Genomic DNA, 57,671 nt, shown 5'->3' with positions numbered 1-57,671 from the left:
CAGTATATTTACACCTGTCGTTTCCACATCAAATACAATGATATCTTTAGTCACTAGCCCTTTTTCTAATTGTTCATAAGGCTCTCGTGTAAAGATATTTGTACTCATAAAATCGGTGATCCGCAACCCAGTTTTTCTCACTGCTGTGCTTTCTAATTCCTCTATGCGCCTATCACCAACTCCTTTGACAAAGGTTCGAATGATCCGTTTTGTACTCATCAAATCCCAAGGGTTCACTAAGCATTTAAAAAATGCCAATACATCCTTAATTTCTAAACGTCGGAAAAATTTTAATTCATCTGCCAAAATAAATTTTAGTTGCATCTTTTCTGGCAATTGTCGATTACATCGTTTAAATTGTTCACTTAATCGTACGGCTTGTTTATTGGTGCGCACCAAAATTCCTACAGGGGGCATTTCTTCGCCACTTCTCAGCTGTTGAATAGATTGAAATATATACCTAGCCTCATCCTGAGCATCTGCAGCAGCATATATCGAAATAGGCTCACCTTGCTGTGTGGCCATCGCTTTCGGTTCTTTTTGATACAACTCTCGCACCCGCTGAGGGAACATATCTTTCAGCATGGAAAAGGCTCCCTTAAACAGCATCTGATTAGACCGATAGTTTGTATCAAACACTAATTCTATAGGATTATACTCTCTGCGATACCGATCGATTAATGTAATCGGATTAGAACCACGCCATTCATAAATAGTTTGAAAGTAATCCCCACAGAGCAAAATATGGTTACCCTTCCACATGGTGTTCATCACTTCATATTCTAACTCGCTAGTGTCTTGCATTTCATCTACTGCAATATAGGAATAGCGCTGACGCCAACGATTAGCTACCTCAGGGCGCTGAAAGATTTGGTGTACCCTCGTAATTAAATCTGCAAAATCTAGCCCATTCAACGAACGTAATCGCCATTCGTATTCCATCAATACTTGTAGCCCTTTTTCTTCTAAAAATTCGGCAGTATCTTCTGACATGATGCTATACCAAACGGACTGTTCCCGTTGCATACGCTTGATTGTCCGTGCGTAATCCTCTTGTATATTAGCAGAATAATATTGATACTTCGATCGATGCTCTTTCACTTCGCTGATAACCTCGCGAATCGTTTTGGCATGTATTTTGAGTGCCATAAGACCTTGCTCTTCACTATAGGCTTTCACAAGATTCGGCAAACATTCACTCAACAATTCCTCTACATCTTCTTCGTCAAAGATGAGAAATTCTTTAAACAAATCTTCTTGTAATTTTGCTTCTTCTTGCAAAATGGTATAACAAAAGCTGTGAAATGTAGATACTTTCACAGCTTGTGCCTCTTGTCCTACAATCGCAATCATGCGTTCTTTCATTTCACGACACGCTTTATTCGTAAATGTTAAACACAAAATTTGATCCCCAGTGGCACGTCCCGTTTCCAAGATATGTGCCACCCGATAGGACAATGTATTTGTTTTTCCCGTTCCTGCAGAAGCTAGCAATACAATATTTCTATCTAATTCCTGTACAACTTGTTGTTGAATGTCATTAAGTACCACAGTATTTGATTGCATAGTTGCTCCTTATTTCACCAATGAAAGTACGCTAATCCTAGCACTGGTATAGGTCCTAACACGGCTGTTAGTGCCCACAACATAATATTCATATCCAAGGGAATATGGAATACTTCTGTAATCACTGCATAGGTAATCATACCTAAAAAGACATTGGTTGCTACCCGTTTGATGGTAAACCATGCTACCTTAATAATCATCCAAGCTACAACAATAGCTACTACAGCTTGTAATACGTAATCCATCATTACCTCATTTCTTGACGATGTAATACAGCACCGCTCAAGGTCACCTCATCAGCGTATTCAATATCCCCGCCTACAGGAATACCACGGGCAATACGAGTGACCTTAATCCCCGTAGGTTGCAATAATCGAGCAATATATAGAGCCGTTGCTTCCCCTTCTACATCAGGATCTGTAGCGATGATAACCTCTTGCACTGTATTATCTTGAAGGCGCAACATGAGCTCTTTCAAGCGGATGTCTTCTACGCCTACCCCATCAATAGGGGACAAAGCCCCTTCCAACACATGGTATAACCCTTTATAGTCACCACTGCGTTCGATGGCGATGACATCACGGGATGTTTCCACCACACAAATCATCGATCTGTCCCTTTTAGAGCTCGCACAAAACTCACAAGGATCTTGAGCAGATAAATTAAAGCATTGGGAACATCTATGTGTGGCTTTTTTCGCTGCAAGGATGGTTTCTACCAAGCGTTGTACATCTTCTGCATCTGCCTCAATGAGATGGTATGCTAATCGTCTAGCCGATTTAGCCCCCACCCCTGGTAGGCGACGCAACTCTTCTACTAATCGTTCTAAAGGATTTGTCATATTAGAACATACCTGGCATTCCAGGAAGTTTCAAGTTTCCTGTGACAGCCCCTAATTTTTTCTCTGCCACTTCTTTTGCTTTACGGTTCGCTTCATTCACAGCTGCTAAGATTAAATCTTCTAATGCTTCCACATCTTCTGGATCTACTGCAGCAGGAGCAATTTTAATGGACAATACTTCTTGTTCTCCATTCATTGTTACAGATACGGCACCACCACCGATAGATGCTTCTACCACGGTGTTTTTAATTTCTTCTTGTGCTTTTTCCATGTCCTTTTGCATTTTTTGAACTTTTTTCAACATACCTTGCATATTACCGCCACCAAACATAGTGAACCTCCTTCATTACTTAGACAAATCGTCTACTTCTTTCACATAAATATCATACCCATTAGCCTCCATGTGTTGTAAAGCATCATAGAGTAGAGTTTCTTGTTTTTCTTCATCACTGGCCTCGGCTGAAGACCATTTCGGCAATGTCCGTATCTCGTCTATGCCATCTTCTGAAAGCATGACATCTCCTTTTGCTTGATAGTATGGATTTAGCACTTCCTCTGGATTATCATAGACTGTAAGAAAATCATCAATAATACCATCTACATTAGTAGGGTCACTACCGGCGCCTACCTTTGAATTTGTATTTGTCCCTACATAAGTAGGTTTACTACTCTCAGGCGTTTGCTCTACTTTGGATACAGCTGGTATCTCCTCATGAGATGCAGTCAGTGCCACTTCTTGCGTCACAACTGTCGGTTGTACTATCTCCTCGGGTTCGCTAGAACGTTCCACCACAGGAGCTGTTATCGTTGGTTGTGACTGTCCGCCTTGCTGTGAAGTTCCTCCAAAGGATTTTGCTGCCTCTAAATACACCTGCAGTTTTGGATCCTTCTTATCGATGGCTTTCACCACAATCGGTCGCCCTATCACTTGTTGGAACGCTTGTTTTCCGCATTCTACATGCTGCTGTTGCACCAAAATAGGACCCGCAATAGGCGTAGGGAACACCAAAATAGCTTGCTCTTGGTCTAAGTACACCAAGGTTCCTTGCTGATAGATAGTGTTCAGCAAGCCATAATTCTTGCCTCTCAACCATTTTATCACGTTTGCTAAAATCGTGCTATATTCATGAGGACTCACCATCCCCTGTCCCACAGACGTCTCCTGTGCCGTGTCAAATGTCGTCGTTTTAGGTGTTACCGTTGGAGATGTTTTCTTCCGCAATGGAGGTGGCAATGGACTTTTACCACTAGAGCCTCCCGTCTTAGATACTCGAGGTGGTGGTAACGGAGATGTTACTTTTGCAGAACTAGTTCTCACTGGTGAGACAGATGGCAATAACACATCATCCTCCACTGGATGGGGAATTTCCTCTAGGACACCATCATATGCATCCGTATCCGCCACAGGTGGGGCAGATTCTACCACTGGTTTCGCCACCACTACAGGTCGTTGTTCCGACCACTCATTGAGCTTTTGGAGCAATGCATCTTCTTGACGATTTACAAATTGTTCCATCGTCGTCATGCGCCCTTCTAAGGTTTGGTACGTACCGCCACCTAATTGCAATAGCGAAAGCAATCCCATTTCTACAATCACTCGCGGGTTATCTACTTGTTTTGCATTGTTTTGTACCGTTTGAAGTACATTGATATAGCGTCCGATCTCCTCCACAGATAACTCTTTGGTCTGTGCCAATAATCGTTCTTTATGCGTATCATAGGCTAATAGCTCTTCCGCATCAGGCAATACTTTTGCCACAATCATAGCTCGCAGATGTTCCACTAAAGCCGTCACAATTTGCCGAGCATCACGACCCATTTGTAGCGCCTCATCCACAGCTTGCAGTAACGCAGCTCCATTACCGGCTTTCAACATATCTACCATATCGAGAACCCAGGATTTGCTCACTAAACCAATCATAGTCTCTACTAGAGGAGCTGTAATCATGTCCGATGTCATACCAGAACATTGATCCAGAATACTCAAGGCATCCCGTAAACCACCATCGGCATGGACCGCAATCACTTGTGCTGCTGCAGGGTCAAGAGAGATATTACTTTCCTTCGCCACATGTAATAAGTGATCTGTAATATCCTTTGCTGTAATACGGCGGAACGTATAGCGCTGGCAACGAGACAAAATAGTAACTGGTAATTTCTCCGATTCTGTCGTAGCAAAAATAAACATTACATGGCTCGGCGGTTCCTCGATAGTTTTCAACAAAGCATTCCACGCTTCATTGGTGAGCATGTGGGCTTCATCGATGATGAACACTTTTTTATGACCTACCACAGGTAAGAAGTTCACCTGTTCTCGCAAGGCACGCACTTCATCAATACCTCGATTGGAAGCCGCATCAATTTCGATCACATCCAAGGCTTGTCCTTGTAACATTTGCTGACACGATTCACAGTGACCGCAAGGTGTGTCTGTAGGCCCCTGTTCACAGTTAATAGCGCGAGCAAATATCTTTGCCATACTCGTTTTACCCGTACCTCTAGGACCAGCAAATAAATAGGCATGGGCCACTTTATCTTCACGAATGGCTCGTTGTAATGTATCCGACACGTGGTGTTGACCGACTACATCGGTAAACTGTTTCGGTCTCCATCGTCTATATAACGCTAAATAACTCATAGCCCCTCCTTTCCCTTAAGATATGAAAAAAAGCAGCTAAGCTAGCTGCTTTACCATAGCACTCGAATCTGACAGCCCTATAGGTTTCCTCGTGGCACAAGAGAGTTACCGCTTAATGCTGCTCCAATCAAGGCCTGACATGGTTCACAGGCTCTCCTTGCACAAGCCCCATAGAACTGTCATATTCCAATGCTATTACCCTATCATTATACATGTTTTTCAATCCCTATTCAAGGGTATATACCTAATCTATCATAAATTGTGCTACATATTAGATGCTTATTATTATAACAAAGTTAATTTGATAATTATCTCTTAAGTATCCCTTTATATGTACTAGCTTTCTTGCCTCTATTCTGCAAGGATTGATTGTTAATTTCTTAACCTATGCAATTCTGAAGTATTACAAGAGTAGAAAATAGAAAAAAGGACGGCTGCCACCGTCCTTTTTTGAGTTCATGAATGATTTTCTACAACGCTCTCAGAAAGATTCATTCCTTCTGCTCCAAGTATACACCATTCTCTCCTAAAATACAATGGTATTATCCTCTGCGCCCTTCATAAGGATGCAGAATTAGATAACCTTTGGAGTATTCTCCTACATATATATCACTAATAGAATATCCTTGGTCTTGTACTTCTTCTTCCAACCAAGCCATGTCTTTGTCGGCAAGCTCTAGTATATCTGGGTCTACCACTCCGTCCACAATCACTGGGTAGCGAATGATATCATCACCGTTCATGACTAATGTTAATTGCCCGTTTTGCTCGAGTACAGCACGGCGTACATCGCTTACAAGGGTAACCCCTGCACTGCGAAGCTTCAACTGCAAATCACTGCCACGAAGACCACGTTTCAAACATTCACCAACACGAATCTTACCCCGGTCAATAACAATGCTAGGACGTCCATCGATGAGCGTTTTAATCCATCGCACATGAGCGCTAAGAAAACGCAAGCCCATGACCACGATAGTCCACGCGATAAGGACTAGAAAGAATTGCAAGATACCAATACTTTCACTGTAAATAACGGCGCCGATGATACCACCTAGGACATAGTTTTGTACCTGATCTAAGGCCGAGTTCGGCGCTAAATTTCCTTTACCCATCAAGTTCATTTGCAAAATGAGGGCTAGGATACCAAGGGCTAGCTTAATAAATACTAATGTATATCCTGTTAACATATTATCATTTATCCTTCTTCACATCTACAATCTTAGGATTACTATTAATCATCTCCACAGGTCGCAAAGAATAGCCATCTTTATTCATGGTGAAAGTCACCTCAAAATAGGCTTCCTCAATATTGACGATCATACGATCTTGCACGCGCAATGTATTAACGCGAATCTTATCCTTAGGTACATCGGCACGTTCACTTAAATTATTTAAAAATTGCACCATGTAGCTTGATTCTTCTGCACTATTAATATCGCGAGTGTAATCATTAACTTGTAAACCCAATAAAAACACAAGCCCCAATACAATGATAATTCCTAAGTCACGGAACTTAGTATCAAAGCGATTATACATAACTTTTACACCTACTACTAGCAATGCTACTAGCAAAATAGATGTCATAATGTATTGCAACAGAGATGTAAACTCTCCTCGTTGCACCACATAGGCATAGGTATAAAATTCCATAATTACCTCACAGTTCTTACTTTAATGTTTCATTATACTGCGCCCGTTCGCCACCTACAAATTTAGGTCGCACACGAGCTGCCGTTACATGGGCTGCGCCAATTTCTATTACGCTTAAACGCACAGGTACTGCTACATGTTTCAAATGCATACCGATGAAAGTATCTCCTATATCAATACCTGCATCAGCCTTTACACACTCCACTAACACAGGATCTGACCATGTGGCATAGGCTGTAGTTGCCATAGAACCTCCTGCATGTTGTACAGGCACTACATTTACTTCTTCATAGCCTCTAGCCTCTGCAGCATGACGTTCCATTACCAAGGCCCGATTAAGATGTTCACAGCATTGAATAGCCACATCGAAGCCATATTCACCTTGCACCTCAGACAGAGCTCTAAATAAATCCGATGCCACCTCCAAAGAAGAGTCCTTACCAATATGTCTTCCTCGTACTTCACTGGTGGAGCACCCTACTACTAGCAATTTACCTTCTTGCAATTTCGCTACCGTAGCCAATTCGGTTACAGCAGCTTTCATAGATTCATATAGATTTCCATTCATAGAATCTCCTCCCTTTCATTACATACGAATGCACCCAAACAAGTAGCTATCACCTTAGAGTATTAGTTAGCCATATGCACTACACGTTGTGGATACGGGATGTCGATGCCCTCTGCATCAAAGCGATCTTTTACTTCAGACATGACGCCATAATAGACTTCTCTAAATTCGTCCGCATTAATCAAAGGATATGCCACAATATTCACAGAGCTATCACCAAATTCTTTGATGCCAATTTCTAATGTATCCATATTATGAACCTTACCTGTGCTCGCAAGAATTTCTCTAATAATTTCAATGGCACGGTGATGGTTCGCATTATAGTTAATACCAAATACAAACGTAATATATCTCGTTTGTTCATAGTTACTATTCATCAAGTTATTAGACGTAATCGCCGAGTTAGGGATGAATACAATACGATTTTCTTTGGTAGCAATGGCTGTGTTAATGAGATGGATAGATTTCACTGAACCTTCTACACCATTTACAGAAATCCAGTCCCCTGCTTTAAATGGTTTGAAAGCCAAGATAATCAAACCAGATGCCAAGTTAGACATGTTATTTTGTAAGGCTAAACCAATGGCGATACCGAAGGCCCCAAAGGCAGCTAAAAAGTTATTCGTCGGGAATCCCACTAGGGATAACGCTGATAATACAACTACAGACAAGATAGTGTAGTAAATAATTTGAGACGCGAAGCTACGCACTGTTTGATCATAACCGGTGCGACTCATCAATTGTACTGATACACGTCTTACAAATAGAGCGATATAGCGGCCTATAATCAACACGATGATGGCCAAAATAATACTAGGTAAATATTCCAGTAATAAGGATTGCATATGATTAACAAAGGAAATACTTTCCTCCACATGTTCTGCCACCTTTTCAGCACCTGCCGCTGTGGCTGTGGCAACTTTTTCTTCTGCTAATAACATCTATTACTCCTTTCCTATAACTATGTTGTCATTACGTAACTCATAGCATAGGGATATGAGTTCGCACAGTATTAGATTCTATTATATCCATAGCACTAAACTTGTCAATATATCATGTTAAAGTATACAACAAAGTTTTCGTAAAATGTGATGTCTACTGCTATAAGGGTGTTCACTACATTGACTATAGCCCCATTTTGTCCTATAGCACGAAAAGCCTATAGAATCAAAAATATAGGATAGCTGATGTACTATCAACTACCCTATATATATTCATTGTATCAAATTATCGATCTTATTTTACTAAGATGAATGTTACATTGATTGGACCGTGAACACCAACGACACGAACAAGCTCGATGTCCGCTGTGTTGGATGGACCAGAGATGTGAACCACATTTGTAGGGAACTTAGCTGGATCATTACGATAAATCTTTGCTAATTCTGCCATCGTTTGTGTCATACGTGGATGAATTGTATCTTCACGCAATACAGAAATGTGCGTTAAAGGCAATAAGCCCAAGGAACGACTAGATTCTTCTGTACTTGGTTGGATAACTGTTGCTGTTTCCGCAATACCCAAGATAGGGAATGTAATACCAATGTTAGAATCTTTGGCTACTTCAATATTCGCCTCACGACCTTTAGTAGCATCCCATTGATAGAATGTAGCTTGATCTTCGCTTAATTGTTTGAAAGATTCTTCTAATCCGTATGTTTCTACTTCTCCAGATTTAGGATACACAACACTGCCGCCACCACGAGCAACGATTTCATCTACCAAAGCTTGGCCTACTTGAGATGCGTCCACTTCGATTAATTTAGTACCCAAGCGTTCTGCTTCTATTTTAAACATCTGTACTACTTGCTCATGGCTAAGGTCAGAATACATAGTCTCTTGAGGGCCTTTTGAAAAATCAAAAGGTGTTACAGATGTAGGAATTGAGTCACGGCCTAACGCACGAGATAGGCGACCTAAAAAGGCTTGTTTTTTTGCTTGATCCATTTTATTTCTCCTTTCCCTTTTGTGCTACGTGTTTCGCATATTCATCACGGAATTTACTCATTTTGAGCAAGCCCATGTCTTTTGCTTTCACCCAGCCACCAACTACTGGCAATACTTTCGTCCAATCTGCCATATGTCCATTGTTACTCATTAATTTCATGCCGATAGCACCCATTTTAGTACCCATATCGAACAAGAAAGAATTCGCAAATACACCTGCCACTGTGTGGAAGATACTGCGTTCAAGAGCTGGACGCATTTGTAATTTATCAGCAATCACTTGACGATGTTTCAACAATAATTCATGCAATGGAATTTTTACTGGGCAATGTTCCCAACATTCGCCACACAATGTGGACGCGTAAGGAAGATCGCCAGCTTCTTCATAACCAACCAATAATGGAGTTAATACAGCACCCATTGGACCTGGATAGATAGAGCCATAACCATGACCTGTAATATGACGATATACTGGGCAAATGTTCATGCAAGCACCGCAACGGATACAACGTAACATTTCTTCAAAATCGCCACCTAAAATACCAGAACGGCGGTTATCGATGATAACGATGTGTAATTCTTCTGGACCATCTGCTTCCCCTTCACGAGCAGGACCTGTGATCATGGAGAAGTAGTTAGAAATTTTAGCACCTACAGAGGAACGAATCAACATTTCCATCATGACATCCAAAGAGGCAAAGTCTGGCACCAAACGTTCCATACCCATCAATGCAATTTGCGTTTTAGGCATGGAGCTTGCCATACGACCATTACCTTCGTTAGATACGATAGTAATAGTACCAGTTTCAGCTACGCCGAAGTTACATCCAGTGAAACCAACATCTGCACGCAAGAAACGATCACGAATATAGCGACGTACAAAACGAGTCATTTCTTCTGGATTTTCAGTGCCTTCATAACCTAATTTTTTAGCAAATGTATCACGAATACGGTTACGCTCGAAGTGCAAGGCAGGTACTACGATATGAGATGGAGGATCGAAGTCCGCTGTTTGCAAAATAAATTCTGCCAAGTCAGTTTCATTTACTTCGATGCCAGCTTCAATTAATTCATGGTTCAAACCGATTTCTTCAGAAACCATTGTTTTAGATTTAACAACCATTTTTGCTTCTTTTGCACGAAGTACTTCCATGCAAATCGCTGTCGCTTCTTTATCATCAGCCGCAAAGTGCACATGGGCACCTGCTTTTTCAGCATTTTCCGCAAATTGGTTTAAATAGTAATCCAAGTTAGCCAACACATGGTCACGCAAATCAGCGGACTCTTGACGGAACTCTTCCCATTCCGCAACTTGATCTACTACAGCTTTACGTTTTTCATAAAATACATCCTGTGCTGTTTGAATGGCTTTCACTTTGAAGTCATTAGCAAGCACATCGTTAACGCGTGTCTTAAACGGACGTGTATCGTATAAAATATTACTCATGGTGACTCCTCCTATCGACTATTCAACAATTCCGCAATGTGCATCACACGGATATGGCGATCAATTTCGCCTTCTTTGTAAAGTCGATCTAACATACCTTCAATATTCATCAAGCAAGCCATATCGGAACCTGCTACAATGTTAGCGCCAGAATCAGCGATATTCAACGCTTTTTCTTTTGTCATAACAGCGGAAATTTCAGGATTTTTTACTGTGAAAGTACCACCAAATCCACAACAACGCTCAGCACGATGCAATGGTAAATATTCTAAACCTTGAATACCTGCTAATAATTTCATAGGTTGTTCTTTGATTTCCATCAAGCGTGTTACGTGGCAAGATTTATGGTATGTCACTTTGTCATTAAAGCGAGCCCCTACATCAGTTACTCCTAATACGTCAACGATGAATTGTGTGAACTCATAAATTTTAGAGCTCAATCTTTCAGCTCGTGCTAACCATTCTGGTTCATCTTTTAAAATATGATGATACTCATCGCGAATAGCGAACGCACAAGATCCAGACATGCTCACTACATAATCAGCATTTTCGAATTGTTCAATTGTGTTTTTGATAGCTCCTTTTGCAGCTTCGTTATAACCAGAGTTAACAAACATCTGACCACAGCACACTTGCTTCTTAGGAACTGTTAATTCGCAGCCAAGGTTTTCAAGAACCTTTACACCTGCCATGCCTACATGAGGGTAGAACATATCAATCAAACATTGTTGAAATAAATGAATTTTCATTTTTTCACATCCTCAACTTTAAAGTAAACTACTATCACTTGATTGGCAAAATGCAACAATCGTATTCCATCTATGTACTATTTAGAACAATCTAGTCTAAATAGTTTTCCGATGATTTTATTATATAGTAATTTTTCTGTAATTACAAAAGACTTGCAATATTAGCAAGAAGCCATTTTTATACCATTTTGCTAGTCATTATCAACGACCTAGATTGTACCAAAAATCACATGTTTCGCCTACTATCATCAAGCCTTATAGCTTCAAGGCTTGTATAATTTTTATGTATTTTAATACATATCAAATCTTCTATTAAAACACACATGTCTTTTCAATCTCTAATTCCTACTTAAATTTAGTATTATAACCAAAACTCATGAAAGAGATAACTATTGCTCTATAATTCAATTTTCTCTACAGTAAATTCATTGATAAATATCACTCTTTTCGCATGGAGTGAATCTTTCAAATATGGTATGATAAACATACTAGAACACAATTCGATTCTCTAGATCTGGAGGTCTTTTATGAAACGTATAATGACAGCACTTTTTTTAACTACATTCCCTATCATACTAGCCCAAGCACAAACTGCAACCTCACTCTCCACCAATGCGCTTCCTGTGGCACCTAATACATATACCTACTCACAGCCCAACAGTATTCCTACTTTTGATCGAGTCCAAAAATATCGTTTTACCGATGTACCAGCTAATTTTTGGGCCTTTGAGTCGATTACAAAAATGACAAAGGAAGGTCTCATGAGTGGCTATCGTAATGGTACATTCAAACCGAATGATCCCTTATCTCGTGAAGAGGCTGCCTCCTTATTCAGCAAGATGCTCGGTGATACGCCTTCCATCATGCTAGCCAGCTCTTTCTCAGACATCACCTCTGATCGTTGGTCTTCCTTAGCTATTGAAAGCGTCGCAAGGGCTAATATCATCAGTGGCTATGGCGATTCTACCTATCGTCCAGAACAATATATGTCTCGTCAAGAATTTGCCGTTGTGGCAGATAAGTTTTTACACTATCAAGGATACCGAACAGAAGACCCTACTGCATTAGACACAATTCACTTTAGCGATCAAAAATTCATTGCCCCTTGGGCACAGTCATCTGTACGAGAATTAGCTTTACTGGGATTTATTAACTACAGCACAACAGGTTTGTTTAACCCTGAAAAGTATGTAACACGTGCTGAAGCTGCAGAAATTACCTATCGTTTACTCTTCTCTAAAGAAGCTACTACCATTCAGCACACAATTCAGCAACAACAAATGGAAGAAACGGCACGCGCTCTGATCAAGAAAACATTTGGCGAGAATTACGATTTCCACAACCGTGGTGCTATGTTCTGGCGTGATGGTAAATTAGTTATTTCCTTTACATCTTCCAGTGATGTGAAAGCCATTACTGCCGAAACGGCTTACATTAAAGATAAAAACTTCTTAGATAATCACATCATTACAACGGGCACCTATAGCTTAGGAGACTTTGATACTTTACAAACCGATGCAGCTTACTTGTACCGTCAGTTAGAGCCCCATGGTACTATCCTAGCTGTAACACCAACACCAAATGTAGATGGATTAATTGTAACCGTAGACAAATTACATGCTACGACACAAACAGCATTTGTGAAAAAATTTGGCAAGAAAATCCAGCTCAAAACTAATTCATAAGCATACATTAATTCGCAATGTACTAGAGCAGCTAACTCTAATACAACATGCCATATCTAATGTAAAGCCATACTATTATTTTTATATTTTCATGATGGCTCATAGAAAAAGAGGAACGTTGATACGATTTGATCAACGTTCCTCTTTTATCGTTTATATATATTGTATTCCTAAGACTACATGGCGATGTCATTATATCTTGATTATTATATTAATTTAAGTACTCACACTTCTTATGTTTCTACCTGTTAGCATCTATCTAACATGTTACAGACTCTAAGTCTAACGTGAATACCTCTGTAGCAGGCCCTGTCATATACACCGTTCCATCCTCATCATAATCGATATGTAAGGTACCAAGGTATAACTCCACATCTACAGAACGTCCAGTTAATCCTTTTTCATGTGCCATAACAGCACTAGAACAAGATCCTGTACCACAAGCTAAGGTCGCTCCTGCACCTCGTTCCCACGTGCGGACTTTCACAGTGTTTTCATCCATCACTTGCACAAAGTTCACATTCGTCCCTTTGGGGAACAAAGGATGCTTTTCAATCTTCGGCCCTAACACTGTCAATGGAACTGTTGTTACATCCTCTACAAAGACTTCAGTATGCGGTACTCCTAACAGTACAGAACTCACCACATAGGATGTGCCATCTACATCGATGGTATAGTCAATCACTTTGTCTGTTTCTACGTCCATAGGAATATCCTTCGCAGGAAATGTTGGTTTCCCCATGTTGACTTTCACCAGTTTAGCCACACCATTTTCGGCAATAATCGTTGGCGTCATAATACCTGCTAGCGTTTCTACCGTAAACACTTCTTTATCGATAATCTTGCGGTCATACGCATACTTCGCAAAGCATCGAATGCCATTACCACACATTTCCGCTTCACTGCCGTCAGAATTAATAATGCGCATGCGCACATCCGCTACCTTAGAAGGCATGACAATGACAAGACCATCTGCGCCAATACCTGTATGACGATCGCAGAGGCGTTGCGCCATATCTGTCACATCAAACTGACTTGCACCATCATCGAAGAAGACGATAAAATCATTTCCTAAACCATGCATTTTTGTTATTTTCATACGTATCTCCTCATTTATAGTATGTAATTCCTATCCGCACAGAGCGGATATTAAATTTATCGCAAAATATAGTCTTTACTTTTATACATTTTGATGAAAACCACCGTAGACTACTATAATTTATTTGCCATTTATATTACCATGAATATAGGAAAAATAATAGGTACGTTTTCCTAAGCAGTATTAGGTTAATCATATATTGGAGGTGATTTTACTATGCTTCCTGAAGAACGTTATTCTGCTATTTTACGACGCTTGAAACAAAATCGTGTGGTGACCGTACACGAACTGGTCACTGCCTTGTCTTCTTCAGCGCCTACAATACGCAGAGATTTAGCCTATCTCCACAACAAAGGTCTCTTGCAAAAGGTTCATGGTGGTGCAGCGAGCCTCACCATTGACCATACCACAACGGATATAAATATGCTCCCTAAATCTGTCATGTATCGTGATGCGAAAGAATCTATTGCCTTAGCGGCCTCTGAATTAATCAGTCCCTCTGGTTTTATCTTCATTGATGCGGGCAGTACCACTGAAATGGTATTACATTATTTACAGCACACGAATGCAACCTTTGTGACTAACGGTATTCATCATGCTACCCATTTGGCATCACGCCATTTGAAAGTCATCTTATTAGGTGGCACTGTCAATCCCATTTCGTCTTCTATCGTCGGTAGTGTAGCCCTTAATCAATTGGAATCGTATAACTTTACCCAAGGATTCTTTAGCACCCATGGTATTAGTTTTAAATCTGGCTTTACTACAGAAGATCCTCTTGATGCATCTGTGAAAGAAAAAGCATTGCAAAAATGTCACAATGCCTTCGTCTTAGCAGATCCATCTAAGTTTGATCGCATTTCATCTGTAACCTTTGCCACCATTGATAAAGCGTCTATTATTACTACGAAATTACCTAATGAATTATATCGGAACTATGCAAATATTCAAGAAGTTGATCATCATCGTTAATTATAAAAAGCTGTCATCCCTAGACCTATGAGTCTAACGGTATGACAGCTTTTTTTCAATCTATAAAACGTTGTGTATTCAATCATTTTATTTATACTGTACATCTATCTTTTTCGATGTATTTGTATTATAATTTAGGTTACGTTTTTTATTTTGTAAGTTTTGAAACGGAGATTAGTATGAGCTTTTTTAAAGATTTTAAAGACTTTGCTATGCGCGGAAATGTAGTAGATTTAGCAGTCGGCGTTATCATTGGTGCGGCTTTTGGTAAAATTGTTACCTCTTTGGTAAACGATGTGGTTATGCCTCCTATCGGTTTATTATTAGGTGGAGTGGACTTTTCCAATTTATTTATCCCTTTAACTTCGGGTGCTACTCCTACTACCTTTGCAGAAGCAAAAGCAGCTGGTATCCCTATGATAGCCTATGGTCTTTTCTTGAATACAGTGTTTGAGTTCCTTATCATTGCTCTTTGTATTTTCACTGTCATCAGCCAAATCAAACGATTTACACCTGCAGAAGCACCGGTGGAAGTTCGTAAATGTGACTATTGCCGAGAAGCAATTGCTGATGATGCTACACGTTGTCCACACTGCACAGCCGAATTGCCTAGCAAATCATGTTAGATGTAACAAATACCAGCCTCTATCTTTTTGAATTTTAATTTTATATTATGCTAATAGGAAAGGACTGATACGAGTATCAGTCCTTTACCTATAATTAGTATTATGTGAAATGCATAATGCATGATCACAACAAACCTAGCATATACTTTTATTATGTATATTGCTTTTCAAATATAGCATAACTAGATATTTAAAATCAAGTTTTAAAGTATTCATTTCGCAAATGCCGATAAATCCCTTAATATAAAGGGTTCTCCGCCTCATTAAAACGGTTGCTACCAGTGCTATATACACATAGAATCTAGGCAATATGTAAAACAGTTATCATCTTGATTCCACCTCGAGTAGGAACATCTTATCACCCATTCTAATTATAAAAATCTATAGCAAAACACCCCTAACTACAATAGAGGAAAGCTGATTACAACATCAACTTTCCTCTATTTTTTTAATTATACTATTATAGTTTCAATGTATTTGATATCTAGATAGCATTGTATACCACTACCTCTAACATCATATACGAGAGTGCATGTATTATTTACCTTGTTGCATATTTGCCATAGCATTCATCAACATAGCAATTTTTTGATCTTGTGCTTGCAATTGAGCTTTTAAGTCATCAATCTCTTGCGTCATAGCTTTTCTAGACTTAGATACGCCATTATGTTGACCTAGTTTAAGGCTGACACCTACATTGATCATATTTTGACCATTACCCATGGCACCACCAATGCTAAACATAGTATCTTCATTAGGACGGTAGAATGCACCTAATGCCATTGCACTGCCACTGCGGTAATTACCATAACCAGCTGCTACATTCCATTTATCATTTTCATCAAAATCCAATGGATGTAATGCAGCCAATGCTGCAGAACCAGCTACCGCTTTATCCATACGAGAGTTTACACGGTTTTCTAAGGCGTTCATATTTTGACTGATATTAGATGTATTAGCATTGATCTCTTTAATTTTTTCGTTAATTGTATCTTCAATGCTGTCCTTCATAGTAGATACATCATTTTTCACTGTATTCACGTCTTGTTTCACCTTAGAAACATCTTTCTTAATATTAGAAATCTCAGTTGTATTTTTTCCAACAGTCGCTTTAGTTGTGGATACATCATTTTTGATAGTATTTACAGTCTCTTTAACAGTATTCACGTCTTGTTTCACTGTATTTAGCTCAGATTTATCAGCCTTTTTCTCAAGTTCACTATGCAATTGTCCGCCATTCACAGCATCCGTAGAGTTAGCTGCAATACTTCCATTGCCAACATTGGTTACAGCTTGTCCATTTGCATTTAATCCATTAGCAGATACATAGTTTTTGCCACCAATGGTAACACCATTAGCATCAATTTTTGTAGTACCAGTTGTTACACTGTTTAGTGTAATATCATCTTTTACAGCTACTGTGTAGATAGCTTGTCCATTTGCACCGTCTGCTTTAGCAACAGTTACATTTTTCCCTGCTGCTACTTCTGTTTTTGTTGCTTTAATAGCTTCTTCAATTGTATTTTTGTTAGTGCCACCGATATTTGTCATTGTAATAGCACCGTTGTCTGCTACTGCTGCATTGCCACCCAAGATAGTTTTTACAGACCCTGCGATAGTGCTCATTGTGCCTGCTACGGCATATAATTGGCTACCATTCACAGCATCTGTGGAAGTCGTAGTAATTTGACCTGCTGCTACATTTTGGATTTGTTTTTCTTTACCTGCTGTACCAATGGATACAACAAACCCTTCTCCATTCGCCTTTCCATCACCTGCAAAGCCTGTGAATTTTAAGGATGTACCATTCGCTGTCACTGTAGCTTCTGCTGTATCCACTGCTTTTGTTGTTTTTGCATAGGTACCTAATGCAACAGAATGCGGCATCGTGCTTCTAGCTGCTTCTGTTGCATTGTATCCACCACCAATGGCGACACTTGTAGGATTTGCTTCTACACGAGCACCAATAGCAACACCATACCAGGAAGATTTGGCACTATCCCCAATAGCTACTGCACGGTTGCTTGTCGCCTGTGCACTACCACCAATGGCTACGGTAGACTGTCCACTTGCTCCAGGACTACCTGAAGTTGCGTTAGTTCCGATAGCCACTGCATTTTCGCCTTTTGTACTGGAATTAGCACCAATAGCAACGCTATTTGCTTCTTTCGCAAGAGCACCTGTACCTTGCGCTACCGTGTTAGCGCCTTCTGCGCTAGCACTACTACCAATGACTACGCTGTCAGCGCCTGTTGCAGAAGAGGATTTTCCCAAAGCTACACTTGTATCTCCACCAGTACCCGCTTCATTCAATGCAGCATGCACAGGTCCTGCCAATGCTGTTACTGCTAAGGCAGCGCCTAGTACACCTGCTTTCACTGCTTTGCCATTTACAGTACTTGCCAATTCAGACACCACTATATACATATTTTTTGTTTTATTCCACACAACTCGATACATTTGATTCATTTTTATTTACCTTTCTATCACTCAATACGTATGTGTATCTTCCCATTACATACGTGACACTACCATGTATATACCCACTATACATGTACAATACTATAATAATTTTTGATTCCATATCATTTGATATCTATTCTTCCACAATTTATATAGTGAAAGTAGGATTTAACTACAAAATCTTTTCGTCCCACTCACAAGACCATTATGAAAGAAAAAAGAAATACTGCACCAAACCTACATCTGATACAGTATTTTTACTTTCTATATAAATAGCATACACTACATATATGAATATTTCATGAAATTTCACAAGATAAATCTAAATGCAATAGAGGAAAGCTGATTACAACATCAACTTTCCTCTATGTATTCATACACTTATAATGTATACTCTGATTTTATTTTTTTATAGGCCGGATGTTTACCTACCGCTTTCACTAAGCGTGGTCTCCAATGGAAGGCAGCTTGGTATGCTATATACCCAAACAGGATAACGGAGGCCCCGCCTTGTACAGGAACTTCTCCACAAGCGTAAATCGCATAGCTGTCGTAGGCAATGGCTACGGCACTCATCACATAAATGAGGCGACGTAATCCCGTACTAGCGCCCTCAACAGATAACATCTTATTCACTGCCACGCAGCAAAGAATGTACGGGAATACATTGGTCACTACCGCTAAGTTAACAAGCTGCGCAAACTGTTCATTCAAACTTTCATCGGTGGTCATCAAAGCTAAAATACCTTGCAATGCCAAGAGAATGAAAATGCCCCGTACTGGAGAATCCACACGGTTCACACGGGCGAATACTTTAGGAAAGAATCCTGCTTCTGCGCAACTTTTAAACACACGGCTCAAAGTAAATTGCCATCCCATGATTGCCCCAAAGCAGGATACTGCCATGAGAGCCATCACGATTTTGCCTGCTGTGCCATTAAACATGTAAGCAAACACTAACCCGAAAGGAGCGGTGGAATTCACTAGCTCGATGTTAGGAATGATGCCCGCCATAATATTCGTCGATACAATATACACCACGGCTACTGCCAACGTGCCAAAAAATGTCGCTATCGGTACATTCTTTTTAGGATTTTCAACAGCATCTGCATTAGCGGCCGCCGACTCAAAGCCTAAAAAGCCCCACAATGTAAGGGAAATAGACTGACTGACCGCATCAAACACGGGCAGTTCTTGTGGGTTCCAAACAGACACAAACATCTCTGGATCGAACCAAAACCAACCAAACACACCAATAAATAAGACTGGCAACATCGTTCCCCAAATGGTAATGTTACTAATGCGCCCTGTACTCTTATTACCACGCACATTGATTAAAGCCGCCACCATGAGCAACGCGATAGTTGCTAAACTCACTTCTAATGGTGAAAGGTGTACGTCAAACAACACAGCCCCATACCCTACAATGGATATGGCGATGGCTACATTGGCAATCACCAAGGACACTGCATAGGAGTAGTTCGCCATAAAATGGCCTGTTCTACCGAAGGCATATTCTACATAGCCACCTAAGCCGCCTGCTTTCTTTGTAAATAAACCACATTGGGCGAAAATATAGGCTAAGGTCAAGGACCCTAGTACAGTGATTATCCAAGATAGGATAGAAATGGTGCCTACCTGTGCTAATTGAGACGGTAGCATAATAATTCCAGCACCCAACATATTGGCTGCCACGATGGATGTCAGTTGGAATACAGACATTTTTTTAGCGGTGGTTTTCATGTATCAAGCCCCTTTCCATACATCACTTGAGCATTTCAAGTATCCGTGTCGTCAAAAACCGCTAGCGCCACTAGTCCGTACGGAATGGGTTCGGATGTAGTGACGCATCTTCATTTATTTATCGATTCATTGTAACACCTTTTACCCCTCGTGGATAGATGTTTTTTTACAATTTTTTTAGGATTGTTATAACTTTCTATCATTTCCCTATCTTCCTATGATATACTATAGAAAATATGCTATGTCCATAGAAAGAAAGGATGTCCTTATGCAAGAACAAATCATTCAACTCTTGGGCGATGTGAACGGATTCCTCTGGAATAATATCATCATCGCACTCCTTATTATTGCCGGAGTTTGGTTTACGGCAACCACACGATTCGTGCAATTACGACAACTACCAGAAATGTTCCGTATTTTAAAATCTGGGGCAGGAGAAAAAAGTAAAGGTGACCATCACATTTCTCCATTCCAAGCCTTCTGTATCAGTGTTGCCTCTCACGTAGGTGTTGGTAACATCGCTGGTATCGCTATTGCCATCGCTTTAGGTGGTCCGGGCGCTGTGTTCTGGATGTGGTTCATCGCTCTTCTTGGTGCGGCTACTAGCTTCATCGAAAACACATTAGGCCAAATCTACAAAGAACGCTTACCTGACGGCTCCTTCCGTGGCGGTCCATCCTATTACATTCGCCATGGCTTGAACAGCCCATTCTTATCTGTTTTATTCGCTATCTTGATCAGCGTTACCTACGGTCTAATCTACAACTCTGTACAAGCAAACACCATCGCTATTGCAGTACAACCTTGGAATATCGACGCCTCTACAACAGGTCTTATTGTAGCCGCTCTATCTGCACTCGTTATCTTCGGTGGTGCCAAACGTATCGCGCAAACAGCTGAGTTTTTAGTGCCTTTCATGGCAGGTTTATACTTCTTAATCGCCTTGTACATCGTGATTGCTAACATCTCTGTATTACCAGATGTGATTTCTGCTATCTTTACACAGGCTTTCACGATTGATTCTGCCACAGGCGGTTTCATTGGTGCTGCTGTGATGCAAGGTATCAAACGTGGCTTGTTCTCCAACGAAGCCGGCGAAGGTTCTGTACCAAATGCATCTGCTTCTGCTGATGTAAATCACCCTGTAAAACAAGGTTTAATCATGTCCCTTGGGGTATTCGTAGATACCATGTTTGTATGTACTGCATCTGCCTTCATCGTTCTTGTATCTGGCGAATATGTGCACTCAGATCTAACAGGTATCGCCCTTGTTCAACACAGTATTGGCCACCAATTAGGCTCTTGGGCGCCTGCAGTTATCGCATTATTTGTATTCATGTTTGCTTATAGTTCCATTATCGGCAACTATTTCTACGGCGAAGTGAATATTGCGCACATGACGAAAAATAACAAAGTTGCTATTAACGTATTCCGTGCTCTTGTTATCATCATGGTCTATGTTGGCTGTATTGCTGAATTGAACCTTGTATGGAACTTAGCTGACTTGTTCATGGCATTCTTAGTGCTTTGCAATATTACTTCTATCTTGCGTTTAGGTAAATTGGTAACCATTGCTCTGAAAGACTATGTAAGCCAAAAATCTAAAGGTATTGAAGATCCTATCTTCGACCGTGCTATTTTACCAACTCAAAAAGGTATCACTTGGTGGCATAAAGGTCACGAAAACGAATAATACTATACTGAAAGGGTCCTTCGGGGCCCTTTTTCATGCTTATCACATACTGTACGCTATCCCTTTATGTTGGGAAGCTGCACTATATGTTATAACAATCGTAGCCCATAAAGTATATGATTAACATATAAAAAAGAGGGACGTTGACGCTATGTGTGCAACGTTCCTCTTTTTTGATCTGTATTACATTTCTTTGTATTCACTGGTATTATATTACAAACCTGTATTTGATCGTATTTATTAGTACCATTACAACGCATGTAGAATAATATATCTAACATATCTATGAGATTATTGTTCTTACTAATGTTGCAATCGCACTTTATACCGATATAGCCCTCTCTAGTCGGAAGGAATAGATGTATACCTCTTTTACAGGGTATTGTGTCAATCGCTCCAAAGCTTCTTTATAGAGCATGAGCTGAATGCGATAACGCTCTACTAGAGCCTCTTCGTCTAAGCGGTCGGTCTTGTAGTCCACCAACACCCAAGCGTCATCTTCTAAGAATGCCGTATCGATGATACCTTGTAGGAATAAATCTTCTCCGTCTAGCATTTCTGGGTACACTCGATTGGCTGGGAATAGCATGCTGAATGGTAATTCTCGTTCCACTCGCTGAGCTATTAACAATCGCTGTCCTAGGTCTGACTGAAAGAAATTATAAATCCGTTTTTCGCCGATTGCTTTTCGTTCTTCATCCGTCAAATATCCTTGCAACGCCAGGGTATCTAAGGCTTGTCGCAAAGATGGTCGTGTGTAGCCTTGCAACGGCAACCATTGCATCACTTCATGCATGAGAGTCCCCCAGCGGGCACCACTGCGAATCGGTGTAGACTCTGTCATAGAGGCTAAGGTTACATCAAAAGGTCCTAGGTCTACTGGGGCGTCTTCTAACATATCCTCTGCGCCATTCCCTACACTATTTTCTATGCCGCTCTGCGCAGCTACATCCACCTCCGCTTTACTCAAATCAGTCGTAATACCTATTGTTAAAGCATCTTCGGTGAAATCATCCGAGCCTTTAGACCTATCTTCATGTACAACGTTATCCGTGAAACTATCTACTTGTGTAGACTCCGTCTCTAGGCTACCATCGCCCTGCTCTCCCCGATAATTCGGTTCAATCATCTGTTTCGCTAATTCTTCTAGCTCTACAAAGCGTCGTTTGATTTCAGATACAGAGATTTTTCCTGCTCGTTCTGTGGAACTTTCATAAGGATACACAGAGGTCAATCGGTCTACCACGACAGGGTCCAATGTTGGCGCTTCCACTGGTAATTGGGCACGTACTTGTTCCAAAATGTCCACCTCTACAGACGGTGTTTCCTGTGAAACACTGTAGTCATTCCCATCATGAACATGGAATGACACCGGACAATCTTTGTACGGTATATCTGGGAATTGCGGGCTTTCTACCTCTGCAAATTGACGCAACTGCGTACCTCCCGCTACGTGCCGAGCTAAACTCCGCAAGATCCAATCTAAATAGGAATTACATCCTAGAATCTGCTCTTTCGTGAGAGCACTTTCACCCCATTGCAATACAGGCGCTACCCATTCGCCCATTTTCTTCGTGGCTGGTCGATCTGTAGAGCCATTGATAGACCCCTTCATATAGCCTGTAATATACAGTTTATCTTTAGGTCGAGTCAGCGCCACATAGAGGATACGCTCCTCTTCGGCTTTCAAATTTTCTTCTAAGGCTTGGCGCACGAAAATCCATGGGACCGAGTTATACATGACGCGCAAATCTGGGAAGTATCCTTTTAAGCCCACCCCATATTCTTTGTGTAATAGCAAAGACCGATTTAAATCCATTTTATTAAAGCCCTTTTGGGTGCCCATGAGGAACACCACAGGGAACTCTAAGCCCTTACTTTTGTGGATGGTCATAATGCGCACCACATTGTCCGCTTCGCTCACCGTTTTGGCAACACTCAAGTCTTCTCCCGAAGCCTGCAAGCTTTCAATAAAGCGCAAGAACCGGAATAGTCCACGGTAATTGCCATTTTCATATTGTTTCGCTCGCTCATACAGAGCCAGCACATTACCACGGCGCACCAAACCATTCGGCATAGCGCTCACATATTCCACTACATGTAAGGTATCGTAAATATGCCAGATTAAATCGGTAATGCCTTGACGGCGAGACATAGTGCGCCATGTATCCATAGAGTCCACAAAGCGACTCCACCCTGCATTCTGGGAAGACTCGACAAATGGGCGCAACCCGCTCCACAAGCTGTTCTCCCCTACGGATAAGCGAAGTCGCCCTAGATCATTCGCATCCATCCCGATAAGAGGTGATTGCAAAACGATGGCCATGGGCAAGTCTTGCTCTGGATTGTCAATAATTTGCAACAAGGACAGCACAAATTGCACTTCCATAGCACTGAAATAGCCGGATTTCTCCTCCGCATAGGCAGGAATGCCTTCGCGCCGTAAAAGGTCAATCATGCGGCTGGCAGATCCAGAGATAGACCGTTTCAAGAGCACAATATCACGCCATTCCATAGGACGAAAGGTTCCGTCTTTATCTTGCACCAAGGCGCCGTTGTTCTTTAACTCTTGGATTTTACGGATTACAAAGAGCATTTCCTTTTCATCATTCTCTAGGTCTTCGCCTTCTTCCGTATCTGTCTGCGCCTTATCCTCATCACAGCAGAGAACGTGCACTTCCACGTCACCACCTACCCACTCTGGTGGCGCTTCTTCTACGATGCGACCTGTGTGAAGTGCCTCTGCCTCACCATAGGTAAGCCCTGCTCCTTCGTCGGTCATGATTTGAGAGAAAATAAAGTTCGTCATATTCAAAATGGCTTCATGGGAACGGAAGTTTTGTGACAAATCGATGCGCCGTTCTACACCGTTCACATCGTGGTCAAAGCGATGGTACTTCTCCATGAATAACTGGGGATCTGCCATACGGAATCCATAAATAGACTGCTTCACATCGCCTACATAGAATCGATTGTCTTCACGAGATACTAAGTTTACGATTGCCTCTTGTACACCATTCGTATCTTGGTATTCATCGACCATCACTTCTTTGAACGTATCTTGTAACTCCAACGCCACCTCGGAAGGTTTGAGTTCCTCTGCAGATTCTGGGTCTACTAACAAGGCTAAACATAGATGTTCCAAATCTGAAAAATCGATCATGCCCGCTTCTTGTTTTGCCTGCTGAAAGTCCTCATGGAATCGTTTCACTAATTCAATAATACCTCGCACCAAGGGCACTAAGTATTCCATTTGCTCGCGCCAATCTGCTTCGGTAATGGCAAAGACGCCTTTCGGCATGGCTTGCAGTATGTCTTTTCCTTCAGCCAAGATAGCCTTGATTTCGCTCAAGATAGCTGGGTCGCTTTCATTCATGGCCTTTGTAGCACGGAGTGCAGAGAAACTGAATCCCCCAATGCCTACTACACCCATATGCATAGCATCCCATGTATCTGCTTTCGCCATCGCTTGTAAGAGAGTTTGTAGTTCGCTGACCTTCTCCATCCATTTGTCGAACCCATTGCCTAGAGTAGCCAATCGCTGTGCCTCTTCATAACGCTCTAGGAGATACTCAATTTGCCGTTGTTGCTCTTCCCAAAATAGTTTGCCCCAAGTAGTTTCTAGTAAGGTTTGATGTAACGCATTTTCATAGGTATGACACACCTCATCTAACCAACGCATAGGTTGACTTTGAGCCAAGGCAAAGTTATAAATTTGAAATACTGTTTCTCGCAAGACTTGGTCCGACCGTTCTGTACTGAACATATCGCTCACATCGTAAATGTTATACAGCCCCTGTTCATAGGCCTCTAACAAAATTGCATCTAGTACATCATAGCGCATAAGCGCTAATTCCCCATCATTACCGATGGTAAAAGAAGGGTCTATATCTAGTTTATAGAAATAACTACGGATCACCCATTGGCAAAAGGAATGCAATGTAGAAATATGAGCGGACGGCAACATATTCAATTGTTCTTCTAAATACTCGTCTCCTGTAGCTTGAAACTCTTCCGCTAGTTTCACCCCGATACGGGCTTTCATCTCTGCAGCTGCCGCCTTTGTGAAAGTCACCACCATCAGTTCTTGAATGGTTAGCTCCCGCCGTTTCAAGCGTTGTATCATGCGCTCTACGAGGACTGCCGTTTTACCAGATCCCGCCGCTGCGGACACCAAGATCGTTTGGGACGGTAACTGCCCCGGTCTAGGCGCATAAATGGCGCTCTGTTGCGCATCAGTCCATTTCATAGGTAGTTCCTCCTGTTTGTAATGCTTCCATCTTCTCCAGCGCTTCCTCTTCGGTCATGGTCTTAATATAGCGATATCTGTTGCGGGTTCCATCAAAGCGACATAAGGCTTGAAATTCGCAAAATTCACAAGGTCGCCGTTTATCTTTTTGGTAGGGACTAATAGGAAACTCCCCATCCATCATCTGTGTACCGCTATGGGAAATAATTTGTTTTGTGTATTCCTTCATAAGTCCAAATTGTTCCATCGTCTTCAAACTCTTAGACGTTCGACTATCTGGCGTACCATCCTTTTTCAAAACAATCGGTACATAGGGGGAATTACTTTGGTAGGCCCTCGTCACATCTAAGGATTGTAGGACATCTCCGTCTACAAAGTATCCACTATTTTTCAACTGTTGAATATCAGCTTTTTCTTCCTCTGCCCGTCTATGATTCACCACTTCCGACAATTTCACTTGCGGATTCCGCACATACGTATAGAGAGCTGCTGCTGTGCCAATTCTATCCTGAGTATTCTTTTCCAGTGCCAATAGATAGGTCATCAACTGCAATTTCAAACCGTAGTATATTTCGTCGGCTCGCACTGTAGTGCCTCCAGATTTATAATCGATGACCGCCGCATAATGTCCAAGAGGTCCACGATATTCGTCGACACGGTCAATTTGGCCTCGCAATACAATACTTTCACCGTAGTTTTTGCCCAATGGAATGCGTACAGGATGCCAACTAGATATGCCCATGCCAAAGCTTTGCTCTACCTCTGTGGTAGAAAACTCGCTTTTCTTGGACCAATCTACGAGACGTGCTACCGTAGCAGATAAGGTGGACGTCAATCGAGTATACAGTTGCGCTTCATAGGCATTTCGCTCTTCCGTGCCCATCACTGCATCTGCCGCTTCACGGCATAAAGATTCTTGTTCTTCCTCTGTTAAATCACGCCATTGTCGACCCTGTTGTAATAGATACTCCCCTAAATAGCGCAATGTATCGTGCAGGAAAGTACCAATTTCAGGGGCCCCAAAGGATTTCACCTTTCGTGGGGCTAAGCGTAATGCATATTGGGCATAGAAACTGTAAGGGCAACGATGGTACCGTTCTAAGCGTGTGACGGAACCCGTTAAGGCATCACTGCGTAGCAATAGCCCTCGTACAATGGACTGCTCAATGCGTGGCACTGCATTGGAATCAAACATACCTCGTGTAGCGAAAAACACTTCTCCTCTATAGCCCATTTCCAAACCCCAATTATAGAGACTCCACCAAGTAGAGGAAATAGGGTCTCCTTTCATAAGAGCACTCATGCGACTGGAAAAGAGTCCTAAACTCTGAGATGGTCGCCATAGATAGTCCTGTTCTCGTCCTTCCGGCATAGATAGTGGCGCTTCTTCTATATCTGTTACATACCCATATTGTTGTAGCCGGCGCACTACCAAAGACGGCTCCATTTTAGATCCTTCTTCATCGGAGGTCACATAGGATAGATGCAGTCCTTGGCTAGCACGGGTGCAGGCTAAATAGAATAAGAAATTTTCATTAAACATTTGTCCTAAAGCGCCCGCCGCCAATTGCACACCTACCTTTGCTAAGGCGGTCCGCTCTTGGTCACGCAGAATACCTTCATCCCCCATTTTACGAGGGAATACGCCCTCATTAAGACCTAGCACATAGACTTCCTTAGCATCTGTCATATAACTACGGTCAATGGTAGTAATCGTCACATGGTCCAAGGATGGCGGTACCAAAGAGTAGGTCACTTCACTGAGACCTTCCTCGATGATGAGCCCCATTTCTTCAGCGCTTAATTCCTCTGTGCCCGTTACAGATGCACACTCCTCTAGTAATTGAATAGCATGTTTATATAACTGTACATGGCTAGCACTTTCTTGCACATCCCCACGTGCTTCTGCTTCGTCATACCAGACTTTCAGTTGTTCTGGAATGCGCCAATCTTGCATGGTTTGGAATAGAAACTCACTCCATTCTTGTCCCGTATGTGGCAGTTTACAGAAATCGTAAATAGGGCGTAGTAACTGGTGCAGCACACGGTCATGTAAATCTTGCATCACAGCCCGTCGCTCATCATCTTCGCCACCATAGTTCCACGTATCTCGTAACCACGCCGCCCCTTGAATCCCGTATTCTAAACAATAATTCTCTAATCGATCTACTTCTTCACGAGTGAACGGCGCAAAATCTGTTTTCAGCAAGCGGAACACCGCATCATGGTCGAAGAAAGTACGATACACATGGAAGATGCCTTGTAAAAACTCCGCTAGTGGATGGCTAGTCATCATCTTCCGTTGGTCCGAGAAGAAAGGAATACCATAATTTAGATATGCTTTTTCTAGTACATCACCATAGGACTCCATGTCCCGTACTATGATGGTGCAGTCCTTCCATCGATGTCCTTCTTCTTGACGATACGCCAAGATCTTCCGACACACTGCATCGGCTTCCCGCTCTCGATTGTAAGCGCTCACCATGGTCAACGTATCATCGGTTGTATTCGGTTTCATGGGAGTTCTGAAAAACTGTGTATTCAACTGCTGTAATACAGGGGTTCCTCGATAGACCTCGGTCATAGTATGCACTGCCGCCTCCGGATACCAAGTCATCATATCTCGATATGTCTCCCAGACCCGGAAATACATGGATCCTTTGCGACTGTGTACCTCTTCCTCTAAGGATGGTAAGCTAATCGTCATATGACAAGACTCACTAAGAGAAAACAACCGTTGAATCAAGCGATACTGCAAAGGCGTAAACCAATGAAATCCATCTACAAAGACATGGCAATGCTTCATGAGCGGAGACTGTGGCAATAGGTCGATTAATTCTTCCATAGAATCTTGGACGCCTAGTTCTTCCAAGGCTGCATCGTAGCGTTCTAATAGCAAGGATAATTCCTGCAACTTTCTGCCCAACACCATGGAGTCTACTTGTTCCACAGCTCCTGACAAATCCTCCGGCGTTACACCAAAAGCTTTACACTCTGTCAAGAGACCTTGTATCACATCTCCAAAATGAGGCTGTTTCGCTGCCTGTTTAAACAAGTCCAATTCCCCTGCTGATTGTTTCAACAACACCCGAAGGACTAGTTTTTTGCCAAGCTCCGACAGACCGCCTTCTTTCACCTTTCCCAAGGATTGGTACACTTGATAGGCTAGCCGTGTCATGCCCACCACGCGCACAGTGGTGAACCCTTTTTCCTTACGATACTCCGCTAGCTTGCGCTCCATCATATACGTGGCAGGGTCCGGCACAAGCACTATGATTTGGTGGTCTGGATGGTCCTGTAAAATTCGTTCTATCTCTGCGAAACAAGCCGTGGTCTTTCCCGTGCCGGCTCCGCCAATATATAGGTGTGGTTGCATGTCCAACTCCTTTTCCTCTCAACATGTTTCATCTATCTCTATCCTATCATGTCTAAGGCACTTAGTAAAATTGCCAGGTCCCTCAACAGATTGACCTGGCAATAATATGTATGTAATTAACGGTACGCTACTCGTTTTGGTTGCATATCGTGAAAGTGCAAGCGCTCCTTCGCAGTAGCTTCCCAATCGGTACCCGGTTTGCCATAGTTGGAGTACGGATCGATGGACAAGCCCCCACGCGGCGTAAATTCGCCCCACACTTCAATGTATTTAGGCTCCATCAACGCCACTAAATCTTTCATGATGATATTGATACAATCTTCGTGAAAGTCCCCGTGGTTGCGGAAACTAAATAAATATAATTTTAAAGATTTACTTTCCACCAGCTTTTCATCTGGCACATAGGAAATATAAATCGTTGCAAAGTCCGGTTGCCCTGTCATGGGACAAAGGCTAGTAAACTCTGGACAGTTGAATTTCACAAAATAGTCATTCCCTGGATGTTTATTAGGAAATGCTTCTAGCACTTGCGGTGCATAATCTGTAGGATAGTCCGTATGGCTACCTAAAGCATGAACACCTTGTAATTCTGCTGCATTACGACCACTACTCACGAACTAAAGCCTCCTTATTTTTATAGACTACTTTCTCCAATGCATTGATCAAGAAGTAGCTCACCACACCACACACGAACTGACCTACTACGAGGGAGCTCACTAATACCCAGTATGGAACTGGTAAGAAATAGGTCAACCAAATTGGTACAATCAATCCTGGTACAAACGTAATGATAGGAATCAATACCCAGTTGCCTAAGCCTTGACGCTTCGCAAGGACAATCAAACCTGTTGTCAATAATCCTACGATGGCTCCACCGATAGCATCCACTAAACCAAAGCCGCCCATCACTGTATTGCTAACAAAATTTGCAATACCAAAGGCTGGAATGGTGAATGGGAAGATCGCTGACAATCCATACAGCGCTGTGGCAATACGCACTTGATACTGACCAAAGGCAAAGCCTTGTGTACCGATCATAAGCGCCAAATACATAGCGATGGAAATGGCAGAAATCGTCAATCGTTGTGTGTTGTTAAATTGTTTCATTATAACTCCTTAGTTTTGTTTACAGACAGGAGGATCTCGAACTGTCTATCTAATACCTACTACGACATAGGTCGTAGTCACCTAGAACATTTCTAGGATTTTGAATGGTTCCGGATATTCCAATACACCTTGTAAAGGCTCTGCTTGGGCATCAAGTTGAATCCCCATCATATGGTCCCGGTCCAATCCTGCTGGCGGTTCTACGCCAAATTTGTGTGCAAAATCATAACCCAACCGTGGATAGTATACATTACTACCATGTACAAATAAGTAAGAGTATCCCATTTTACGTGCCAAACGTTGGCCTTCTAAAATGAGCGCACCCCCTACACCATGTCCACGCATAGACTGTGCTACTGCCAGTAAGCCCAAAATAAGTACGTCCTGATCGCCTACTTTACCACGCAAGAACATACCATACCCTGCAATGGCATTATCGATAACAGCCACTAAGGATAACTTAGGAATATACGCCTCGGACTCGCGTAACAATTCCACTAGTTTATATTCTCGTCCTGTACTGCGATCTGCATTGATATAGGCTTCTCGCACGAGAGCTGTGACCGTATAAAATTCACGCTTTTTCTCTTCTCGTATAATCATAGTTCCTCCGGTTCATGATGAAAGTACACCAAATGGATTGCTAATCTTAAGTATACCGAATTTCTTCGATAATATCAAATCTATTTTCCTTATTTCTTAGCTTTTTTCGCTAATCTAGCTTGTTCTTTTTGCTCTTGTTTCGCTAATCTTTCTTGCTCCTTAACTTGCTGTTTGGCTAGTTGCGCTTCCTTCTTAGCCTGTTGTTTTGCTAGTCGAGCTTGCTCTTTTGCTTGCTGCTTCGCTAACTTTTGTTCTGTTTGTAACTTAACTCGCTCCGCTTTTGCTAAACGTTGTTGCTCTTTCTTAGCCAATGTTTCTTGTTTTCGTTGTTCTTTCTCTATTTGGCGTTGGGCTTTTGTATCTAAGCGTTCCTGTTTACGGTCTTTTTTTTGCAATAGAACCCATTCTTGTTTAGCCGCTTTCATAAGTGGTTGTTGTTCCTTTTTGGACGCATCCCATTGACCGCCAGCCATAGCCTCTTGTACTTCTCCATCAATTGGTTGTAAAGCTACATTCCCTTGATCCTTCGCTGAAGGCACTACTAATTCTAAATGACTTCGCTGAGAGGATCCTTGTTGAGAAGTGCGCACTTGTACACCGCTACGGCTTGGTAAAGCCGATGTATCGATTTGGAAGGCTTCCATTTTCTTTTGGATTTCTTCTTTCGTCAAGGCTGGTTCTACTGCGATTGGGATCCCCTCATCCGCACTATCCACCTGTGCTTTACCTTGTTTTGCTTCTTCTCGTTCAATTTCATAATTCATAATGGAACGACGATTTTCATTGTACAGCCGCAATGCCAACATGCGGTCGCTTTCATTCATAGTCTCACGACGTGCCACCACATCTGCCATCATCGGAATGAGTTCTTTTCTAGTGAAAGCTCGTGACCCTAAGTCTACTCCTTTTGTATCCGTAATCGCTCCATGTTTCACCAAGGTCATGAGTGCTTGGTATTCCCAATCAGGAGGACTCACTACACCATAGGGATTCGCCTCTGCTTGGGCTACTGTCAATCCGCCGGCTACCAATGCCAATGCTATATAATATCCTAACTGTTTCATATCTATATCCTTTCTATTACCTATGACGACCTACATATTGTGCCTTAGGAAAGTCTGCTAACCACTCCGTTTCACCACTAGCACGAACAGCTACAACTACCGCCGTAGCAGGGCCTCCACTATGGTCCAACTCATCATCAGTCATCTCTATAGATTCTATGGATGCCCCTTCCAAATAGCTGACCACCGTCAACTCTTGACGGATACCTCTAGAGCCAACAGGGACTACCCTAGATGTACTAGGATGCCCTAAAACCCGTCGGACCTCATCATAGGTCACAATCCACTTTGATTGTTCTAACACTTCGTTGCCTACTAAGGGTTTCCCTAATACGTACACAGCATAGGGTTCTCCCTTGCCAAGCACTTCTGGTGCCCCTACTCCTAGAGCCGTAATCCCTACGGACGTAGTGCTCACTTTCATATTACTTTCATGGCTACCATTAATGGGCACATCAATATCAAGTGTGTCCAGTTCCTCTTGAATTCCCTGTACTACAGAGGTCACCACCGTATCATAGTCTCCCCCAATGAGGTATTGTATGGCTTTCACCGTACCCCTAGCACATAGAATTTCGAGCATCGCCACACGAGCTGCAAAGGCGCCCACCATCGCATAAGGCACGGCTAGCACATCATGTTCCTGTAACCCAATACCACTGCTAATATCACTGGCAATGATCCAGTCTTCCCCCTCTTTCATGGAAAGTCTCGTTATATCACGCATGTCGTTTACCACCAAACACTCGATTCAACTGACTCACTACAAGAGCGGCCCCTACATAGTTCAATGCATAGGCCAAGGACAATGGCACAAATATAAAAACTGCCACCTCTATACCTTGCACTATCCATGCAATCACGGCAATTCCGATACCTACATTAATGATATATCCTACTATACCACTAACTACATAAGAGAAAGATGAAGTCATTCGTTTCGTTATATATCCAATACTAGCCCCCGTGCCTGCCATAACGAGACCTATCGCCACATGAATAGGTACACCGAGAGGAAACCCTGTAGAGGCAGCTGTTGCTATATGGCCTAAAGCGCCGAGCACAGCGCCCGCTACCGGTCCTAACATCAAAGCTCCTACAAAGGCTGGGGACGAATCAAATCCAATGGAGTACACCCCAAAATGAATCTGCCCACCAATGGCGCAAAGGGCAATCAATAAGGCATAGGCTGTCATCGTTCTAATATTCATAATAACCACTCCTCGGGAAGAACAAATCATAATTTCTATATTTATTATAGGTGACCCCATCGTATAAAGCAATCATTCATGGTCTTTTCATGTACAACGGCTATACTTCTTCTAAACATATCTTTAAACTATATGGAAAATACGATACAATACAACTATACACTAACGTATGAAAGGAGCTCTTATGAAAGTCTTAATTGTTGAAGATGAAGAAATGCTAAATAATATTATCGCCAAACGTTTGAAAGTGGAATCTATGATTGTAGACCAATGTTATAACGGAGAAGATGGCTTAGACTATATTTCTACGTCCAGTTATGATGTCATCGTTATGGACATTATGATGCCAAAAATGGATGGTCATGCCGTAGTACAACAAATGCGTACGGAAGGCAACAAAACACCAGTCCTCTTCTTAACTGCCAAGGATGCCTTAGAAGATAAAGTGTCTGGTTTAAACCTAGGTGCCGATGACTATTTAGTCAAACCTTTTGAGTTTGACGAACTCATCGCCCGCATCTACGCCTTGGCCCGCCGTGGTCGCAACCAAGCGGTAGAAGATATCATTGCTGGTCCTTTACGCATCAACAATAAAAGTCGATCCGTCTTTCTTAACGATGAACCTTTAACGTTAACTGCCAAAGAATTTGACCTCTTATTCTATTTAGCCAGCAATCCAAATATCGTCTTGTCTCGTCAACAAATTCTTGACCATGTATGGGAATACGACTATGAAAGTTACTCCAATCTCATCGACGTATACATCAAAGACTTGCGTAAAAAAGTTGACATTGATGAAAACAAAAAATTAATTCAAACTGTCCGTGGCGTCGGCTATGTATTCCGTACCGAGGAATAGGTCATGCGCACTATCGTCAATCGCATGTACCATGGTGTCATACAACCTATATGGCATCCTATAGAGGCCTTTCTATTACGTGTTCCTCTAGTCTATAAAATCACTAGTTGGTACTCCATCTTTCTCTTGCTCATGATTGGTCTCCTTGCTACGTTCGTCATTCAATTTACCCACATTTCGGATCAAAATGAAATCCGTACGGACTTGCAAAAAAGCGTTATTGAAGCAGCTAATAATCCAAAAAAATACAAACCCTTCGATGACGGCATCTTTCTATTGGTGTACTCCCATAATGGCATCGTCCTACGAGGTAGTCCACCAGATCGTTTTCCAAAAGGAGCTCCTCCTTCTTTTGATGGCATAACAGTCGTCAATGAGGATACTCATTCTTTCTTGTATTATGATGCGCCTATCCAACATATTCCAGGCGTACAAGGCTACATTCGTGGCGTTGTGCCCATGAGTTTTCTAGACAGAAAATCTAACAATATGTTCCTAGCTTTATTGCTAGGAGGCATCCTATTTGTCACTGTTGCCTCCATTGGCGGGTATTGGATTATCCAGCGTGGTTTAAAACCAGTGCGCACTGTAACAAACTTAGCAGAACAGATTTCATTGAAACGAGATTTGTCGGAACGCATCGAAAACATCCCTCAATCGGGAGATACTATGTATCAGTTGGCCTCTACTTTCAACCATATGCTTAGCAGTTTGGAAGAAGCATCCAATCGGGAGAAACGTTTCAACTCTGACATTTCTCATGAATTACGCACTCCTATCGCTGTGATTCAAGCAGAAAGTGATTACGCCCGACAATATGTATCTTCTTTAGAAGAAGCTAAGGAAAGCTTTCAAAATATTTTTGTTCAAAGTAAGGGCATGGCTGATATGGTGTCACAATTACTAGAAATAGCACGCCTGGATAGCTTAACCAACATAGATAAGGTGCCAGTTCCTCTTTCAGAGGTAGCCCAACAATTAGTCCACACCTATACGCTATTGAGTAAGGAAAAAGAATTAACCTTTACTAGCCACATTGATGAAGCAATCGTTGTTCATGGCAATCAAATCTTATTACAACAAGCTATGGCAAATCTGTTGGATAACGCTTTAAAATTTGCTCACCATAGCATCCATTTTGAAGTTTCCTTAGGCGATACGATTCATATCTTCGTCCAAGATGATGGCATCGGTATTCCTTCTGAAAGTATCCCTATGATTTGGGACCGTTTGTACCAAGTAGACCCATCTCGTACATCAAAAGAAAACAAAGGCCTCGGCCTTGGACTCTTCTTCGTACAAAATGTTGTGCAACTTCACGAAGGTACATTAGAAGTAGAAAGCACACCAGACGTACGCACCGTCTTCGGATTCCATTTACCACTTCAACCCGAATCGGATACAGAATTAGAAGAGCAAGTATAGACTCTTAGACCTATATACCACTAGACTAGAGATACGTCTAATAACATACCTACTCAATAAGGGACTGTAACAAAATACTGTAATACAACAGAGGAACGTTGACTGATTCGATCAACGTTCCTCTTCTTGTATCTATGTATATTATTTTAGTTCTTCTAGCAAGCGACCCGCCACATAGCGTTTCATGATATGGCGATCATCACCGATATATATCCATCGTTCCAATCGTTCTTCTAAAGACCGTTCATTCGCATCAAACATAGATTTATCATCGATGACAAGAGCATCTAATTCATAGCCCTCTTCAAAGCTACCTACCTTACCAAAGAATGTTCCTCCACCCTTAGTGGCTAAGTAGAAGGCTTCGCTTAAGGTTAACGGTGCATATTGATTGTCTACTTCGACCCATTTCATTTTAGATAGGCCAATAGCTTCCATCAATACTTTTGCCATGGACACTGCATGCCCTCCTGAAATGTCAGACCCTAATCCCACTGGAATATGATGATCTAACAATTTACGAATCGGTGCAATACCGCTGGACAAATTGACATTGGAATATGGACAATGGGACACCATGGTCTGCGTTTCTTCCATGCGATCCATTTCTGCGTCACTCAAATGAATGCAATGAGCCATTACTGTCGGAGTCTGTCCCATCAGTTGATGTTCATAATACACATCTGTATAACTTGGTGATTCTGGGTGCAAGGAAGCGACCCATTCGATTTCCCCGTGATTTTCCGACAAATGCGATTGTACCGGCACATCATATTCCTTAGCCAGTTCCCCTAATCCACGCATGAGTTCACTCGTGCAAGACGGCACAAAACGCGGTGTAATAATTGGTTTTACAAGGGGGCCAAATGATTTCGATGCTTCTAACCACGCTTTCGTATCTGCTAAAGACTGCTGCGTAGTTTCAATCAAGGAGTCTGGACTATTTCGATCCATGTTCACCTTGCCCACTAAAGCAGATAATCCCGCTTCTTGCAACAGTTCCATTAACACTATTGTGCTGTCCTTGTGAATCGTACCAAATAGAATACTACGGGTTGTACCATGTCGCCATAAATCACGTACAAATGCACCATACACTAGGCGGGCATACTCTGAGTCTTTAAACTTCGTTTCCTCTGGAAATGTATACGTCTCAAGCCAAGGAAGTAACTCTTTATCCATACCAAGACCACGATTACAATATTGTGGTGCATGAGCATGGGTATCTACAAAGCCCGGAATGATAAGTTGATCTCCATAGTCAACTACAGGCAATCCCTCATAGGAGCTTGGCAAAGTTTCACTACAGTGCACAACCACACCATCTACAGCTACAATGTATCCATGTGGTATGGCTACCAACTGTGCTGGACTTGGTGTGTACAGAATATGTCCTTTCAAAATCAATGTGTCTTGCATAGAACCACCTCCGTGTATAACCTTATACAATTGCCGTATGAAGTTTAAAGCAGCATGCCTATATAGCATGTCATGTATGAGTGAATTATATCACACTTGGTATATGACGTCTATCAACTTATGGAAGATTCGGACGATTTCCATGGACTTTCAATACTACATAGCCAATAAGTATCATCCCTATGCCTGCTACGAGGAACACATAGGATGTACCCCAGTAGGTCGCTACTACACTAGCAAACAAAGGTCCCATCATATTTCCTAACTGTTGCGATGTCGTGGCAAGTCCAAATACTCGACCACGCACGGATGGCTCGGTGTTCACCGTCATAGCCGACCCAAGGGACGGGAAGATGCCCACAATAAATATGCCGATGAGCAATTGCAAGATACCGAACCACCATAGGCCAAAGGGTAAACTTTGCAATAATAATACAGTTCCCGTACCCAACAGCCCATAAGAGATAACCCTAAAGTATCCTCGTCGTTGTCCATAGACAGCCCACACATTGGTCATAATCATGCCCATCACACCTCCACCGCTTAGGATAGACCCCGCTAACATAGCAGCACCCTCCATAGAGCCTTTTAGTTCGCCCACATAAATGGCCACGATAGGTTGTAACATAAGCATGGCAGATTGCACGAGAAAATATAACCCTAAAATATGGAGCAATACCTTATTGCCTTTTGCCTCTTGTAAATCTTCCTTGAAAGAAGTGACTTTCACTGGCGCTGCGCTTTCAACCTGTGGTTCTTTCACAAAGATAGCGATGGCAGCGGTCACGATAAATAAGGTAATGCCTGCCACCATAAACACCGGTCGCATCCCTACCGCTAGTTCTGTGAGTCCTCCAGTTAAAGGTCCTACTGTATTCCCTAGGACTAATCCCATCTGAAAGATACCCATCGCTGTGCCTACTCGTTCTTTCGGCACCGACACCGATACCATAGTCATAGCAGCTGGCATAAAGCCATTGGCAAACCCTTGGAATGCTCGAACTAGTAAAAATTGATATTCGTCTTGTACAAAGGCACCCCATAAATAGGATACGCCGATTAAAATTCCTGCCCGAATAGCCATTAGTTTCTTTCCATGTTGATCCGCTAGTCGCCCCCAAATGGGAGCCATAACAGCAGAAATAAAAAAAGAAATGGAAAATGACAATCCCGACCAAAGGGCCAAATGTTCCTGTTCTACTCCCAGTTCTAACAAATATACAGGAAGGAAGGGAATAATCATAGTATAGCAAATAGCTAGCAGTGACATTCCTATAGTAAGGATCCACACCGCTACCATTCCTGTTTGTTGTAATTGTTTCATATTTCACATCCTCTACTAACTTCAGATTGTAACCTTATTGTAACACATCTACTACTAGGCCCCAACAAATCCCCCTGTATAGGAAGAAACAAAAGTAGAGGATAGTTGATATGGTATCAACTATCCTCTACTCATCTTACAAGTACGTCTAATTAGATTTTGTAGCCTTTTACATGATGCAGCACTTTGAACAATAGCCCTTGCAATACTTGCATTTCCTCTTGTTCTAAGCCAAGTTTTGATTCGATTAATGCAGGAATATGACGAACCTTTTTCTGTAATGATTGTCCCTTTGCTGTTAGGGTAATCACCATAGAACGCTCATCCTCTTTAAAACGCTCACGAAGAATTAAGCCTTTTAATTCTAGCTTTCTTAACAATGGTGCTAATGTGCCAGAATCTAAGAACAATCTAGTTCCGATAGCTTTTAAATTCACCGTTTTTAATTCCCAAATAACAGACATCACTAAGTATTGCGTATAGGTCAATCCAAGCTTAGTCAATTCTGGTTGGCAGGCCCGAAATACTTCTTTGGCTGCTGCATACAAGGGAAACCCTACATGGGTTTCTACGTCTAATTTTTCCTTCTCTTTTTTCACTTCTAACTTCCCTTACCCTTTTTTCAAATCTTACACTGAGAAATGTCGGTCGATGACATCCTGTAATGTTAAACTTTGCATATACTCGCGTAAATGGTTTTGTAAATGCTCCCATAATGGTAATGTACGACATCCATCGCTCATTGGACATGTGTTCACTTCTTCCTCTAAACAAGCCACAACGGCAATGGAATCTTCTGTAGCCGCAAGAATATCATAGACTGTATAGTCTTTTGGTTCCTTAGTTAATTGATAGCCGCCGTATTTACCACGCACACTTTTTACATATCCTGCCGCACTCAATCGTGCTACAATTCCTTCTAAATATTTATCAGAAATTCTTTGGCGCTCCGCCATTTCGCGGATAGATACATTCCGATCTACGCTATGTTCTGCTAAGTCCACTAGAACACGTAATGCATATCGACCTTTAGTAGAAATTTTCATAGATAATACCTCTTCAAAAGTAGGATTTATTCCTAGTCTCTATTATATCTATAACAACGAAATTTGTCTATATAGATTGTGTACATATTTAGTATGCAAAATGCATAACTACCACGCAATATAGTCATATATACAATATTTTGTTGTATATTTACACACACTGAAAACCAATGTCAACCGTTAGTATACATCGACACTACTTATTAGGTATTTTTATATAATTATCTAACTTTTATAATTTTTTTGAATATATTATATCAAAAAACCTATCCTTATAACTTCCTCTATGCTACAATAAAAGAGCATTTTTATTTAATGATTAGGAGGTTTCCCATGTTAGAACGCGTATTCGCTCTGAAAGAGCGAAATACTACGATCCGTACAGAAGTCCTTGCGGGACTGACTACGTTTATTACCATGGCATACATTTTGCTATTGGCACCCAACTTACTAAGCTTAGCTGGTATGGACAAAGATGCCGTATTAATTGCTACAGCCTTAGGAGGTGGTTTAGTCACTATCGCCATGGGTCTATTTGTTAATTATCCTATTGCTTTGGCTCCTGGTGTTGGCTTATTAGCCTTTTATTCTTTCACCGTGGTTCTCGGTATGGGATTGACTTGGCAAACGGCATTAGGTGCTGTATTTATTTCTGGTCTTGTATTCCTCGTATTGACACTAACGAAAATTCGTCAGCTTATCATTGAGGCCATTCCTTCTTCTTTAAAAATTGCCATTACTGTGGGCATTGGCTTATTCATCTGTATCATTGGTTTAAAACTATCTGGTCTTATGACCATCGCCTTGTCTTTGCAACCTGGTACATTGAATGACATTGTGACTGCCAAAGGTCATGGAGCACCTGCCGCATCAGAAACATTGTTAACACTTGGTAACCTTGGCAATCCAGAAGTGCTGTTATCTTTGTTCTCCCTATTTTTCTCCGCTGCATTAATGGCTCGTCGTGTACCGGGATCCCTATTGATTGGTGTTATCGTCACATCCATTCTTGCCTATGCTACGGGAGTAGCCACTCTGCCTGATACCTTGAGCGTTGTAGCAATTCCTGATTTCAGCAAAATTGCTTTCATGGAATTAGACATTGCTTCTGCCTTCCAAGTAGGCCTTGTGACCATTATTTTCTCTTTCACCTTCGTTGAATTATTCGACTCCATGGGTACCTTAATTGCTACTGCCTCCAAAGCTGGCATTGCGGATCCTAAAAAAGGTGAATTTCCTGGTCTTGGCAAAGCAATGATTGTAGATTCCCTAGGTGTTAGTTTCGGCGCTATGCTTGGTTCTAGTACGATTACGGCTTTCGTTGAAAGCGCCGCTGGCGTAGGTGCTGGTGGTCGTACAGGTCTCACTGCTGTCACTTGTGGTATCATGTTCATCCTTTGTTTATTCTTTGCTCCATTGATCGCATTAGTTCCCAATGCAGCGACAGCCCCTGTACTCATCTTGGTTGGGGCCTTGATGATGGAAGCTATCCGTGAAATCAATTTCTCCGACTGGACAGAAGGATTCCCTGCGTATTTAGTCATCGTGTTAATGCCTTTCACTTACAGCATTGCCAATGGTGTAGCAGCGGGTCTTATCGTATATCCATTGATGAAATTCATCACCGGCCGTCATAAAGATGTACACTGGTTCATGTACGTATTAGGAGCTATTGTATTAGCAAAATATATTTTCTTTGATTAATCGATTCTCATTACTACTCAACTAAATAAATATAGGCATATATGGTATGAATTTTATTGTATTCTAACCATATATGCCTATTTTATTACCTATCTTTCTATCATATGTATATCAATTCTCAAGTATGTGATTTTTATCACAAATTTTTATCAATTATCTTTTTTTCTCATGTTTACCATGCTATAATGTAAACATAATTTGTTATAGAGAAGGAGGTTTTACTATGTTAGAAAGGCTATTCGCACTGAAAGAGCGGAACACCTCAGTTCGAACAGAGATCCTCGCTGGTCTCACCACATTCATTACCATGGCATACATTTTGCTACTAGCGCCTAATTTATTAGGATTGGCTGGGATGGACAGAGATGCCGTATTAATCGCTACTGCCTTAGGTGGCGGATTGGTTACTATGATTATGGGACTATTTGTTAACTATCCATTAGCCTATGCACCCGGTGTAGGGCTCTTAGCATTCTACTCCTTTACGGTCGTTATTGGTATGGGGTTAACATGGCAAACAGCGCTGGGTGCCGTCTTTATATCTGGTCTTGTCTTCTTTGTATTAACTGTAACAAATATACGTCTGCTGATTATTAAAGTGATTCCTGCATCCTTAAAGTTTGCTATCACTGTAGGTATCGGTTTATTTATTTGTATTATCGGGTTAAAACTATCTGGATTAATGACCATTTCCCTGTCCTTACAACCAGGTACATTGCATGATATTATCGCTGCCAAAGGGCATGGGTCTCCTGGAGCCTCTGAAACATTATTAAGTTTGGGAAATCTCAAAAACCCAGAAGTTCTCTTATCTTTATTTGGATTATTCTTCTCAGCAGCTTTGATGGCACGCCGTATTACAGGCGCTCTACTCATTGGTGTAATTACCACATCCATTATCGCCTATGTAACAGGTATTGCTACACTACCTGAAACATTGACATTTATGGCGATTCCTGATTTCAGCAAAATTGCATTCATGCAACTAGATATCGGTTCCGCCTTCCAAATTGGGCTTATAACCATCATTTTCTCGTTCACCTTTGTCGAATTATTTGACTCCATGGGAACATTGATTGCTACCACGGCTAAAGCTGGTATTTCCGATCCAAAAGCTGGCAAATTCCCTAGTTTAGGAAAAGCGATGATTGTAGACTCTCTCGGCGTTAGCTTTGGTGCTCTGCTTGGTTCCAGTACTATTACAGCCTTCGTTGAAAGTGCTGCTGGGGTTGGTGCTGGTGGCCGTACTGGTTTAACTGCTGTCACTTGCGGCTTTATGTTCATTCTTTCCTTATTCTTTGCTCCATTAATCGCCTTAGTACCGAATGCAGCCACTGCTCCTGTATTAATTCTTGTAGGCGCCTTGATGATGGAATCCATTCGTGAAATCGACTTCTCCGATTGGACAGAAGGTTTCCCTGCCTATCTAGTTATCGTTTTGATGCCTTTTACATACAGCATCGCGAACGGTGTGGCTGCCGGTTTAATCATCTACCCAATCATTAAAGTCATCACTGGTAAGTATAAAGAAGTACACTGGTTCGTATATGTTATGAGTGCCATTGTATTGGCTAAATATGTATTCTTTGGCTAATTACATAGTAATATAACTATAGGCATATATGTGTTGAATCTCTTACCAACCATATATGCCTATTGTCATTCATATTTACCTATTCCACACTATCCAATCGATCATAGCTGAAAGTTACTAGTATTGTGTACTTGAGCGTTATAGGACAAATGCGTTGGTTTTAATATTTAAAACAGAATAGATTATAAAAAGGACTATAATCCATGTACTCCATACATGTGTTACAGTCCTTTTACATTTCTATTTACTTGCACTCTAATTTCTGAAACTATCATCACCTAGAGCTATGTTAGTATACTGGATTACAGCAAATCGTCTTCGTACACTGCTTCTTCAAAGAACAATGGCAACAAGTCTTCGCTATATTCGTTCATATCGCGACCTGTTTTAGAAAATACCACAGATGCGGCAAAGCGCATTAATTCTTGCTCATTCTCTGGATTGTTCACAAATTCTTCAATAATTTTGTCCATATCTAAATGGCGTTTCATAATGAATCGAGCTAGTTTACGACGATTCACTGGGTCATTCACCAGTTCATCTACATCGATAATGTATTCTGGCATTTTAATGGCAATATGCGTATGGATTCCGTCTTCTTTCATAGTAACCTCCTAAGCTCTTAGCCCTATACTAAGCACGTACAAAGCACATTCAGATATTACAGGATATACTCCGTATATCTTTCACTATATACTTCTATTATACCCTATTAACTCTAATATACCTATCTTAAACTCCCTAGCTTAGTAGTTTGACAATCTCGATACGGCTTGTACCAAACTATCGTTATCCACAAACACTGTATCTAAACACAGTCCATGGGCAGGCGCTGTTTTTCCGATTAATTGTCTATTTTCCGCCCCAATGATACGTGGCACGTCTTCTGGTTGAAAGCGACCTAAGCCTACATCCACCAAAAATCCTGCCATATTCCGCACCATGTGGTACACAAATCCATCTCCTAACACATGGATACGCACCGTCGTCCCCTGTTGGATGACTTTCACCGCATACATGGTCTTTACTGGGTCTTGTACCGTCGTATTATGGCCTTTGAACGTACTAAAATTATGTATCCCCTCTAGGGCCTGTGCCGCGCGCCGCATCGTCTCTATATCCAAAGGTTTACGCACATGGTAGGCATAGCGCAATTGCAATGGGTCTACCACAGCATCATTATGAATGGTATAAATGTATTCCTTCCCTTTTACATAATTCCGTGGATTCCAATCAGACGGTAACTCCTGTGCCTCACGAACCACAATATACGGTGGCATATGGGCGATGAGGGCCCGCATCAGATTGTCTACAGGAATCTTTCCCGTAGTAGTGAACGCCACTACTTGCCCTCTAGCGTGAACACCAGCGTCGGTCCGAGAGGATCCATAAATCGTGATGGGCTCATTACAAACCTTAGATAAGGCTTCTTCTAAATAACCTTGTACTGTAGGTCCATTTTGTTGCCGTTGATATCCGCAGAGCTCTGTACCATCATAGGCGACGATGAGCTGTATGGTTCTTGTCATATGTGGCATGTCCTATTCTTTCTACTATTTTTCTACCTTATGATATATATCTACGGCTAGCATATCTGTGACTAGCTTATACAACTAGTTCTTATATGCCAAAGCCCCAGCGTAATACAGCTAGTACAATACTCACAAGCACCACAGCGCCAATACCATAGGTATCTAATTGACTGTATTGCAATTCTTTCAAGCGAGTACGCCCCTCTCCGCCTCGATAGCAGCGAGATTCCATAGCCACTGCCAATTCATCGGCACGGCGGAAAGCGCTAATAAATAATGGCACTAATAAAGGCACCATATTTTTAGCTCGTTTTAGTAAGGATCCTGTAGTAAAATCAGCACCACGAGATTCTTGGGCTTTCATAATGCGATCTGTTTCCTCTAACAAAGTCGGAATAAATCGTAAAGCAATGGTCATCATCATCGCTAATTCATGGGCTGGCACACCAAAGCGTTTCCAAGGGTTTAGGAGTCTTTCAATACCGTCCGTCAATCGGATAGGGGATGTAGTATAGGTCAACAAGGAAGAGAATACGATTAAGAAGATCAATCGTCCTGCCATAAGGCCACCCAAATTGAGCCCTTCTCGGCTGATGTGTAGCCAACCATAGGTGAATAGGTATTCCCCCGGCGTAGTGAACACGTGAATGGCCAAAGTGAATACGATGATAATCCACAATGGTTTAATGGACAGCCACACAAGTCGCACTGGCAAGCGAGACAGTCCCAAACAACCGAAGGTAAAGGCTGCCACAATGCTATAGGTCACCAAGCTGTCCGCAAAGAAGATGGCAATGATGAAAATCATGGTGGCTATAATCTTAGCCCGTGGGTCCATACGGTGGAGCAAAGAATCTCCTGGGAAGTACTGACCGATGGTAATATTACTTAGCATGGTGCACCTCCTTGAGATAGTCGTAAATATCTGCTACCGCCTCATTGACATGGACACGGTCGATATTGACAGGAATGTTTCGTTCTGCCAAGGCTTGTAATGTTTGCGACAATGGCGGTACATCCACACCGGCAGACTGTAGTTTCTCACGATCATTGTGGAAAATCTCGATAGGATTACCATCCAATAAGACTTGCCCTTGGTGCATCACAATCAAGCGATTCGCCATGCGAGAAATATCTTCCATATTATGAGATACAAGGATAACAGTAATTCCTTTTTCCTTGTGCAATTTCACAATTTCTCCAAAGATTTCTTCTCGTCCAAATGGGTCGAGACCTGCCGAAGGCTCATCGAGGATTAAATAATCTGGGTCTAAGGCAATGACCCCCGCAATGGCCACACGGCGCATTTGTCCACCCGACAAATGGAAGGGAGACCGCTCCGCATAGGTATCGTAATCAAGACCTACAAATTGCATCGCTTCTCGCACACGGCAATCTACTTCCGCCTCATCAAAACCAAGATTTTTAGGTCCAAAGGCAATATCTTTAGCGATGGTTTCCTCGAAGAGTTGATGCTCTGGATATTGAAATACCATGCCTACTTTGTGACGGGTTTGTTTGACTTCTTCTGTTTTACCTACTAGGTCTACACCGTTTACTTTCACAGTGCCTGTTGTAGGGTGTAATAAACCATTCAGATGTTGTACTAAGGTGGATTTACCAGACCCAGTATGACCGATAATGCCTACAAACTCACCTTCGTGAATGGTCAAATTCACATCATATAAGGCCGTTTTTTCAAAAGGGGTTCCCTGTCCATAGGTGTAGGTAACATGTTCTAATTGAATTGACATATGGCCTCCCCTAGTTCTTCATTAGTGGTAATGCCCTTTGGCATAGCTACCCCTTTTTCTTGTAATCGCACTGCAATTTCTGATGGCACCGGCACATCTAGTCCAAGACCTTTTAAAGTGTCTACATTCATAAACACATCTTTCGGTGCCCCTTCGTCGATGACCTTACCTTGTTTCATCACGATGATACGATCCGCCAAAGCTGCCTCTTCCATAAAGTGCGTAATATACACGATAGTGATGCCCTCTTCTTTATTGAGACGATACACCGTATCCATCACTTCCTTACGCCCCTTCGGATCTAACATCGCTGTTGGCTCATCTAAAATAATGCATTTCGGTTTCATCGCTAATACACCGGCAATGGCGATACGTTGCTTTTGTCCCCCTGATAATAGATGAGGTCCATGCAAGGCATAGTCCGACATATTTACCGCCGCCAAGGCTGCATCTACACGACTGCGAATCTCTGGAGCTGGAACGCCTAGATTCTCTGGACCAAACGCCACATCTTCTTCCACAATAGCTGCCACAATTTGATTATCTGGATTTTGGAATACCATACCCACATTTTGGCGAATATTCCAAATTAAATGTTCTTCCTTTGTATCCATTCCTAAAACGGTAACGGTACCAGATGTAGGCTGTAATAGGACATTAAAATGTTTGGCAAGGGTACTTTTACCGCTCCCATTTGTCCCGATAATACTGACAAACTCACCTTCATGAATGTGAACACTCACATCCTGCAAGGCGTGTACCTCACGGCCCATTTCGTCTTGGTACACATGACTCATATGGTCCGTACTGATCATAACTTGTTTCATCTTGTTTTCAGTTTCCTCTCTACGTAAGTACAATTGTTACTTCGTATTACAATCTACTTCATTATACCGTGTAGAGAGGTTTAGGACAATAGGCAACCTTTTGTAGACTTGCAAGGTTAACAATATAACTTATTTTTTGAAAGCAATATGACGGTAGCTTGTGAAAGTCAACCATTTCGCGAATGTCTCATTGAGATTCTTGGATGCCTCAATATCTGCTATAAACTGAGTATATTCCTCTGCAGATTGTACCTCAATGCCAAAGCCACGACCATTTAGCAATGGCACACCTTGGTACGTATACTCACGCAATGGAGCAATGGCTGTGATGACCCCATCTCGTACGGAAATATATACTTTATCGCGTAAAATTAAGATATCAAAGGTACTCGGATATTGGTAGCTATCCCCTGTCAACGGAATCGTATCACCCACACGGTACGTAGCACATTCTGGGCGCACTTTATCGACTGTCAATCCTTCCACATCGTAGTAGAACTCTTCAAAAATATCACCACGACCACGAACGGAATCACCGATAAATGTATATAGCTCTTCCCCTTTATCGAGGGTGTCTTGGATCACACCGCAGGCCGCTGTCATATGGCTCACACGGTCGATAAGGATGAACTCACCCAATGTTTTATGCTTAGTGAAAGTATCCACCACAATTGGCTCTTGTAAGGTCAAGACACAGCGTGCTATCTCATTTTTGCTTAATCCATCACGCTCCACATGCTCGCCAGTGTTCACATCCACAGCATACCGGATTTTGCTCACTACCCCAGACACTAATTTCGTACCTGCCATAATCAAGTATTCTCTACCTTCTTGCAAGGTGGTATCATCCATCCAGAGCAAGGTAGTTTCTAACTTTGCACTGACCTGTAATTCTGTGCCATTCACAATGACACAACCACGGGACACATCTACTTCACGATCTAATTGGATCGTCACCGCTTCCCCTGTATGAATTTCCTCAACAGAATCAAAACCTCGAATTAAGGATTTTACCACTGCCGTTTCACCGCTTGGCAAGACACACACTGTGTCATTCACACGAAGGGTACCACTTTCTACTTGGCCTTGGAATCCTCTAAACGTATGGTCTGGTCGAGATACACGTTGTACTGGCAAATAGAATCCTTCTTCTTCAAAAGCTTGGATATCTACTGTTTCTAAATGACCTAGCAAGGTATTGCCCTTGTACCAAGGCATGTGCGGAGAATGCACAGTAATATTGTCACCCTCAGTAGCTGACACAGGGATGATAGCAATATCTGCCAATTGCAATTCTTGTTGTAATGCTTCGATATCTGTTTGGATTTCTTGGAAGCGACTTTCACTATAGTCCACTAAGTCCATTTTATTCACTGCAAAGATGAAATGTTGGATACCCATTAAGGCACAGATACGAGCGTGACGACGGGTTTGCACCAACACACCTTGCTTCGCATCCACTAGAATGATTGCTAAATCCGCAAAGGAGGCTCCCACCGCCATGTTACGTGTATATTCTTCATGGCCCGGTGTGTCTGCCACGATGAAGCTGCGATGGTCCGTTGTGAAATACCGGTATGCCACGTCGATGGTGATACCTTGCTCACGCTCTGCCATCAAACCGTCTAGTAATAAGGAGTAGTCGATTTTACCACCACGACTGCCCACCTTACTTTCTAGTTCAAGGGCTTCCTTTTGGTCTGCATATAATAATTTGGAATCGTATAAGATATGTCCAATCAATGTAGATTTTCCATCATCTACACTGCCACATGTAATGAATTTCAATAAACTTTTCATTAGAAATAGCCCTCCCGTTTACGTCGTTCCATGCTACCTGCCGCTTCACTGTCGATAACCCGTGTAGTTCGTTCAGACGATACAGCACTCAAGGTTTCTTCAATGATTTCATCTAGGGTCGTCGCATTCGATTCAATACCACCTGTTAATGGGTAACAGCCTAATGTACGGAATCGTACTAATTTATTTTCTACGGTCTCACCATCTTGCAAGCGGAATCGCTCATCATCGACCATAATTAAGTTGCCATCACGTTCTACTACTGGTCGTTCTGCTGCAAAGTACAATGGCACGATGTCGATGTTTTCTCTTTTGATGTACTGCCAAATATCTGTTTCTGTCCAGTTAGAGATAGGGAATACACGCATGCTTTCCCCTTTGTTGATTTTTGTGTTAAATAGTTTCCACATCTCTGGACGTTGGTTCTTTGGATCCCACGCATGTTGTTCATTTCTGAAAGAAAAGATACGTTCTTTCGCACGGGATTTTTCTTCATCTCGACGACCGCCACCAAAAGCTGCATCAAATCCATATTTGTCCAACGCTTGTTTTAAAGCTTGTGTTTTCATAATATCTGTATAGGCCGCACCAGAGTCAAATGGGTTGATACCACGATCCACTCCATCTTGGTTGATGTACTCTAGCATTTCGATGCCCAGTTTCTTTGCCACATTGTCACGAAACTCAATCATCTCTTTGAACTTCCAAGTAGTATTCACATGTAAGAATGGGAATGGCGGTTTTGCTGGATAAAAAGCTTTCATTGCTAAATGCAGCATTACCGAACTATCTTTCCCGATGGAGTATAGCATCACTGGATTTTCACATTGTGCGGCTACCTCACGAATAATATATATAGCTTCCGCTTCTAATTCATCTAAATGAGAGAATTGACTCATATTGACCTCCTTAATAGGCATTACTTTCTTTTGCATTCACTGTAATTCGTTGCACAGTTCCATCTACTTTCGTAATGTCCCAGTGCAATAAATGGCCTTCTGTTGTTACCATCATGGTAGCCCCTTTACCACCCATGTCTTCTCCTAAGAAAAAGGAAATAGCTCCTACAGGGCATTCTTTCACACAAGACACACAGCCCCAACAATCAGAGGGATAGGCGATGTAAGCTTTCTTCGCCTCATCTTTATAGATTAATGTCCCAGGGCATACTTGTTGGCATCTACCGCAACCGATACAAGTATCCTTATTAATTTGTATGCTCATAAGTATCCCCCTTTTCTACTAGTGGCCGTTGAAAAACCTGAAGTTCACCATCTTGATATACGGAGTTGACGTACACCAATCCCTCATCGCTACAATTCGGGTAGTCACCATGCTCTCCAAAGCTGTGCCAACGCGTTTCCTTACGACCTTCTAAATGCGCCACTAAGGCTTGGGCCACCACAATGCGATCTCGCAATTCATAGAGGTAGGACAGTTCATGTAAGGTATTGGCTTGTAATTGCTCTACATCTTTGGCTAAAGCTTGCAATTTTGATTTCGCAGTGCCTAAGCTTTCTTCTGTGTATTTGTAGGCTTGGCTAATGCCACCGGCATAGACATCCATAATGTCTTGTAATCGTTGTTCGTGCGCTTCAATGTGGGCTAAAGCAGAACTCTTGCTAGCTATTATAGCACCATCATTAGTGTGGACTAGTTCAGCGCTAGTATTTGTGCCGTTTTGTACAATACTATCGTTAGATCTGGTTTGTGTAAAATCATCATTAGTGCGAACCTGCGCAGCATATCTCTTCACAATAGTGTCAATTGCTTCCTTATACCACGTTTCATTTTCTACCGATTGTACTTCACCTTGATCTTGGTACCGTCGTACAATTTCATCACCTGCAATTTCACCTTCTGCTAAGGCTCCTGTGACATATTTTTGAGGAGCTCCCCCTGCCACATCACCAGCAGCAAATAGGTTTGTAATAGTCGTTTCTCGATGCGTATCTACCCAGTAGCCACTCGCTGTATGGCCGCCTACGATATATGGCTCTGTACCTTCAATTTCCACATTTTCTGTGGCAGGTCCATGACCACGTTCTACCCAGCGCAATGTTTGGCTTGGTGCCATGTTGAGGTAGGCTTTCAGCAAGTCTTGCTCTTGGTCTGGAGAAATCCCCTTCGTTCCTAAATAGCAAGGACCTCTGCCTTCCACCTGTTCCTGTACAGTACCGTACACACGTTGGGACGTAGTGATGCCGTATACACTTTCATAGTTCTCACCAAGACTATTGATTTGTTTCGCTCCTACCCCTTGGGCAATAGTCCCTGTAGGTGCGATAGTATCTTTACAACGAAGAGCAATGAAGCGCATCTCTAGGGTCGTCATCTCCGCCCCTTGTAAAATACCCATGGCATAGCCGGCCCCAGTATTAAACGGGGAATACCACATTTTATGACGAGAGAACCCCGGATTGTTAGGTTTATAAATCCCAGAGGCACCGCCAGTAGCGCAGATTACGTAGGTTGCCTCAATCTCATAGATGGTACCCGTTTCTTTATGGAATCCTACAGCACCATAGATACGGTTATCTTTCACAATGTAATCCGTGATAACTAATTGATTAATCACCTGACAATGTTCCAAAGATTCTACAGCACTCGCCAAGATAGGCTTAATATTTTCACCATTAATTTTAATATTACGATTTCCACGAGCCACGTAGTTGCCTTGGTCGTCTTTCAAAATTACTAGTCCTAATCGTTCTAGCTCATGGACTGTACCATTTACTCGTTCGCACATCGTACGCAACAAGTCATCTCGTACGATGCCCTCCGCATCCTTCGTGGCATAGTCCACATAATCTTGGACTGTACGATTGGGCAAAATATAACAGTTGATAGCATTCACCCCTGCTGCCAAACAGCCACTTCGTTTAATATGAGCCTTCTCCGCCACGATGATACGAGCATCGCTAGCTTTTCCTATGGTTAACGCTGCATAACAACCTGCCGTCCCTCCGCCGATAATCAGCACATCCGTGCGCAGTCGCTCTTTCTTTCCTAACATCCTATGCACCCTTTCCTTCCATGCGTATATACCCTTGTATATATTGTTTCTGCTTTATCTATACCTTTTGAAAGTTTCATACTAAATATAGAACAAGCTACTTGTATTCATACCTTCATTTTCTACTAGATACGTATCCGTCTCATCATAGATGCAAATTCTAGAAATCAACACATCCACCGCATCACCTACTTTGAAAGCATGTCCATCAATAGTATGATTCGCCACCAGTACTAACTCACCAATCCGCAGGGTCACTTCTAAACGATTGCCTTTGAATAAAATATGTTCAATATGACCTAGTTCCACCACACTGCGATAACGGTGTAATGACCCTTGAGGATGAATGCTGATATATTCTGGTCGAATTAAGGCTTCTTTTACATTGTCGATTTTCTGAAAGCCCTTTAACACGTCATACCCTTCTACAACAGAAGACTTCCCTAAGAACTTAGCCACAAAAGGAGTCTCTGGATTGCAGTAGATCTCCTGCGGTGTTCCTACTTGTTCGATACGACCTTTGTTGGTCACCACGATTTGATCCGCCATTTCTAAGGCCTCTTCTTGGTCGTGTGTGACAAAAATAGTAGTAATCCCGATTTGCTGAATCGTATTGCGTAGCCACATGCGAAGTTCTTCTTTTACCTTCGCATCGATGGCTGCAAAGGGTTCATCCAAGAGCAATACCTCTGGATTCGGTGCCAACGCTCTCGCAAAGGCAACCCGTTGCCGTTGTCCGCCCGACAGTTGACTCGGATATCTATCTTCTAATCCACTAAGGCCAATGAGTTCGATGAGCTCTGTTACACGGCGACGAATTTCCTCCTTGGCCACTTTCTTTACAGTCAAGCCAAAGGCAATATTATCAAAGACCGTCATATAGCGAAACAATGCATAACTTTGAAACAAAAAACCAATCCCTCTATCTGCAGGTGCCACGTCATTAACCCGTGTCCCATTGATACAGATATCACCTCGATCTGGTGTTTCCAAGCCAGCAATCATCCGTAATATGGTTGTCTTCCCACTACCACTAGGACCTAAGAGGGCTACCAAACTGCCCTTCTCAATGGATAAGGACACATCTTTCGAAGCCTGAAAGTCTCCATAATTTTTATATATATTCGATAAACTAACGTACATGTATTTCCTCCCTCTACCTGTATCGATGACGATTATTACCGATGGCTAGCTTTATGCGCCGCATAGGTGCGCAACCCAATCATGATGAAAGCCAATAGAATCAGCACCGACGATACACTAAAGGATGCTACCACGGCACTTTCAGTACCAGACATATAGAGAGCATCGATTTCTAATGGCAAGGTGAACGTAGAGCCCCTCGCCTTAGATACGGCCGCTACTGCTCCAAATTCACCCATAGCCCGGGCTCCGCACAAGATAATCCCATACAACAAAGGCCATTTGATGTGAGGAAAGGTGATCTCCTTAAAAATACGCCATCCAGAAGCTCCCATCAAAGCCGCTGCTTCCTCTTCTTCTCGTCCTTGATTCAACAAGACTGGCAAGATTTCACGGAATACAAAGGGCATCGTCATAAATATAGTAACCAAGATAACCCCTGGTATAGCAAACACAATACGAATATCTAACCCTGTCCACGCATTAAACTGATTGATGTATGGTTCTAACCATCCCAATCGACCGAAAGTGAGCAAAAACGCTAAGCCTGCAATAACGGGAGATACGGAAAAAGGTATATCTGCCAAAGTAGCTATCAATGTTTTACCAGGAAAATCGAATTTTGATACAGCAAATGCTGCTGCCACTCCAAAGATAGCACTCACCAACATAGCAATGACCATCACCAAAATGGTCAGCCCCAAAGATTTCATCACATAGACGGTGCTAATAGACTGCACATAGAACTGCCAACCTAAGGACAAGGACTGAAACACTACTGAAAGCATAGGAATAAGGAGCATAAGAATAATGAATGCCCAAGCTAATAGAATTAACAAGGTAGAACCGTATCGTCCTTTCATAGCTTCCTTACCTCCCTTTAATACGCTTTGCATGATGATTCTGAATCAGATTCACTACTAATAATATTGAAAACGAAATGCCTAATAGCACAATGGCAATGGCCGTAGCACTGCTATAGTCAGCATAATTTAACTTTTGCATAATCACATAGGACACAACCTGCGTGTGATTTTTAAAACTATTCCCTGAAATATAAATAATGCTACCATATTCGCCAATCCCTCTAGCAAAGGCCAAACTAAAGCCAGTCAATAAGGGCGGTAACAATTCAGGAAAAATAACTTGTCTATATAATCTAAATTTGCTCGCTCCCATCATGAAAGCTGCCTCTTCATAAATAGGATCTAAGGTTTCTAACACTGGTTCCAAGGACCGCACCACAAAGGGAATCCCTACAAATACGAGGGCCACCACAATGCCTATTTGACTATAAGCCACGTGAATTCCCCACTGTGACAAGATGGACCCAAACCAACCTGTATCGGTATACAGTTTCGATAAAGCAATCCCTGCCACCGCTGTGGGTAGCGCAAAGGGAAGTTCTATCATGCTATTCAGCAAGGCTTTCCCTGGAAATGTGTAGCGCACCAGAACCCAAGCCAAGATAAAACCAAATACTACATTGATAGCTGCTGCAATAGCGGCTGTTAATAAACTAGTTGTAAAGGCTTGTACTACATTCATTTTTGTAAGCAATACTTTCCAAGTGTCCCATGGCAAGGACAATCCATGAGAAAACACTGAGCCTAAAGGAATGATGATACAGATCGATAATAAGGCAATAGTAATGCCTAAGGTCAAGCCCATGCCTGGAATGATTCGTGTCGATGTAGGGCCTATGATTCGTGAAAGCCACGATGTATTATGTTCCATAAATTTCATCAAATACCCCACCTTCATCAAAAAACTTTTTATACACTGCATCCCAGCCACCATAGGCGTGGATGGTCGTTAACTCTATCTTATGGCTAAAAGTCGAAGAAAACTCCTGTAAAATAGCTGGATTAGCCGGTCTAAATCCATAAGAACCAATCAACCGCTGCCCCTCATCGGAATATAAATACTGGATATAATCACGAGCTACCTCTGTGGTCTGATCTCGATCTGTTATGCCTTTTACAAGAGCTACATTGGGTTCTGCAACGATGCTCGTTTTCGGTGTAACCAATTCATATTGACCTGGGTAATTCTTCACAATTTGCAAGGCTTCATTTTCCCAAATCAATAGCACATCGCCTTGTTTATTTTCTACGAAAGTCGTCGCTGCACTACGAGCGCCAGCATCTAAGACTTTCACATGGTCATAAAGAGATTTTACATACCCTTTGGCACCCGTTTCTGTGCCGTATGCCCTAAGTCCATGATCCCAAGCTGCCATGAATATCCAACAAGCCGCGCTAGAACTTTTAGGGTCTGGAGCTACAATGGAAATACCAGACCGTTCTAAGTCTTCCCAACCTTGTACGTGCTGAGGATTACCCTTGCGCACTAAAAAAACAATAGTCGACGTATAAGGAGCCGAATGGTTAGGGAACATCTCTTCCCAATTTGTATCAAGCAAATGCACACGGTTCAGCATCTCTATATCTTGCGAAGATCCTAAGGACACAACATCGGCATCATTCCCTTCAATGATGGATCGTGCCTGCGCACTAGAACCACCATGAGATTGCGTGACATGCACATCCTTTCCAGTGAGTGACTTATAATGCTCACGGAACAAGCGATTATAATCCTCGTAAAACTCACGTGTACTATCATAGGACACATTCGTAATGTGCACCTCATTACCCACTATTTTGGGCTCTTTCATACATCCCGTGAAAGTCCCTATACATACAATGCCTATCATGGCGATGAGCCAGTTTCTATATCGTTTTCGTTTCATATATCCTCCATCGTCATTTCCAAGGCACATTACTATCGTCTTGATTAGCAGAACATTACACTCAGTCCCCCTGCTTGTTTCTAATATGCTCTACTAGCCTTTTGATACAATTCCATACACTCTATTAATAAATGATATATAAATCTCCTTATTCCATATATATCCTACTAATATCTAGAAAAGATACCCTCATACATTTCATTAATATATTTCGTCTCTGTAAATGCATGCTTGAGATTCATGCTCTAATATATACTAAGTATCAAAAATACCTGTTGATAAGTATCGTTCCCCACCATCTGGCAATAATACAACAATATTCTTATCCTTATAATCAGGATTCTGACCAATCTGTATAGCCGCTTGTAAGGCAGAGCCAGAAGAAATGCCCAGTAACAAACCCTCTGTTTTAGCAATCGTTCGTGTACATGTGTAGGCATCCTCTGTGGAAACTGTGACAATCTTATCTAACAGCTTAGTATCTAATACATCCGGGATAAATCCCGCTCCAATCCCTTGAATACCATGAGGACCTGCTTCCTTGCCAGATAGCACAGCAGATGTCGTCGGCTCTACACCGATAATCTGTACATTTGGCTTTTGCTCTTTCAAATAGCGACCCACACCCGTCACCGTTCCCCCTGTACCAATAGAGGAAATAAATACATCTACTTCACCATTCGTATCCTTCCAAATCTCAGGACCTGTGGTTTCATAATGTGTTTTCGGGTTCGCAGGATTTGTGAACTGTTGCAAGATAAACGCATTACCATGTATCTGCTGTAACTCCTCAGCCACACGAATGCTACCTTTCATCCCTTCTATGCCCGGTGAAAGCACCACTAAGGCGCCCAATGCTCTGACAATACGCTGTCGCTCTACACTCATCGTGTCGGGCATGACAAGAATTAACTTAAGCCCCATTTGAGCCGCCACAAAAGCGAGACCAATTCCCGTATTACCACTGGTAGGCTCAATCAGTACCGTATCTTTTTGTATCACCCCAGAATCAATGCCCTCTTTGATCATGCCGTAGGCAACACGATCCTTCACACTGCCCAATGGATTAAAATATTCTAATTTTCCTAACAACCGACCATTCAACTGATGTAGCTTTGTAAAAGCATCCAATGCCACCAAAGGCGTCGAGCCAATTAAATCTGTTACATGTTGGTACATGTCTTATGCCCCCTTACTGTTATCTTCTCTATATATACTAGTAGTTACTTGTTATTTACTATATGCCGATATTATATATATCTATTGTGATATTTTAATAATTAATTTATGAGCGTTATATATTGATAATCCATATATCTAATTTTATAAATATATATTTTTATTTCATAATTACAATATTTACATTAGTATGATTTCATACTTCTAATATGGGGTTACTATAAATTTGGACCTACAGTAACGTCTACTATTGTATATTCTTATTCCTATGTAGTCAATTGGATATAAACTATATACATCTATAGGTTAAAGCTATATATACATAAATATACAAAAATAGAAATGAGAATTGTTATTTGTACATTAAAGAAAACAATAAAAAAGACACCTTTCGGTGTCGATATTATTGTAGCTATATTGGCTGGAAACGGCTTAGTAGATTTATTAATCAGCGACTTCCTATATGTTCCTAGCTGTGGATTTTGTACACCCCTTTGAGGCTTCAAAATCTTACGCTAGGAACTCCCCGATTCACACACTTTTATGCGTCACTATGCTCCTTTAAAAGTGGTTCACTGGGGATCCCAGACCTATGGTATTCTTTCATAGATATTACTTCTGCCATGTTGGCTGGAAACGACTCTCCTCGTACATCATCATTTGCAACTTCCTATGTGTTCCTGACTGTGGATTTTGTGTGCCCCTTTGGGGCTTCAAAATCTTACGCCAGGAACTAAGCGATGCTCTATGATTTATTCGTCGCTTTGCTCCTTTAAATCATGAGCCCTGCTTATCCCAGGCCTTATCATATATAACTTAGTTACTACTTGATCAATCTGGCTGGAAACGGCTTAAAGTATTTAAGACTATTATTTAATAAAAAAAGAGCACCCTTTTGGGTGCTCTTTTATTATTAATCAGCGACTTCCTATCCTCCCAGGCCGTTTCCAGCCAAGTACTTTCGGCGTTTACGAGCTTAACTACTGTGTTCGGGATGGGA

The 57,671-nt window shown here is 41.9% G+C and carries 49 protein-coding genes, 1 rRNA gene and 1 other RNA gene (1 of these 51 running past the window's edge); 8 read left to right on the top strand and 43 right to left on the bottom strand.

From position 1 onward, the window contains the following. From EO118_RS05975 to EO118_RS05915, 13 genes are all read right to left on the bottom strand, one after another. Nucleotides 1-1,566, bottom strand: the 5' portion of a protein-coding gene (locus EO118_RS05975; protein WP_127069092.1) for a 3'-5' exonuclease. Its footprint begins 1,083 nt before the window's first position; only the first 1,566 of its 2,649 coding nucleotides appear in the window; the start codon lies at nucleotides 1,564-1,566; its stop codon lies beyond the left edge, outside the window. A 14-nt stretch (nucleotides 1,567-1,580) separates the two neighbouring features. Then, complete coding sequence (locus tag EO118_RS05970; RefSeq protein ID WP_240633523.1) at nucleotides 1,581-1,814, bottom strand: hypothetical protein; 234 nt, start codon at nucleotides 1,812-1,814, stop codon at nucleotides 1,581-1,583. Further along, nucleotides 1,814-2,407 (bottom strand): recombination mediator RecR, encoded by a 594-nt coding sequence (gene recR / locus EO118_RS05965; protein ID WP_127069091.1) that lies wholly within the window; start codon nucleotides 2,405-2,407, stop codon nucleotides 1,814-1,816. The genes EO118_RS05970 and recR overlap by 1 nt, the downstream gene beginning before the upstream one ends. A 1-nt stretch (nucleotide 2,408) precedes the next feature. Beyond that, nucleotides 2,409-2,738, bottom strand: a complete 330-nt coding sequence (locus EO118_RS05960) for a YbaB/EbfC family nucleoid-associated protein (RefSeq protein ID WP_009353175.1) — start codon at nucleotides 2,736-2,738, stop codon at nucleotides 2,409-2,411. 15 nt (nucleotides 2,739-2,753) lie between these two features. Continuing rightward, the gene (gene dnaX, locus EO118_RS05955) at nucleotides 2,754-5,045 is read right to left on the bottom strand and encodes a DNA polymerase III subunit gamma/tau (protein ID WP_127069090.1); all 2,292 of its coding nucleotides are present in this window, start codon (nucleotides 5,043-5,045) and stop codon (nucleotides 2,754-2,756) included. Between the two features lie 55 nt (nucleotides 5,046-5,100). Beyond that, nucleotides 5,101-5,241, bottom strand: an RNA gene (gene ffs, locus EO118_RS05950) — signal recognition particle sRNA large type. A 346-nt stretch (nucleotides 5,242-5,587) separates the two neighbouring features. Next, complete coding sequence (locus EO118_RS05945) at nucleotides 5,588-6,232, bottom strand: DUF421 domain-containing protein (RefSeq protein ID WP_127069089.1); 645 nt, start codon at nucleotides 6,230-6,232, stop codon at nucleotides 5,588-5,590. Between the two features lie 4 nt (nucleotides 6,233-6,236). Further along, nucleotides 6,237-6,695, bottom strand: coding sequence for a DUF3290 family protein (locus EO118_RS05940; protein WP_127069088.1), 459 nt, complete (start codon nucleotides 6,693-6,695; stop codon nucleotides 6,237-6,239). Nucleotides 6,696-6,711: 16 nt separating this feature from the next. Continuing rightward, a complete protein-coding gene (locus EO118_RS05935) occupies nucleotides 6,712-7,263 on the bottom strand; it encodes a TIGR01440 family protein (RefSeq protein WP_127069087.1) in 552 nt (183 codons plus the stop codon). Nucleotides 7,264-7,325: 62 nt separating this feature from the next. Next, a complete protein-coding gene (locus tag EO118_RS05930; RefSeq protein ID WP_127069086.1) occupies nucleotides 7,326-8,204 on the bottom strand; it encodes a mechanosensitive ion channel family protein in 879 nt (292 codons plus the stop codon). Nucleotides 8,205-8,499: 295 nt separating this feature from the next. Beyond that, on the bottom strand, nucleotides 8,500-9,210 hold the full coding sequence (locus EO118_RS05925) for a lactate utilization protein C (RefSeq protein WP_127069085.1): 711 nt from the start codon (nucleotides 9,208-9,210) through the stop codon (nucleotides 8,500-8,502). A gap of 1 nt (nucleotide 9,211) precedes the next feature. Then, complete coding sequence (locus tag EO118_RS05920) at nucleotides 9,212-10,657, bottom strand: LutB/LldF family L-lactate oxidation iron-sulfur protein (protein ID WP_127069084.1); 1,446 nt, start codon at nucleotides 10,655-10,657, stop codon at nucleotides 9,212-9,214. A gap of 11 nt (nucleotides 10,658-10,668) precedes the next feature. Next, nucleotides 10,669-11,406, bottom strand: coding sequence for a (Fe-S)-binding protein (locus EO118_RS05915; protein ID WP_127069083.1), 738 nt, complete (start codon nucleotides 11,404-11,406; stop codon nucleotides 10,669-10,671). 527 nt (nucleotides 11,407-11,933) lie between these two features. On the opposite strand from EO118_RS05915, the gene EO118_RS05910 reads away from it, so the two are divergent. Further along, nucleotides 11,934-13,091 (top strand): S-layer homology domain-containing protein, encoded by a 1,158-nt coding sequence (locus EO118_RS05910; RefSeq protein ID WP_127069082.1) that lies wholly within the window; start codon nucleotides 11,934-11,936, stop codon nucleotides 13,089-13,091. Between the two features lie 259 nt (nucleotides 13,092-13,350). On the opposite strand, the gene dapF is transcribed toward EO118_RS05910, so the two are convergent. Beyond that, complete coding sequence (gene dapF / locus EO118_RS05905; RefSeq protein WP_127069081.1) at nucleotides 13,351-14,190, bottom strand: diaminopimelate epimerase; 840 nt, start codon at nucleotides 14,188-14,190, stop codon at nucleotides 13,351-13,353. Between the two features lie 216 nt (nucleotides 14,191-14,406). Between dapF and EO118_RS05900 the strand changes: the two genes are divergently transcribed. Continuing rightward, a complete protein-coding gene (locus tag EO118_RS05900) occupies nucleotides 14,407-15,162 on the top strand; it encodes a DeoR/GlpR family DNA-binding transcription regulator (RefSeq protein ID WP_127069080.1) in 756 nt (251 codons plus the stop codon). A 179-nt stretch (nucleotides 15,163-15,341) separates the two neighbouring features. After that, complete coding sequence (gene mscL, locus EO118_RS05895; protein WP_127069079.1) at nucleotides 15,342-15,788, top strand: large conductance mechanosensitive channel protein MscL; 447 nt, start codon at nucleotides 15,342-15,344, stop codon at nucleotides 15,786-15,788. A gap of 537 nt (nucleotides 15,789-16,325) precedes the next feature. Here mscL and EO118_RS05890 read toward each other — a convergent pair. Both EO118_RS05890 and potE read right to left on the bottom strand, forming a co-directional pair. Then, a complete protein-coding gene (locus EO118_RS05890; RefSeq protein WP_127069078.1) occupies nucleotides 16,326-18,257 on the bottom strand; it encodes an ESPR-type extended signal peptide-containing protein in 1,932 nt (643 codons plus the stop codon). 375 nt (nucleotides 18,258-18,632) lie between these two features. Next, a complete protein-coding gene (gene potE, locus EO118_RS05885) occupies nucleotides 18,633-19,994 on the bottom strand; it encodes a putrescine-ornithine antiporter (RefSeq protein ID WP_127069077.1) in 1,362 nt (453 codons plus the stop codon). 268 nt (nucleotides 19,995-20,262) lie between these two features. On the opposite strand from potE, the gene EO118_RS05880 reads away from it, so the two are divergent. Next, on the top strand, nucleotides 20,263-21,687 hold the full coding sequence (locus EO118_RS05880) for a sodium:alanine symporter family protein (RefSeq protein ID WP_127069076.1): 1,425 nt from the start codon (nucleotides 20,263-20,265) through the stop codon (nucleotides 21,685-21,687). 322 nt (nucleotides 21,688-22,009) lie between these two features. On the opposite strand, the gene addA is transcribed toward EO118_RS05880, so the two are convergent. From addA to EO118_RS05840, 8 genes are all read right to left on the bottom strand, one after another. Continuing rightward, nucleotides 22,010-25,936 (bottom strand): helicase-exonuclease AddAB subunit AddA, encoded by a 3,927-nt coding sequence (addA, locus tag EO118_RS05875; protein ID WP_127069075.1) that lies wholly within the window; start codon nucleotides 25,934-25,936, stop codon nucleotides 22,010-22,012. Then, nucleotides 25,923-29,312 (bottom strand): PD-(D/E)XK nuclease family protein, encoded by a 3,390-nt coding sequence (locus EO118_RS05870; protein ID WP_127069074.1) that lies wholly within the window; start codon nucleotides 29,310-29,312, stop codon nucleotides 25,923-25,925. Before EO118_RS05870 ends, addA begins: the two co-directional genes overlap by 14 nt. Before the next feature lie 116 nt (nucleotides 29,313-29,428). Then, the gene (gene queF, locus EO118_RS05865; RefSeq protein WP_127069073.1) at nucleotides 29,429-29,926 is read right to left on the bottom strand and encodes a preQ(1) synthase; all 498 of its coding nucleotides are present in this window, start codon (nucleotides 29,924-29,926) and stop codon (nucleotides 29,429-29,431) included. Continuing rightward, a complete protein-coding gene (locus EO118_RS05860) occupies nucleotides 29,919-30,419 on the bottom strand; it encodes a QueT transporter family protein (protein WP_127069072.1) in 501 nt (166 codons plus the stop codon). The genes queF and EO118_RS05860 overlap by 8 nt, the downstream gene beginning before the upstream one ends. Before the next feature lie 81 nt (nucleotides 30,420-30,500). Then, nucleotides 30,501-31,022: a GNAT family N-acetyltransferase gene (locus tag EO118_RS05855; protein WP_127069071.1), complete on the bottom strand. Its 522-nt coding sequence runs from the start codon at nucleotides 31,020-31,022 to the stop codon at nucleotides 30,501-30,503. A gap of 89 nt (nucleotides 31,023-31,111) precedes the next feature. Further along, a complete protein-coding gene (locus EO118_RS05850) occupies nucleotides 31,112-32,086 on the bottom strand; it encodes a hypothetical protein (protein ID WP_127069070.1) in 975 nt (324 codons plus the stop codon). Between the two features lie 16 nt (nucleotides 32,087-32,102). Continuing rightward, on the bottom strand, nucleotides 32,103-32,813 hold the full coding sequence (locus tag EO118_RS05845; protein WP_127069069.1) for a hypothetical protein: 711 nt from the start codon (nucleotides 32,811-32,813) through the stop codon (nucleotides 32,103-32,105). Continuing rightward, the gene (locus EO118_RS05840) at nucleotides 32,806-33,297 is read right to left on the bottom strand and encodes an ECF transporter S component (protein WP_164723861.1); all 492 of its coding nucleotides are present in this window, start codon (nucleotides 33,295-33,297) and stop codon (nucleotides 32,806-32,808) included. Before EO118_RS05840 ends, EO118_RS05845 begins: the two co-directional genes overlap by 8 nt. Nucleotides 33,298-33,481: 184 nt before the next feature. Between EO118_RS05840 and EO118_RS05835 the strand changes: the two genes are divergently transcribed. Together EO118_RS05835 and EO118_RS05830 are read left to right on the top strand one after the other, a co-directional pair. After that, on the top strand, nucleotides 33,482-34,156 hold the full coding sequence (locus tag EO118_RS05835) for a response regulator transcription factor (RefSeq protein ID WP_127069067.1): 675 nt from the start codon (nucleotides 33,482-33,484) through the stop codon (nucleotides 34,154-34,156). A gap of 3 nt (nucleotides 34,157-34,159) precedes the next feature. Beyond that, the gene (locus tag EO118_RS05830; protein ID WP_127069066.1) at nucleotides 34,160-35,581 is read left to right on the top strand and encodes a cell wall metabolism sensor histidine kinase WalK; all 1,422 of its coding nucleotides are present in this window, start codon (nucleotides 34,160-34,162) and stop codon (nucleotides 35,579-35,581) included. 141 nt (nucleotides 35,582-35,722) lie between these two features. On the opposite strand, the gene guaD is transcribed toward EO118_RS05830, so the two are convergent. The 4 genes from guaD to EO118_RS05810 all read right to left on the bottom strand — a co-directional run bounded on the left by guaD (nucleotide 35,723) and on the right by EO118_RS05810 (nucleotide 39,370). Next, complete coding sequence (gene guaD, locus EO118_RS05825; protein WP_127069065.1) at nucleotides 35,723-37,000, bottom strand: guanine deaminase; 1,278 nt, start codon at nucleotides 36,998-37,000, stop codon at nucleotides 35,723-35,725. Between the two features lie 118 nt (nucleotides 37,001-37,118). Beyond that, nucleotides 37,119-38,324 (bottom strand): MFS transporter, encoded by a 1,206-nt coding sequence (locus EO118_RS05820; RefSeq protein ID WP_127069064.1) that lies wholly within the window; start codon nucleotides 38,322-38,324, stop codon nucleotides 37,119-37,121. Between the two features lie 152 nt (nucleotides 38,325-38,476). Beyond that, nucleotides 38,477-38,923, bottom strand: a complete 447-nt coding sequence (locus tag EO118_RS05815; protein ID WP_127069063.1) for a MarR family winged helix-turn-helix transcriptional regulator — start codon at nucleotides 38,921-38,923, stop codon at nucleotides 38,477-38,479. Between the two features lie 30 nt (nucleotides 38,924-38,953). Then, nucleotides 38,954-39,370, bottom strand: a complete 417-nt coding sequence (locus tag EO118_RS05810) for an Rrf2 family transcriptional regulator (RefSeq protein WP_127069062.1) — start codon at nucleotides 39,368-39,370, stop codon at nucleotides 38,954-38,956. 333 nt (nucleotides 39,371-39,703) lie between these two features. On the opposite strand from EO118_RS05810, the gene EO118_RS05805 reads away from it, so the two are divergent. Both EO118_RS05805 and EO118_RS05800 read left to right on the top strand, forming a co-directional pair. Beyond that, nucleotides 39,704-41,074, top strand: a complete 1,371-nt coding sequence (locus EO118_RS05805) for an NCS2 family permease (protein ID WP_127069061.1) — start codon at nucleotides 39,704-39,706, stop codon at nucleotides 41,072-41,074. A gap of 223 nt (nucleotides 41,075-41,297) precedes the next feature. Beyond that, nucleotides 41,298-42,668, top strand: coding sequence for an NCS2 family permease (locus tag EO118_RS05800; protein ID WP_127069060.1), 1,371 nt, complete (start codon nucleotides 41,298-41,300; stop codon nucleotides 42,666-42,668). A gap of 302 nt (nucleotides 42,669-42,970) precedes the next feature. Here the strand turns inward: EO118_RS05800 and EO118_RS05795 are convergent, their stop codons facing one another. From EO118_RS05795 to rrf, 15 genes are all read right to left on the bottom strand, one after another. After that, the gene (locus EO118_RS05795; RefSeq protein WP_127069059.1) at nucleotides 42,971-43,273 is read right to left on the bottom strand and encodes a hypothetical protein; all 303 of its coding nucleotides are present in this window, start codon (nucleotides 43,271-43,273) and stop codon (nucleotides 42,971-42,973) included. Nucleotides 43,274-43,414: 141 nt separating this feature from the next. Continuing rightward, nucleotides 43,415-44,197 carry a tRNA pseudouridine(38-40) synthase TruA gene (truA, locus tag EO118_RS05790; protein ID WP_127069058.1) on the bottom strand — a complete coding sequence of 261 codons (783 nt, stop codon included), beginning with the start codon at nucleotides 44,195-44,197 and terminating at the stop codon, nucleotides 43,415-43,417. A gap of 91 nt (nucleotides 44,198-44,288) precedes the next feature. Then, nucleotides 44,289-45,095: an energy-coupling factor transporter transmembrane protein EcfT gene (locus tag EO118_RS05785; RefSeq protein ID WP_127069057.1), complete on the bottom strand. Its 807-nt coding sequence runs from the start codon at nucleotides 45,093-45,095 to the stop codon at nucleotides 44,289-44,291. Next, nucleotides 45,085-45,954 (bottom strand): energy-coupling factor transporter ATPase, encoded by an 870-nt coding sequence (locus EO118_RS05780; protein ID WP_127069056.1) that lies wholly within the window; start codon nucleotides 45,952-45,954, stop codon nucleotides 45,085-45,087. Before EO118_RS05780 ends, EO118_RS05785 begins: the two co-directional genes overlap by 11 nt. Next, a complete protein-coding gene (locus EO118_RS05775) occupies nucleotides 45,939-46,781 on the bottom strand; it encodes an energy-coupling factor transporter ATPase (protein WP_127069055.1) in 843 nt (280 codons plus the stop codon). Before EO118_RS05775 ends, EO118_RS05780 begins: the two co-directional genes overlap by 16 nt. A 129-nt stretch (nucleotides 46,782-46,910) precedes the next feature. Then, nucleotides 46,911-48,581 (bottom strand): sulfate adenylyltransferase subunit 1, encoded by a 1,671-nt coding sequence (locus EO118_RS05770; RefSeq protein WP_127069054.1) that lies wholly within the window; start codon nucleotides 48,579-48,581, stop codon nucleotides 46,911-46,913. Continuing rightward, nucleotides 48,581-49,480: a sulfate adenylyltransferase subunit CysD gene (gene cysD, locus EO118_RS05765; protein ID WP_127069053.1), complete on the bottom strand. Its 900-nt coding sequence runs from the start codon at nucleotides 49,478-49,480 to the stop codon at nucleotides 48,581-48,583. Before cysD ends, EO118_RS05770 begins: the two co-directional genes overlap by 1 nt. A 10-nt stretch (nucleotides 49,481-49,490) precedes the next feature. Continuing rightward, nucleotides 49,491-49,805: a ferredoxin family protein gene (locus tag EO118_RS05760; protein ID WP_127069052.1), complete on the bottom strand. Its 315-nt coding sequence runs from the start codon at nucleotides 49,803-49,805 to the stop codon at nucleotides 49,491-49,493. Then, nucleotides 49,789-51,597, bottom strand: coding sequence for an adenylyl-sulfate reductase subunit alpha (locus EO118_RS05755; protein ID WP_127069051.1), 1,809 nt, complete (start codon nucleotides 51,595-51,597; stop codon nucleotides 49,789-49,791). The genes EO118_RS05760 and EO118_RS05755 overlap by 17 nt, the downstream gene beginning before the upstream one ends. An 81-nt stretch (nucleotides 51,598-51,678) precedes the next feature. Then, nucleotides 51,679-52,740, bottom strand: coding sequence for an ABC transporter ATP-binding protein (locus EO118_RS05750; RefSeq protein WP_127069050.1), 1,062 nt, complete (start codon nucleotides 52,738-52,740; stop codon nucleotides 51,679-51,681). 35 nt (nucleotides 52,741-52,775) lie between these two features. Beyond that, nucleotides 52,776-53,603: a sulfate ABC transporter permease gene (locus EO118_RS05745; RefSeq protein WP_127069049.1), complete on the bottom strand. Its 828-nt coding sequence runs from the start codon at nucleotides 53,601-53,603 to the stop codon at nucleotides 52,776-52,778. Between the two features lie 7 nt (nucleotides 53,604-53,610). Next, complete coding sequence (gene cysT, locus EO118_RS05740; protein WP_240626908.1) at nucleotides 53,611-54,486, bottom strand: sulfate ABC transporter permease subunit CysT; 876 nt, start codon at nucleotides 54,484-54,486, stop codon at nucleotides 53,611-53,613. After that, nucleotides 54,467-55,492 carry a sulfate ABC transporter substrate-binding protein gene (locus EO118_RS05735; RefSeq protein ID WP_164723862.1) on the bottom strand — a complete coding sequence of 342 codons (1,026 nt, stop codon included), beginning with the start codon at nucleotides 55,490-55,492 and terminating at the stop codon, nucleotides 54,467-54,469. Before EO118_RS05735 ends, cysT begins: the two co-directional genes overlap by 20 nt. Nucleotides 55,493-55,747: 255 nt before the next feature. Then, entirely contained in the window at nucleotides 55,748-56,671 is a 924-nt protein-coding gene (gene cysK / locus EO118_RS05730) for a cysteine synthase A (protein ID WP_127069047.1), read from the bottom strand. A gap of 915 nt (nucleotides 56,672-57,586) precedes the next feature. After that, nucleotides 57,587-57,671 (bottom strand): 5S ribosomal RNA (rrf, locus tag EO118_RS05725); the annotation flags it as partial.

Source organism: Veillonella sp. 3891 (assembly GCF_003992315.1).
GTDB lineage: Bacteria > Bacillota > Negativicutes > Veillonellales > Veillonellaceae > F0422.
Note: the sequence above shows the minus strand (reverse complement) of the source record. Positions and strands in the feature narration are given on the sequence as shown.

Excerpts from the sequence above, each read along its gene's own strand:
- EO118_RS05970 (WP_240633523.1), bottom strand. The coding sequence starts at position 1,814 with ATGATGGATTACGTATTACAAGCTGTAGTAGCTATTGTTGTAGCTTGG.
- recR (WP_127069091.1), bottom strand. The coding sequence starts at position 2,407 with ATGACAAATCCTTTAGAACGATTAGTAGAAGAGTTGCGTCGCCTACCA.
- EO118_RS05960 (WP_009353175.1), bottom strand. The coding sequence starts at position 2,738 with ATGTTTGGTGGCGGTAATATGCAAGGTATGTTGAAAAAAGTTCAAAAA.
- dnaX (WP_127069090.1), bottom strand. The coding sequence starts at position 5,045 with ATGAGTTATTTAGCGTTATATAGACGATGGAGACCGAAACAGTTTACC.
- EO118_RS05945 (WP_127069089.1), bottom strand. The coding sequence starts at position 6,232 with ATGTTAACAGGATATACATTAGTATTTATTAAGCTAGCCCTTGGTATC.
- EO118_RS05940 (WP_127069088.1), bottom strand. The coding sequence starts at position 6,695 with ATGGAATTTTATACCTATGCCTATGTGGTGCAACGAGGAGAGTTTACA.
- EO118_RS05935 (WP_127069087.1), bottom strand. The coding sequence starts at position 7,263 with ATGAATGGAAATCTATATGAATCTATGAAAGCTGCTGTAACCGAATTG.
- EO118_RS05930 (WP_127069086.1), bottom strand. The coding sequence starts at position 8,204 with ATGTTATTAGCAGAAGAAAAAGTTGCCACAGCCACAGCGGCAGGTGCT.
- EO118_RS05925 (WP_127069085.1), bottom strand. The coding sequence starts at position 9,210 with ATGGATCAAGCAAAAAAACAAGCCTTTTTAGGTCGCCTATCTCGTGCG.
- EO118_RS05920 (WP_127069084.1), bottom strand. The coding sequence starts at position 10,657 with ATGAGTAATATTTTATACGATACACGTCCGTTTAAGACACGCGTTAAC.
- EO118_RS05915 (WP_127069083.1), bottom strand. The coding sequence starts at position 11,406 with ATGAAAATTCATTTATTTCAACAATGTTTGATTGATATGTTCTACCCT.
- EO118_RS05910 (WP_127069082.1), top strand. The coding sequence starts at position 11,934 with ATGAAACGTATAATGACAGCACTTTTTTTAACTACATTCCCTATCATA.
- dapF (WP_127069081.1), bottom strand. The coding sequence starts at position 14,190 with ATGAAAATAACAAAAATGCATGGTTTAGGAAATGATTTTATCGTCTTC.
- EO118_RS05900 (WP_127069080.1), top strand. The coding sequence starts at position 14,407 with ATGCTTCCTGAAGAACGTTATTCTGCTATTTTACGACGCTTGAAACAA.
- mscL (WP_127069079.1), top strand. The coding sequence starts at position 15,342 with ATGAGCTTTTTTAAAGATTTTAAAGACTTTGCTATGCGCGGAAATGTA.
- EO118_RS05890 (WP_127069078.1), bottom strand. The coding sequence starts at position 18,257 with ATGAATCAAATGTATCGAGTTGTGTGGAATAAAACAAAAAATATGTAT.
- potE (WP_127069077.1), bottom strand. The coding sequence starts at position 19,994 with ATGAAAACCACCGCTAAAAAAATGTCTGTATTCCAACTGACATCCATC.
- EO118_RS05880 (WP_127069076.1), top strand. The coding sequence starts at position 20,263 with ATGCAAGAACAAATCATTCAACTCTTGGGCGATGTGAACGGATTCCTC.
- addA (WP_127069075.1), bottom strand. The coding sequence starts at position 25,936 with ATGAAATGGACTGATGCGCAACAGAGCGCCATTTATGCGCCTAGACCG.
- EO118_RS05870 (WP_127069074.1), bottom strand. The coding sequence starts at position 29,312 with ATGCAACCACACCTATATATTGGCGGAGCCGGCACGGGAAAGACCACG.
- EO118_RS05860 (WP_127069072.1), bottom strand. The coding sequence starts at position 30,419 with ATGAAACAATTTAACAACACACAACGATTGACGATTTCTGCCATTTCC.
- EO118_RS05855 (WP_127069071.1), bottom strand. The coding sequence starts at position 31,022 with ATGATTATACGAGAAGAGAAAAAGCGTGAATTTTATACGGTCACAGCT.
- EO118_RS05850 (WP_127069070.1), bottom strand. The coding sequence starts at position 32,086 with ATGAAACAGTTAGGATATTATATAGCATTGGCATTGGTAGCCGGCGGA.
- EO118_RS05845 (WP_127069069.1), bottom strand. The coding sequence starts at position 32,813 with ATGCGTGATATAACGAGACTTTCCATGAAAGAGGGGGAAGACTGGATC.
- EO118_RS05840 (WP_164723861.1), bottom strand. The coding sequence starts at position 33,297 with ATGAATATTAGAACGATGACAGCCTATGCCTTATTGATTGCCCTTTGC.
- EO118_RS05835 (WP_127069067.1), top strand. The coding sequence starts at position 33,482 with ATGAAAGTCTTAATTGTTGAAGATGAAGAAATGCTAAATAATATTATC.
- EO118_RS05830 (WP_127069066.1), top strand. The coding sequence starts at position 34,160 with ATGCGCACTATCGTCAATCGCATGTACCATGGTGTCATACAACCTATA.
- guaD (WP_127069065.1), bottom strand. The coding sequence starts at position 37,000 with ATGCAAGACACATTGATTTTGAAAGGACATATTCTGTACACACCAAGT.
- EO118_RS05820 (WP_127069064.1), bottom strand. The coding sequence starts at position 38,324 with ATGAAACAATTACAACAAACAGGAATGGTAGCGGTGTGGATCCTTACT.
- EO118_RS05810 (WP_127069062.1), bottom strand. The coding sequence starts at position 39,370 with ATGAAAATTTCTACTAAAGGTCGATATGCATTACGTGTTCTAGTGGAC.
- EO118_RS05805 (WP_127069061.1), top strand. The coding sequence starts at position 39,704 with ATGTTAGAACGCGTATTCGCTCTGAAAGAGCGAAATACTACGATCCGT.
- EO118_RS05800 (WP_127069060.1), top strand. The coding sequence starts at position 41,298 with ATGTTAGAAAGGCTATTCGCACTGAAAGAGCGGAACACCTCAGTTCGA.
- EO118_RS05795 (WP_127069059.1), bottom strand. The coding sequence starts at position 43,273 with ATGAAAGAAGACGGAATCCATACGCATATTGCCATTAAAATGCCAGAA.
- truA (WP_127069058.1), bottom strand. The coding sequence starts at position 44,197 with ATGACAAGAACCATACAGCTCATCGTCGCCTATGATGGTACAGAGCTC.
- EO118_RS05785 (WP_127069057.1), bottom strand. The coding sequence starts at position 45,095 with ATGCTAAGTAATATTACCATCGGTCAGTACTTCCCAGGAGATTCTTTG.
- EO118_RS05780 (WP_127069056.1), bottom strand. The coding sequence starts at position 45,954 with ATGTCAATTCAATTAGAACATGTTACCTACACCTATGGACAGGGAACC.
- EO118_RS05775 (WP_127069055.1), bottom strand. The coding sequence starts at position 46,781 with ATGAAACAAGTTATGATCAGTACGGACCATATGAGTCATGTGTACCAA.
- EO118_RS05770 (WP_127069054.1), bottom strand. The coding sequence starts at position 48,581 with ATGAAAAGTTTATTGAAATTCATTACATGTGGCAGTGTAGATGATGGA.
- cysD (WP_127069053.1), bottom strand. The coding sequence starts at position 49,480 with ATGAGTCAATTCTCTCATTTAGATGAATTAGAAGCGGAAGCTATATAT.
- EO118_RS05760 (WP_127069052.1), bottom strand. The coding sequence starts at position 49,805 with ATGAGCATACAAATTAATAAGGATACTTGTATCGGTTGCGGTAGATGC.
- EO118_RS05755 (WP_127069051.1), bottom strand. The coding sequence starts at position 51,597 with ATGTTAGGAAAGAAAGAGCGACTGCGCACGGATGTGCTGATTATCGGC.
- EO118_RS05750 (WP_127069050.1), bottom strand. The coding sequence starts at position 52,740 with ATGTACGTTAGTTTATCGAATATATATAAAAATTATGGAGACTTTCAG.
- EO118_RS05745 (WP_127069049.1), bottom strand. The coding sequence starts at position 53,603 with ATGAAAGGACGATACGGTTCTACCTTGTTAATTCTATTAGCTTGGGCA.
- cysT (WP_240626908.1), bottom strand. The coding sequence starts at position 54,486 with ATGAAATTTATGGAACATAATACATCGTGGCTTTCACGAATCATAGGC.
- EO118_RS05735 (WP_164723862.1), bottom strand. The coding sequence starts at position 55,492 with ATGAAACGAAAACGATATAGAAACTGGCTCATCGCCATGATAGGCATT.
- cysK (WP_127069047.1), bottom strand. The coding sequence starts at position 56,671 with ATGTACCAACATGTAACAGATTTAATTGGCTCGACGCCTTTGGTGGCA.